Here is a 47,556-nt window from a genome sequence, read left to right as displayed (position 1 = left end):
ACCACCAGCTCGGCCGCGCCTGGCAGGTCACGCGCGGCGGCCAGGCGATCGTCCAGATGGGCGTGCAGCTCGGGCAGCCGCGAGGCCTCGATGGTGAAGCCCGCCGCCATGGCATGGCCACCGCCGGCGACCAGCAGGCCGGACTGCCGCGCCGCGATGATCGCGGCCCCCAGGTCCAGCCCCGGCACGGAGCGGCCGGAGCCCTTGCCCATCCCCGCCTCGAAGCCAGCCACGCAGGCCGGTCGGTTGAAGCGCTCGCGCACGCGCCCGGCGACGATGCCCACCACGCCCGGATGCCAGCCCTCATCCTGCAGCAGGAGCACGGCATGCCCCTGCCCGATCTGCTCCTCCGCCTGGCGCATGGCGGAGGCGAGCACGCCGGCCTCCACCTCCTGGCGCTTGCGGTTCACGGCGTCGAGCCGCTCGGCCATCGCGCGGGCCTCGATGGGATCGTGCTCCAGCAGCAGCCGAAGCCCCAGATCCGGCGCGGCGATCCGCCCGCCCGCGTTGATCCGCGGGCCGAGCACGAAGCCCAGCGTATGTGCGGAGGGCTCGTCGCGCACGGCCGCGAGCTCCATCAGCGCCGCCAGCCCCGCCCGGCTCCGCCGCGCCATCACGCGCAGGCCCTGGATCACCAGCGCGCGATTCACGCCGACCAGCGGCACCACGTCGCAGACCGTCGCGAGCGCGACCATGTCGAGCAATTCCCGCAGGTCCGGCTCGGGCCGTCCGGCGAAGAACCCGCGCCGGCGCAGCTCGCGCTGCAGGGCGATGGCGGCCAGGAAGGCCACCCCCGCCGCGCAGAGCTGCCGCAGGCCGGAGGTGCAGTCGAGCCGGTTGGGATTCACCGCGGCCACCACGCGCGGCGGCGGCCCCTCGGCCTTGTGATGATCCAGCACGACGATGTCGGCGAGACCGCGCGCGACCTCAAGCGCGTCATGCGCCGCGATGCCGCAATCCACGCAGACGATGAGCGTGGCGCCCCTGGCGATCAACCCGGAAATCGCCGGCCCGTTCGGCCCATAGCCCTCGGCCAGGCGGTCCGGCACATAGGGGATGGCGGTGCAGCCCAGGGCCTGCAGCGCCTGGACCATGATCGCGCCCGAACAGGCGCCGTCCACGTCGTAATCGGCGAAGACCGCGACCGTCTCCGAGCGCTGCACGGCATCGGCGAGGCGCGCGGCCGCGCCGTCCATGTCCAGCAGCACCGAGGGATCGGGCAGCAGCCCGCGCAAGGTGGGCTCCAGGAACAGCCCGACGCTGTCCATGTCGACATGGCGCGCCGAGAGCAGCCGTCCCACCACCTCGGGCAGGCCGAGCTGCTGGGACAGGGCCGCGGCCATGCGCGGGTCGCTGGGCCGCCAGACCCAGCGACGTCCGGTCAGACTGCGCTCGACCCCGAGCGCGGTCTCCATCAGAGCGGCTTCACCGTGAAGTTGTGATGCCCCTCGACGTATCGGACCGTGCCCGACTTGCTGCGCATCACGATCGAATGGGTGATCGCCCCGCCCGGGATGAGCCGCACGCCGCGCAGCATCGGGCCGGTGGTGACGCCGGTGGCGGCGAACATCACGTCACCCGCGGCCAGCTCCTCCAGCTCGTACTTCTTCTTGGGGTCGTCGATGCCCATTTCCTTGGCGCGCACGACCTGCGCCTCGTCCTCGAAGATGAGGCGGGCCTGCATCTGGCCGCCCGTGCAGCGCAGCGCGGCCGCGGCCAGCACGCCCTCGGGCGCGCCGCCCAAGCCGAGATAGATGTCCACGCCCGTCTCGGGCTGGGCGCAGGCCACCACGCCGAAGACGTCGCCATCGGGGATCAGCATGAGGCGTGCCCCCGCGGCGCGGCAGGCCTTGATGATGTCCTTGTGGCGGTCGCGGTCGAGCGCGCAGACGGTCAGCTCGCCGATCGAGACACCCTTCGCCTTGGCCAGGGCCGCGAGGTTGTCCTCGACCGAACGGTCGAGATCGACGGTCCCGGCCGGATAGCCCGGCCCGATCGCGATCTTGTCCATGTAGCAGTCGGGCGCGTGCAGGAAGCCGCCGCGATTGGCGAGTGCCACCACGGCCATGGCGTTCGGGCCGCTCTTGGCGGTCAGCGTCGTGCCCTCGAGCGGATCGACGGCGATATCGGCCAGCAGCCCGCCACCGGTCTTGGCGTAGAGGCCGACCTTCTCGCCGATATAGAGCATCGGCGCCTCGTCCATCTCGCCCTCGCCGATGACGACGGTGCCGTGGATGGCCACTGAATCGAAGGCGTGGCGCATCGCCTCGACGGCGGCGCCATCGGCGGCGTTCTTGTCGCCCTTGCCCACCCAGGCGCTCGCGGCCAGTGCCGCGGCCTCGGTCACGCGCACCAGCTCCAGGGCCAGGTTGCGGTCCACATTGGCGCGGGGCCTGTTGTCGGTCTCGCTCATGGTACGGACACCCTTCTGATCATTTAGCGTCGAAGCTGGAATTCGGCCGAGACCCGGGCCGTCGTGGTGATGTCTTCGGCCGTCACGGTCGGCGCCGTGGGGCCCGACGCGGAGGACACGCCGCCGCTGGCCCGCATGGCCATCATCCGCCCCGCGCCGGGGGCAACCTCGACGGCCAGTTCGCGCATCTCGCCCACGGTCTGGCCCACCTCGCCGGCGATGGACGCCGCACGCGCCTGGATGGCGCGGATGGCCTCGCGGGTCGCGCCATCCCGCGCCGTGCGCGCGCTGGCATCGCTGAGGGTCCAGCCGATCTGGTCGAGCTGGAGGCCGTCGGCCTGAAGCCGCGCGACCAGCGCCAGCACCGCCTCTCCCCCGCGCAGCCGCAGGGATTGCTGCGACACGAACTGCCGGCGCGCCGTGTCGCTCGCGCTGCCATAGCCCGTGGTCTCGGCCCGCACACCCTGCACCGCCTGCGCGGCCGCCACGGCGGCGGCCATGCGGCGATTGAGCTGCTCCTGCGCCTGATCGGCCGCGGCGGCGCGGAGCTCAAGCCGCAGGGTCGCCTGCAGCTCGTCGGGACGGGTCTGCACACTGCCCTCCTCCGAGAGGCGCAGGCGCGTTCCCTCGGGGGCCTGGGCGACGGCGCCGAGCGGGGCCAGAAGCAACCCGGCGACGAGGGCCGCGCGGATCATAGGGTCTCGATCCGGATGACGGCGGGCTGCTCCACCACGCTCGGCAACTGGGCGATCTTCGTCAGCGCGGCCTGCATCTGGGCCTCCTCGCAATCATGGGTCACCATCACCAGCGGAACCGCCTCGCCAGGGGCGCGGCCGCGCTGAAGCATGGATTCGACGCTGATGGTCATATCACGCAGCACGCTGGAAACGTCGGCGATCACGCCTGGTTGATCGAGAACCATCAGGCGCAGGTAATAGGCGCCGCGATGCCGCTCCATCGGCACGGGGGCGGAGGGCGCCAGCGCGGCCGTCTCCACGCCCCAGACCGGGGCGTGACAGCCGCGGGCAATGTCGACCAGATCGGCGACGACGGCGCTGGCCGTCGGCCCCGCCCCGGCGCCACGGCCCTGCAGCATCACGCGCCCCACCGCATCGCCCTCGGCCAGGACGGCATTGAACACGCCGTCCACGCTGGCGATGGGGCTTGAGACCGGCACCATGCAGGGATGGACGCGGGCGGTCACGCCGCCCTCCTCCCGGCTCGCGATGCCCAGCAGCTTGATGCGGTAGCCGAGCTCTCCGGCCAGAGCGATGTCGAGCGCGGATATCTTGGTGATGCCCTCGATATGCAGCGCACCGAGATCGACCTGCTGGCCGAAGGCGAGCGCGGCCAGGATCGCGAGCTTGTGCGCCGCGTCCACGCCGTCGATGTCGAAGGCGGGATCGGCCTCGGCGTAGCCCAGCCGCTGGGCCTCCGCGAGAACCTCGGCGAAGGGCAGGCCCTTCACGCGCATCTCGGTGAGGATGTAGTTGCAGGTGCCGTTGAGGATGCCCGCGACGCGGCTGATGCGGTTGCCCGCCAGGCCCTCGCGCAGCGCCTTGATGGCGGGGATCCCGCCGGCCACCGCCGCCTCGTAGGCCAGCGCCACGCCCTTGGCCTCGGCCAGCTTGGCGAGCGCCGCGCCATGGGTGGCGAGCAGCGCCTTGTTGGCGGTGACCACGGGCTTGCCGGCGGCCAGCGCCGCCTCGACCAGCTGGCGGGCCGGCCCCTCGGAGCCGCCCATCAGCTCGACCACGATCTCGACCTGCGGATCGGCGGCGAGCGCCACCGCGTCGTCGTGCCAGTTCAGGCCGGACAGATCGAGGCCGCGATCGCGGCCGCGGTCACGCGCGGAGACGGCGACGACCTCGATGGGCCGGCCCGCGCGGGCGGCGATCAGCGCCGCATTGTCGCGCAGCAGGTTGACAACGCCGGCGCCCACCGTGCCTAGGCCGGCGACGCCGAGTTTCAAAGCGGATTTCATAGCGGATGCACTTCCTCAGTCGGCGCGACGTTGTCGCCTTGCAGGAAGGTCTTGATCCCCCGCAGCGCCTGGCGAATTCGATGGTTGTTCTCGACCATGGCGATGCGGACATGTCCATCGCCATGTTCACCAAAGCCGATGCCCGGCGCGACGGCGACCTTGGCCTTCTCCAGCAGAAGCTTGGAGAAACCGACCGAGCCGAGGTGGCGGAACTTCTCCGGGATCGGCGCCCAGAGGAACATGGAGGCGTCCGGTGCGGGCACGTCCCAGCCGGCCTGGTGCAGGCCCTTCACCAGGACCTCGCGGCGGTCGCGATAAAGCTCGCGCATCTCGGCCACGCAGTCCTGCGGGCCGCTGAGCGCGGCCGCGGCGGCCACCTGGATGGGCGTGAAGGCGCCGTAGTCGAGATAGGACTTCACCCGCGCGAGTGCCGCGATCAGCCGCGGATTGCCCGCCGCGAAGCCCATGCGCCAGCCGGGCATGTTGTAGGTCTTCGACAGGCTCGTGAACTCGACGGTGCAATCCATCGCGCCGGGAATCTCCAGCACGCTGGGCGGCGGGATATCGCCGAAATAGAGCTCCGCATAGGCGAGGTCGCTGAGGATGAAGAGGTCGTGCTGCAACGCGATCTTCACCAGCTCCTTGTAGAACTCCCGGCTCGCCGTCAGCGCCGTCGGGTTGGAGGGGAAGTTCACGATCAGCGCGGTCGGCTTGGGCACGGAATGCTTCACCGCGCGCACGATCGCCTCGAGCATCGCGTCGTCGGGCGTATAGGGGATGAAGCGGGCCGAGGCGCCAGCAATGATGAAGCCGAACTGATGGATCGGGTAGGACGGATTGGGCACCAGGATCGTGTCGCCCGGGCTGCTGATGGCCTGGGCGAGATTGGCCAGCCCCTCCTTCGAGCCGAGCGTCGCCACGATCTCGGTCTCGGGGTCGAGCTTCACGCCGAAGCGGTTGGCGTAATAGCCGGCGAGCGCGCGGCGCAGGCCGGGAATGCCCTTGGACATGGAATAGCGGTGCGTGCGCGGGTCCTGCACGGCCTCGATCATCTTGGCGACGATATGGGGCGGCGTGGGGCTGTCGGGATTGCCCATGCCCAGGTCCACGATGTCCTCCGCATTGGCGCGAGCCTTGGCCTTGGCCGCGTTCACCTCGGCGAAAACATAGGGCGGCAGGCGACGGATGCGGTGGAACTCTTCGGCCATGTTGGCCCTCCTGGGAAGGAACGAAAGCCGGGCGTTGTAGAACGGTTCGTCCTGCCCGCGCAAAGCGCCGCCGCGCAGATCAGCCATGGCGCGCCTCGCGGCTCGCCGGATCGGGTTCCTCAGCGCGGCGGCGGAGGCGCCAGCAGGTCGGAGGACGGCATCGCCGGCGCCTCGGAGGGCGCGAGCTGCTCCACCGAGGGACGTCCCGGCTGCGCGGGGGCGGGCGCCAGCAGGTCCGGCGTCGGCAAGGCCGGGATCGCGCCGGGCGCGACGCTCTCCGGGCCGAGCAGCTCCGGCGGGCGCGCCGAGGGCTCGCCGGCGGCCGGAACGGGCCGGGTGGCGCGCGCCGGCGCCCAGGGGATCGCGGGCGCCGCGGCCAGGACGGGCGGGCCCGGCGGACGCGCGGGGATTGGCGGATGGCCCGCCACTTCGGGCTCGGTCAACGGGAATTGCGGCCGGGCGGCCGGCACTGCGGCGGTCGAGGCCTCGCGCTCGGCCTCCAGCCGGCGCGTGAGCGCGTCGCGAGTCGCGGAATCCGGACGTTCGGGAATCGGGGGCACCGAGGCGAGATTGGGCAAGCGCCGGTCCATCCCCGGCGGCATTCCGCGCGAAGCCAGCCCCGCCCCGCTCATGTCGCGGTACAGCGCGCGCGGGTTGGTCTGCCCGTCGCAGGCCCCCAGCAGGAGCAGCAGAGCGAAGGCCAGCGGCCGTGCTTGATCCGCGGCAGAGCGGTCACTACCCTCCATCGCAGCGGTCCGGGCCATTTTACAGGTGTGAAGCGTCACGCGGCGTCCTCGAGGCGTCAGGTGATTGATAACCCCGCAGGGCCTGGGCACGAAAGAGAGCATGGTCGTCGAAGGGCGGAACTCAGCACAATGACCCAGTTACCGGGCGGCAAACCGCCGTCGGACTACCATCTGCCCGACCCGGCCGCAGTCTCGCGCACCATGGCCGAGGTTGCCGAGCGCGGCCAGCGCATCGTTCAGGACTTCCTCAAGCGCCAGGTGGACGCCAAGGGCAATCCCGACCCGATGAACATCGGCGCCGCCTTCCTGGAGATGACCACCAAGCTGATGGTCAATCCGGCCGGGCTGGTCCAGGTGCAGCTCGGCTTCTGGCAGGACTACCTCACCCTCTGGTCCAACACGGCCCGGCGCATGCTGGGCGAGCCGCATGTCGATGCGGTGATCCAGGAGGCCAAGGGCGACAAGCGCTTCAAGGACGAGGCCTGGCGCGAGAACGAGGTCTTCGACTTCATCCGCCAGTCCTATCTGCTCTCGGCGCGCTACTTCACCAATGCGGTGCATTCGGCCGACGGGCTCGACGCGAAGACCGCCCAGAAGGTCGATTTCTACACGCGGCAATTCGTCGATGCGATGAGCCCGGCCAATTTCGTGATGACCAACCCCGAGGTCCTGCGCCGCACCGCCGAAACCGGCGGCACCAACCTCCTCAAGGGCCTGTCGAACCTGCTCTCCGACCTGGAGCGGGGGAAAGGAAAGCTGCGCATCCGCATGACGGATGACAGCAAGTTCAAGGTCGGCGAGAACATCGGCGTCACTCCCGGCAAGGTGATCTTCCAGACGCCGCTGATGCAGCTGATCCAGTACAACCCGACCACGGCCAAGGTGCTCAAGCGCCCGCTCGTGATCTTCCCGCCCTGGATCAACAAGTTCTACATCCTCGACCTGAGGCCGAAGAACAGCTTCATCCGCTGGGCGGTGGACCAGGGCCACACGGTCTTCGTCGCCTCCTGGGTGAACCCCGACGAGCATCTCTCCGAAAAGGGCTTCGACGACTACATGCACGAGGGCGTCCTGGCCGCCCTCGACGCCATCGAGGCCGCGACCGGCGAGCGACAGGTGAACGCCATCGGCTATTGCCTGGGCGGGACGCTGCTGGCGACGACGCTGGCCTATATGGCCGCGAAGAAGGACACGCGGATCAAGTCCGCCACCTATTTCGTGACCATGACCGACTTCGAGGAGGCCGGCGAGCTCGGCGTCTTCATCGACGAGGAGCAGCTCAAGGCGCTTGAGGAGCGGATGGGCCAGCGCGGCTTCCTCGACGGACGCGAGATGGCGACGACCTTCAACATGCTCCGCGCGAACGACCTCATCTGGTCCTTCGTGGTGAACAACTATCTCCTCGGGCAGGACCCCTTCCCCTTCGACCTGCTCTACTGGAACGACGACAGCACCCGCATGCCGGCGAAGATGCACAGCTTCTACCTGCGGCGGATGTACCAGGAGAACGACCTGGTGAAGCCGGAAGCGATCGAGCTGCTGGGCACCAAGATCGACCTGCGGAAGATCAAGGTGCCGAGCTACCTCATCTCGACGCGCGAGGATCACATCGCGCCCTGGAAGAGCACCTATCGCGGGACCCAGACCTTCACGGGGCCGGTGCGCTTCGTGCTGGCGGCCTCGGGGCATATCGCCGGCGTCGTCAATCCGCCGGACTCGGGAAAGTACAGCCACTGGGTGAACGAGGAACTGCCGCCGACCCCCGACGAGTGGTTCGCCGGCGCCACCGAGCTCTCGGGCAGCTGGTGGCCGGACTGGCATCGCTGGGTCAGCGCCGTCGACAGGACCGAGGTTCCGGCCCGCCACCCCGGCGACGGCAAGCTCACGCCGATCGAGGATGCGCCGGGCAGCTATGTCCGCGTGATGGCGATGGACTGACGGGCGAAAGGCTCAGCGGGCGCCTTGGCCGCTGAGCCCCATGGTGGTGACGCCCGTATCGAAGAATTCGGAAGCGACCCGCCGGTCGGTGCGGCCCGCGGCGATGATACGGCCGACCTCCTCGCGAATGGCGGGCAGGGTCAGGTAGGTGTCCGGGAAGGGGCCGGGCTCGCGCAGGCGGTCCAGCACGGGACGGTCGGTGTCGCGGAAATCCGGACCGGTGAGCGCGGCGCGGGCCGCGGCCGTATCGCCCCGCGTAATCGCGCGCGAGGCGGTCAGCAGCGCCGCGACCACGCTGTCGGTCGGGGCATCGGGCGCGATGGCCAGGGCCTGCCGCCCTTCCCTCACCCCGCGCTGGAGGCCGAAGAGATAGGAGGCCGGCAGCTCCGCGAGGCGCCCGCCGGGACGGGCTTCCCCGCCCAGCCATTCCAGCCGGGCCACCGCCAAGGCCGTCGCGGCCGGATGGCCCTCAAGCGCCGCGCCACCCCGGTCGAAATCGGCCGCCGCGCGATCGACGATGACCGGCAGCGGTTCGACCATCAGCCCTCCCGCGAGGTCGATCGGAGGTTCCGGCGGCGGGCGGCGCGTCATTTCCGCGCAGGCGCCCAGAGCCAGAAGCGCGCCGAGCCAAAGTCGAACCCTCACAGGCGGCGATTGCCGAAGGAGGGCGTATTGCCCTCGAACTGGATCCGCGACGCGGAATTGGCGGCCTCCGCCGTGCGCGGCAAGGGCGGCAGGGCGGCAAGCCGCGCCAGGCTGGCGCTGCCTCCGGGCGGAATCAGCCCCGGCGGCATGGCGGCCGCTGCGGCGGCCGTATCGCGCGCGCGCAGCGCCCGCCAGACGGCATAGAGCGCATCGATCAGCGGCTGGGCCGGCTGCGTCGGCGCGATGCCCAGGGCCTGCCGCCATTCGGTGCGGGCCTGGCTCAGGCGGACGGGCAGCAGCGGGTCGCGCTGCTGGAAGCGGGGATCGGAGGGCAGCGAGGCCGCCAAGTATTCCATATCCGCGATGGCCCGCGCCGCATCTGCCGCATTCCCGCTCAGCAGAGCGGGGTTGGCGAAGACATGGGCCGCGCGGGAGACGGCGGCGCGGGTGGGGTCACCCGCGCCTTCCACCGAATCCCGCGGCAAGCGTGCGGGGTCGGGTGTGGCGAACCCCTCAGCCGCACAGCCCGAGACGAGGAGTGCCGCGAAGAGGGGCCGCCTTTTCATCTCAGAACGCCCGGGTCGGAACGGAGGTGCGAAGCGCCTGCTGGGCCGTCGCGGAGGCCGCCGCGGTGTTCGGCAGGTTCGGCAGCGAAGCGAGCTGTGTCAGCGTCGCGGTGCCGCCGCGGCGGAAGACCGTCGGCGAAAGGGCCGCGGCCGCGACGTCGCGCTGGCCCTGCTCGAGCGCCCGGCTCGCCGCGAACAGCGAGTCGATCACCGACTGGGGCGCGGCATCGGGCGCGATGTCCAGCGCGCCGCGCCACTCCCGGCGCGCCGTCGCGAGCTGCGGGGAGAGCAGCGGCGAGGCATTCGAGAAGTTGTCGGCCTGCGGGAGGGCCACCGCCAGGAACTCCATCTGGGCGATCGCGCGGGCCGCCGTACCGGGCTGGCCGGCCGCCGGCGTGCGGTCGCCGAAGACGGCGCTGGTCATCAGGATCGCCGAGCGGATCGGATCGCCGGCGCCGATAACGGCGTCACGCGGCAGCGCCGCCGTCGGGCCCGAGGGGGCCGTGAGAAGCGGACCGGAGCAGGCGGCAAGCACGGGAAGAGCCAGCAGAAGGTAGCGGTTCATCAAGTCATCCTCGTATTCGGCCTAGTTCACATGAACTGACCGCAATTTCAAATACTTATCGAATTATCCACCAAGCCTTCGGAAGAGGGAAGGCTTCAGGGATGCGCGCCGCCGCCACCACCGCTCCCGCCCGGGCCGCCACCGCTGTAACGTTCTGTATCGATGCGGTGAAGTTCGCGCTCCATCATCGAGGTGGCGTTACGCGTCGCGGGCAACGGGACCGTCGAGGACAGGCTGGCCATCGTGAGCGAGGGCTGGACGAAGACCTCCGGCGGAAGGGGCGGCGCATTGCCCCGCTCCAGGGACCGCCAGGCGCTCATCAGCCCATCGACCACCGCCTGAGGCGATGCGCCGGGCGCGATGCCCAATGCGGCGTGGAGCTCGACGCGCGCGGCGTCCAGCGCCCCGCCCGTCGAAGGGGTGTATTCCGCCCAGCGCCAGTCCCAGCGGTAGTCGTTGGTGAGATACTCGACGAGTGCGGCGGCACGCGCCCGCTCCGACGGCGAGCTCTCGCGGTTGAAGGTATAGGCGGTGCTGAGGATGGCGGATCGCATCGGATCCGCCGCCACTGGAATCGCATCCGGCGGCAGGCGCACCACGGGGGGCAGCGGACCCATGGCGCAACCCGCGAACGGCACCAGCAAGGCAACGGCTTGGATGGCATTCCTCATGACAAGGACGTTAGCCACCGCCTGCCGCGACCTCAAGTTACGAAGTGGATCGGAGCGAGGCGGCATGCCGCCCGGCCAGGTCCACGTAGCTCGGCGCCGTCTTGTCGAAGCCCGCGCGCTGCTCGGGCGTGAGCGCCCGCACGAACTTGGCGGGATTGCCCATCCACAGCTCCATGGCGGGCACGCGCTTGCCCGGCGGCAGCACCGAGCCCGCCGCCAGGACGCCGCCGGCCTCGATCACCGCGCCGTCCAGCACGGTGGCGCCCATGCCGACGAAGGCGCGATCCTCCAGGGTGCAGGCGTGGATGATGGCGGCATGGCCGACCGTCACGTCATCGCCGATGATCGTGGGGAAGCTGCCCGCGTTCACGTGGATGATGGTGCCGTCCTGGATGTTCGTGCGCGCGCCGATGCGGATGTAGTTGGAATCCCCGCGCAGCACGCAATGGTACCAGATGTTGGACTGCTCGCCGATCTCGACGCTGCCGATGACGGCCGCCGTCGGCGCCACCCAGGCGCGTTCATGAACGGTGGGGAGCTTCCCCTCGAAGGGGAAAAACGGCGCGCTCATTCGGCAGCAATCTCCAGCGGCAGCGCCGCGTTCACGTCCACGTTCAGCATCAGGCCGAGGTTCTGCACGGCCGCGCCGGAGGCACCCTTGCCCAGATTGTCCAGCTTGGCGACCAGCACCGCCTGGCGATGCTTCGCATTCCCGAAGACGCGCAGCTCCAGCATGTTGGAGCCGTTGAGCGTCAGCGGCTCCATCCGCTGTCCGGCATCCGCCGGCATGACCTTCACCCAGCCCGAATCCGCGTAGCGATCGGCCAGCGCTGCCTCGAGGTCGGAAACCTTCGGCTTGCCGGGAAGCAGGTCGAGATGCAGCGGGATGCTGACCAGCATGCCCTGGGCGAAATTGCCCACGCTGGGCACGAAGATCGGCCGCACCGTCAGGCCGCTGTAGTGCTGCAGCTCCGGCACGTGCTTGTGCTCGAGATTGAGGCCGTAGAGGAAGAAGGGCGCGGCCGAATGCGTCTCCTCGAACTCCGCGATCATCGACTTGCCGCCGCCCGTATAGCCGGAGACGGCGTTCATGGTGATCGGGAAATCGGCCGGCAGCAGGCCGGCATCCACCAGCGGGCGCAGCAGCGCGATGCCGCCGGTCGGGTAGCAGCCGGGATTGGCGACGCGCTTGGCCGCCGCGATCCGCTCGGCGTGACCCTCGGTCAGCTCGGGGAAGCCGAAGACCCAGTCCGGATCGACGCGATGCGCGGTGCTGGCGTCGAGCAGCTTGGGAGCGGCATCGCCCATCTCGGCGGCGATGGCGGCCATTTCCTTGGCGCCCGTATCGGGCAGGCAGAGGACGACCGCGTCGACCTGCTCCATGAGCTTGCGCTTGGCCGCGGGATTCTTGCGGTCGGACTCCGCGATGGAGCGGATGTCGATCTTCGGATGGTTCGCGAGGCGCGCGCGGATCTGCAGGCCCGTCGTGCCGCTCTCGCCGTCGATGAAGATGCTCGGGTTCCTGGCCATTGGGGCCCTCCTGTTGGAACGAGTCTGAACCAGTCGTCCCCAAAATCAAATATGGGGGAAAAACAAAAAGGGCGGGCCCTTGCGGACCCGCCCCTTTCGGATTGCCGGCATGCAGACCGGGCGTGAGCCCGGTCCGCAGGGCTCAGCGCTTGGAGAACTGGAAGGAACGTCGCGCCTTCGCCTTGCCGTACTTCTTACGCTCGACCGCACGCGGATCGCGCGTCAGGAAGCCGGCCTTCTTGAGGATGCTGCGCAGCTCAGGCTCGTAGTTCACGAGCGCACGGCTGATGCCGTGACGCACCGCGCCGGCCTGGCCCGAAAGCCCGCCGCCGGCGACCGTCGCGACGACGTCGAAGGTCTGGTAGCGGTCGGCCACCAGGAAGGGCTGGGCGATCAGCATGCGCAGGACGGGGCGCGCGAAGTACTGCGTGGCCGGCTTGCCGTTGATCGTGTAGTTGCCCTTGCCCGGCATCACCCACACGCGGGCGACGGATTCCTTACGGCCACCGGTCGCGTAGGAACGGCCCTGGGCGTCACGCTTCGGCGCGACGGGGGCGGCGGAAGGCTCCGTGCCGGCCGCGATCGGCGTGCCCTGCACCAGGCTCTTGAGGTCGGCGAGGGAATTCGCCGTGGTCTGCTCGCTCATGAAATTCAGGCCGCCTTGGACTGGGCGCCGCCGGAGGCGACATTCTTGCGGTTCATCGAGGCAACGTCGAGCGCCACGGGGGCCTGGCCGCCATGGGGATGCTCGGCGCCGGCATAGACATGCAGGTTCTTCATCTGCAGCCGGCCGAGGGGGCCACGCGTGATCATGCGCTCAACCGCCTTGGTGAACACCCGCTCCGGGTAGCGTCCGTCGAGCAGTTCCTGCGCCGAACGGCCCTTGATGCCGCCCGCGAAGCCCGTGTGCCAATAGAAGATCGCCTGATCTCCCTTGTTGCCGGTCAGCTTCACCTTGTCGGCATTGAGGATCACGACGTGATCGCCGCAATCGACATGCGGGGTGAAGGACGGCTTGTGCTTCCCGCGGAGGCGGTTGGCGACGATGGTGGCGACGCGGCCGAGCACGAGGCCCTCCACATCGATAACCCACCAATTCTTCTGGACCTCCGCCGGCTTCACCGAGCGGGTCTGTGTGCTGAGCATCTGAACCTTCGACATCAACTTGAATTACGGAGCGGTATGTGCCGGCCCGACCGGAAAAGGTCAAGCGCAAATAGGGGTTTTTCGACGTGGTATTGGGATACCTCGATCAATCCCCCCCCATAACTGGCGCGATTGCGCGAAATGAGGCAGCCTGCGACCTTCGATCTGACACGAGTGAGGACTTCCATGGACGAGAAAAAGGGCAGCGAGCCCAAGGGCCTGGCCCGCAACGCGGCGAATTACGGCGACAAGGAATTCGCCCTCTACCTCCGCCGCTCCTTCGCCAAGTCCATGGGATATTCGGCCGAGGCGCTCAGCCGCCCCGTGGTCGGCATCGTCGACACCGGCAGCGACCTCAACAACTGCCACCGCTCCGTGCCCGAGCTCATCGAGGCGGTGAAGCGCGGCGTGCTGATGGCAGGTGGCCTGCCCATGGCCTTCCCCACGATCAGCCTCTGCGAGCCCTATCTCACCCCCTGCTCCATGCACTACCGCAACCTCATGGCCCTCGACACCGAGGCGATGATCGCGGCCCAGCCCATGGATTCGGTCGTCCTCGTCGGCGGCTGCGACAAGACCGTGCCCGCCCAGCTCATGGCCGCCGCCTCCGCCGGCACGCCCGCCGTGCAGCTCGTGGTCGGCCCAATGAGCGCCAACCGCTACCAGGGCGAGCGCCTGGCCGCCTGCACCGACTGCCGCCGCTACTGGGCGCGCTACCGCGCCGGCGACGTCTCCGACGAGCGCATCCAGGAGATCGAGGGCTCGCTGGCCGTCACCGCCGGCACCTGCGGCGTGATGGGCACGGCCAGCACCATGGCCTGCCTGACCAGCACGCTCGGCTTCATGCCGCTGGACGCCGCCAGCATCCCGGCCGTGCATTCCGACCGCCTGCGCGCCGCCGAGGAGGCTGGCGCCCAGGCCGTGCGCCTCATCCACAAGCCCGTCCGGCCGGATGAGATCATCACCGAGAAGAGCGTGGAGAACGCGCTGCGCGTGCTTCTCACCCTCGGCGGCTCGACCAATGCGCTGGTGCACCTCGCGGCCATCGCCGGGCGCGTGGGCATCAAGATCGACTATCGCCGCCTCAACGAGCTCTCCGACACGACGCCCGTGCTGGTCGACCTCAAGCCGACCGGCGAGGGCTACATGGAGGACTTCCATGCGGCCGGCGGCATGGTCGCCCTGCTGCACGAGATCCGCGACCTGCTGCATCTCGACACCAAGGACCTGGACGGCGTCACCCTGGGCGATCGCCTCGGTGACGGGCCGAAGTTCGTCGACCGCACCTATATCAAGGCGCGCAACGCCCCGGTCTCGCCGGTGGGCGGCATCGTCTCCCTCTTCGGCTCGCTGGCGCCGGACGGTGCGATCCTCAAGCGCAGCGCGGCGACCGAATCGCTCTTCGAGACCGAGGCGCGCTGCATGGTCTTCGACGGCGTGGAGGACCTGGCCGCGCGCATCGACAGCGACGACCTCGACGTCAACAAGGACGACATCATGATCCTGAAGGGCGCGGGGCCGCTCAGCACCGCGGGCTTCCCCGAGGCGGGCTACCTGCCCATCCCGCGCAAGCTGGCCCGCGCCGGCGTGAAGGACATGGTGCGGATGAGCGACTGCCGCATGTCCGGCACGGCCTTCGGCACGGTGGTGCTGCACATCTCGCCCGAGGCCGAGGCCGGCGGCCCGCTGGCCCTGGTGAAGACGGGCGACCGCATCCGCCTCTCGGTGAAGAACCGCAGCCTCGACCTGCTGGTGGACGAGGCCGAGCTGGCCGCCCGCCGCGCCGCCTGGACGGCCAAGGAAGCGCCCAAGCGCGGCTGGGATGCGCTGGTGCAGCGCGAGGTGCTCCAGGCGCCGCAGGGCGCGGATCTGCGCTTCCTGCTGCCCGAAGGCCGGTGACGGCTTGGAGCCAGATCGGCACCGCGCGAACTGGCTCCTCGACGAACCGGTTCGCTTCTACCGGCGCGGCGAGCGGGTGGCCGATAGGCCACTCCGCGCCGCTGGCTTCTATGTCGACCCCTATGGCAACGGCGGCTGCCGCCATCCCATCGGCCCATTCCCCACGCATCGCGCTGCGCAGGAATGGGCCGGGTGCATGGGCCGAGCCGTGTTGATCGGCAACGCCGCCGCCCGTTCCGAACTCGATGCCGAGGCAAAGCAGCTGGCCCAGACCAATATGATCGCAGTGATCGGCGCCTCCGGGCGCTCGGGCGCGGCGCTGTGCCGCGCGCTGCGCGAGCCCTTCCGCGCGGTCGTGCGCAGCGCGGCCAAATGGGAGGCCCTGGGCATCGACGCCCCGCATGCCGTCGCCGATCTCCAGGACCCTGACGCGCTGCGGGCGGCGCTGGCCGGCGCATCCGTCGTCATCTCCTGCGCCCATGCGCGCAATATTCCCGCGATCCTGGCGGCCGCGCCCGAGGAGGCGACCTTCGTCTTCATGGGCAGCACGCGGCGCTATTCGCGCTGGCCGGATTCCCATGGCGATGGCGTGCGCGCAGGCGAGGCCGCCTTCCTGGCCAGCGGCCGCGCCGGCTTCCTGCTGCACCCCACGATGATCTACGGCGCCCAGGGCGAGGACAATGTCCAGCGCCTGGCCGCCCTCATGCGCCGCCTGCCGGTGCTGCCGCTGCCCGGCGGCGGACGCAACCTCGTGCAGCCCATCCATCAGGACGATGTCACGGACAGCCTCATCGCGGCGGCCGTCGAGGAGACGACGCAGGCCCAGGTGATCGTCATCGCCGGGCCGCAGCCCGTCGCCTATCGCGATTTCTGCGCGGCCATCGCGCGTGCCGCCGGGTTCCGGCCACGCCCGGTCCTGCCGCTGCCGGCGTCGCTGCTCGTGCTGGCCAGCCCCCTCGCCCGGCTCGTCCCCTCCCTGCCGCGCATCGGGGCGGAGGAAATCCGCCGTCTCACCGAGGACAAGGATTTCGACACCACGGCCATGCGCGAAATTCTGGGGATCGAGCCCCTCCCCCTTGCCGAAGGGCTGCTGCGGACGTTTTCTTGAGTCTGGAGGAACCGTCCCAATGCCCATCATCAATCGCGTCGCCGAATTCCATTCCGAGATGACGGAGTGGCGCCAGGACTTCCACCGCCATCCCGAGCTCGGCTTCGAGGAGTTCCGCACCGCGGGCATCGTCGCCGACAAGCTGCGCGAATTCGGCTGCGACGAGGTCGTGACCGGCCTCGCCAAGACCGGCGTCGTGGGCGTGATCCATGGCCGCAACGGCAAGTCGGGCAAGGCCATCGGCCTGCGCGCGGATATGGACGCCCTGCCCATCCTGGAGGCCACCGGCCTGCCGCATGCCTCCACCATCCCCGGCAAGATGCACGCCTGCGGCCATGACGGGCACACGACGATGCTGCTGGGCGCGGCCAAGTACCTCGCCGAGACGCGCAATTTCGACGGCACGGTCTATGTCATCTTCCAGCCCGCCGAGGAGAACCTCGCCGGTGGCGGCGTGATGGTGGCCGAGGGCCTCTTCGATCGCTTCCCCGTGGACCGCGTCTTCGGGCTGCATAACTGGCCCGGCGCGCCGGCCGGCACCTTCGTCTGGCGCGAGGGTCCCGTCATGGCCGCCGTCGCCAATCTCGAGGTGACGATCACCGGCAAGGGCGCGCATGGCGCGCTGCCCTTCCAAGGGAACGACCCCATCGTGATCGCGGCGGCCATCGTGCAGGCGCTGCAGACGGTGGTGGCGCGCAACCTCGACGCCTCGGATGCGGGCGTCATCACCATCGGCCATATCAATGGCGGCCACACCTACAACGTCATCCCGGAGACGGTGACCATGCTAGGCACCGCGCGCTGGTTCCTGCCCGAGGTGGGCGACCTGCTGGAAAGCAAGTTCAAGGCGCTCGTCACCGGCATCGCGGCGAGCTTCGGCGCCTCGGCCACCGCCGAATTCAAGCGCGCCTATCCCGCCACGGTCAACGAGGCGGAAAGCACGCAGCTCGCGCGCCAGGCCGCCGAGGCGGTGGGCGGCGAGCAGCGCGTGATGCACATGGCCAAGCCCACCATGGGGGCGGAGGATTTCTCCTTCATGCTCAACGAGCGGCCCGGCGCCTATCTGATGCTGGGCGGCGGCAGGACGGGCACGGACCCCGGCGTCCACCATCCGCTCTACGACTTCAACGACGAGATCCTCCCCGTGGGCGCGAGCTATTGGGCGACGCTGGCCGAGCAGCTCCTGCCCCGTGGCTGAAACTCCCACCAAACTCGGTCTCTTCCTGGGCTTCGCGAAGATCGGCGCGCTCGGCTTCGGCGGCGTGGGCCCCTGGGCGCGCCACATCATCGTCGAGGAGCGCCAATGGCTCTCCGAGCGCGAATATGCCGAGGTGCTGAGCCTGGGGCAGATCCTGCCCGGGCCCAATGTCGGCAATGCCTCGGTGATGATCGGGCGCGGCTTCTACGGCCTCACCGGCGCGCTGCTGGCGACGGCGGGGCTCTATATCGGCCCGCTCTGCCTGCTGGTGATCATGTCGCTGCTCTATGACGCCTATGGCGACCTGCCGAATGTCGCGCCCTTCATGAAGGGCGTGGCGGCGGCGGCGGCGGGCATGGTGATCGGCATGGCACTCAAGATGGGCTTCAACCTCAAGGCCTCGGCCCAGCTCGTCGCGGTGGGTCTGCTCGCCATGCTGGGCGCGGCCTGGCTGCGCCTGCCGATGCTGCTGATCGTGGTCCTGCTCGCCCCCCTCGGCATCTGGGTCTCGCTGCGCCAGGCGCGTGCAGCGGGGGCGCGGGCGGCGGGAGCGCAGACGTGATCCTCCTCGGGCAGATTCTCCTCGCCTTCGGCACCCTCTCCCTCGTCGCGATCGGCGGCGCCAATGCGGTCCTGCCGGAGATGCATCGCCTCGTGGTGGAGGTGCATGGCTGGATGGACGACGCAACCTTCACCCAGCTCTTCGCCATGGCCCAGGCCGCGCCGGGGCCCAACATCCTCGCGGCCTCGGTGATGGGTTGGCATGTCGCGGGCGCGGCCGGCATGGCGGCGGCGACGCTGGGCATGCTCGTCCCCTCGGCCTGCCTTGCCTGGATCATGGCCGGGCTGACCATCCGCTTGCGCGGCAACACCTGGATGAAGCCAGCGCAGTTCGGGCTGGTGCCCATCGCCGTCGGGCTGATCGCGGCCTCGGGCCTCATCATGGCGCAGGCGGCGGGAACCAACTGGCTGAGCTTCGGCATCATCGCCGCCTCGACGGTCTTCGTCTGGCGCACGAAGTATTCGCCGCTCTGGGTGCTGCTGGCGGGCGGCCTGCTCGGACTCGCCTTGCTTTGAGCGGCGGGCGGACCACTCTTCCGCCGCCCAGCCGCACGGCGCTCTTCCTGGCCTATCTGCAGATCGGCCTCACCGCCTTCGGGGGGGTGAATGCCTGGGCGCGGCGCTTCTTCGTCGAGAAGAAGAACTGGCTGACCGAGCAGGAATACGCCGAGGTCCTGGGCATCGGCCAGGTGCTGCCGGGGCCCAATGCGCTCAACACCGCGATCGGCATCGGCACGCGCTTCCATGGCGCGAGCGGCGCGCTGGTCTGCGCGCTCGGCCTCTTCGCGGGGCCGATGACGCTGCTGGCCGGCGTCGCCTCGCTCTATGACGCCTACGGCCAGCTGCCGCTGGTGCGCGCCATCCTGACGGGCATCGCCGCGGCCGCCGCCGGCATGGTGATGGGCACGGCCATGAAGATGGCGACCAAGCTGCGCCCCTCGCTGCCGCTGTGGGCCATCGGGCTCACGGCGCTCACGCTGGCCGTCCTGCATGTCCGCATGCCCTATGTGCTGCTGATGCTGGCCCCCCTCGGCCTGCTGGCCGCCTGGCGGGAGCTCGACCGGTGAGCGAGGACGACGATCTCTGGGCGCTCATCATCGGCTTCCTCGGCATCTCGCTGCTGAGCGTGGGCGGCGGCATCGCCGTGCTGCCCGAGATGCACCGCATGGTGGTGGAAGCGCATGGCTGGATGGACGACCTCGCTTTCGCGAAACGCTACGCCCTCGCCCAGGCCGCGCCGGGGCCGAACATCATGGTGGTGGGGCTGATCGGCTGGCACGTAGCCGGGCCGCTGGGCATGATCAGTGCCATGCTGGCCATGTGCGGGCCGACCTCGCTGCTCGCCTATGGTTTCGCGCGGCTGCGCAAGCGGGTGGCCGGCGCGCGCTGGATGCGGGTCTTCGAGCGGGGGATGGTGCCCATCGCGATCGGGCTGATCGCGGCCTCCGGATTTCTGCTGGCCTCGGGCGCGGCGGAGGGCTGGCTGCCGATCGCGATCAGCGTGGCCAGCACGGTCTTCGTGTGGCGGACCCGACGCAGTCCGCTCTGGGTGCTGGTGGTCGGCGCCACGCTGGGCGGGTTGTTCCTGCGCTGAGGGCGCAGGAACGGACGGTCAGCTGCCGACCTTCAGCGTGCTCGTCAGGCCGCGCAGGCAGGCCAGGATGCTCAGCGGCGTGATCTTGCCGGTGCGCGGATTTTCCAGGCTCGGCACGTTCTCGATGGTCATGGTGAGGCGAACTTCTTCGGACTCCACGCGGATGGTGTGCGTGTTGCGCGTCACGCCCGGATCGGCCCAGATCTCGACCATGGTGCGCTCGGGGCCGATGCCGGCCAGGGCCAGCGCGGCGGCCACGTTCACATTGGCGGGGAAGCCCTGCGCCGCGTCGAAGGCATTGCCCACGAAGACGCGCATCGGCTTGTCCACCGCCGTCAGGTCGATCTTGTTCACTTCGAGATAGGGCGCGCCCACGAGACCGCCCGGCGGCTTGCGCGTCTCGATGGTCACGGTCGAGACCGTGCCCTCGGCGGCCGCGCGCACGGCGTCCAGGCCGAGCAGCGCGCCGGTCGGCACGATGATCCGCGCGCCGGTCCGCTTCGCTTCCTCGACGAGATGCATGCGCGGCAGCAGCGCGCCCACCGAGCTCGGCACGAAGATGCGCCCACGGGCGATGGCGGCGGTGGCCACCTGCTCGAAGACGGCGGCCGGCGCGGCCTCCACCACGATGTCCGCATGCTCGGCCAGCTCGGCCAGGCCGACGATCGCCGGCCTGTCCTTGAAGCCCGCGATATTCGCCGCGGCCTTCGCCTGGTCCTTCGCGCTGACGGCGACGAGCTTCAGCCCGTCGACGCCCTGGTCGAGCGCGCGGGCCAGATGAAGCCCGATCGCGCCGAGGCCGGCGATGCCGACCGTGAGTTGCTTTGCCATCCGCTCCAAATAGCAGATGGCCCTTGCTCCTAGAAGCCGCTCACACCACCGGGCTGCGGCCGCCATCCACGTTGATCGCCGTGCCGGTGACGTAGCCGCACTGCTCGCTCACCAGCAGCAGCGCCATCGCCGCGAATTCCTCCGCCTTGCCGATACGGCCCAGCGGCACGGGCGCGCCCTGCTCGGCCTTCCACTCCTCCCAGGTGATGTTGCGCTTGTCGGCGGCGTGGCGGCGCACCCACTGGTCGCTCTCGATGATGCCGACCAGCATGGCGTTCACCAGGATGTTGTCGGGCGCGAATTCATTGGCGAGCGCCTTGGTCAGCGCCATGCCGGCCGCGCGGCTCACGCTGGTGGGCGCCGAGCCCGCAGCCGGAGCCTTCGCGCCGATGTTCAGCACGTTGATGATGCGGCCCCATTGGCGCGCCTTCATCCCCGGCAGCACGCCCTTGCACAGGCGCACGGCGGCCATGAGCTTGAGGTCCAGGTCGTCCTTCCACAGCTCCTCGCCCACATCCAGGAAGGGCCCGCGCTGCGAGGTGCCGGCGTTGTTCACCAGGATGTCGATGGGACCTAGCGCCTTCACGGCATCGGCCACGGCGCCGGCGCAGCCCTCGGCGCTGCGGATATCGGCCGGCACGGCGGCGACCTTGGCGCCGGGCGCGGCAGCCTGGATCTCGGCCTTGGCGGCCTCCAGCGCCTCGGCGCCGCGCGCGACGAGCGCGACATTGCCGCCCGCCATGGCGAAGGCCTTGGCCATGGCGAGGCCGAGGCCCTTGGAGCCGCCGGTGATGAGCGCGTTGCGGCCGTCGATGGTGAGGTTCATGCGGATTTCCTTCCCGAAGTCGCGCGAAGACTAACGCCGGTCAGGGAGCGCGGCATAGGGCGGGAGGTGCGCGGGGCGCGAAGCGCCTAGCTCAGCACGAAGTCCGGCCGGGGCAGCGCGAGATAGGCGTCGCGCAGCGCCTGCGACCAGCCATTGCGGACGGTGCGGTAATAGGGGTCGTCATCGGTGATGCGCCGGCGCGTGCAGATCCGCAGCTGGTCCCGCCGCACCACCGCGAGGTCCAGCGGCAGGGCGACCGAGAGGTTGGAACGGATGGTGCTGTCCATGCTGATGAGCGTGAGCGCCACGCCCTCGATCAGCGTCGTCTCGCGGCTGGTCACGCGGTCCAGGATGGGCTTGCCGTATTTGTGCTCGCCGATCTGCAGGAAGGGCGTGTCGTCCGTCGCCTCGATGAAGTTGCCGGCGGAATAGACGAGGAAAAGCCGCGGCGGCCCGCCGGCGATCTGCCCGCCCAGCAGCAGGCTGCAGTCGAAGCCCAGCCCCTGGGAGGCCAGCGCCGCGCTGTCCATCGCGGCCACCTGCCGCACCGCCGCGCCCACGAGCTGGGCCGCGGTGAACATGTCCGGCACGTCGGCGAGCTTCTGCGAGATCCCGTTCAGCCAGACGCCGCCCTGGAGCAGGTTCCACACCGTCTGGGTGATGGCGAGGTTGCCCGCCGTCATCAGCACCAGCGCGCGGTCGCCGGGATTCTCGACGATGAACATCTTCGAGAAGGTCGAGATGTTGTCGAGCCCGGCATTGGTCCGCGTGTCCGAGAGCATCACGACGCCCTCATCCACCAGAAGGCCCACGCAATAGGTCATGTTGTCCGCTCCCCGATCAGGAGCGGATGTAGAACGCCTCGATCTCGCCGCCCAGCGTGGCGACGCCATCGATGGCCTGGGTCAGGTATTCATGCAGTCCCGACTTCAGGATGCCCTCGATCCTTTCCGCGCCGAGACGGGCATGGACCTCGCCGGCCAGCCGGTGGCATTCGCCGCGCCGGCCGCCCTGGAGCCTCGCGATCGCGTCCAGCAGCTCGCAGACCCGCGCGTAGCAGGCGGCCAGGCTGCGCGGCATCTCGGGCTTGAGGATGAGGAATTCGGCCACCCGCGCCGGATCCAGCCGCTCGCGATAGGTCCAGTGGAAGGCGCGCAGGGCCGAGACCGAGAGCAGCACCGCCTGGCATTGCCCGTGCTGGACGGTGGAATCGAGCGCCTGGGCGCTCAGCAGGTCATGCTTCACATCGAGCAGGCGCGCGGTGTTGTCGGCGCGCTCCAGCGCGGTGCCAAGCTGGACGAAGAGCCAGGCCTCGTCGCGCAGCATGGTGTCCATCGCCGCGCCGTTGAAGAGCAGCACGCGCTCGCGCACCCATTCGAGGAAGCCGGGCAGCTTGCCGCCCTGGAAATCGGCCGCCGTCACATGGCGCAGATGGGCCCAGCTGTCGCTCAGCGCGCTCCACATGTCGACGGTGAGCGCGGTCCGCACGCTGCGACCATTCTGCCGTGCGGCGGAAAAACACGGGATCACACCGGAGGGATTCGCCGGATCGCGCACGAGGAAATCGACGACGTTCTCCTCCGTCGCCTCCTTGTGGTGGCGGAAGAATCCAGGCTCGGAGCCGGCGGCGATGAGCAGTGAGCGCCACTGGTCGTTCTCGGCATTGAGCTCGTCGGTGAGGCTCGCCATGCGCGAGGTGACGGCCAGGGCGCGGGACAGGTTGCCGGCACGCTCGGTATAGCGTCCGAGCCAGAACAGGCTGTCGGCGGTACGGCTGAGCATCACGCGCCTCCCGTCTGCGGGTCGCGTTCCAGGACCCAGGTGTCCTTGGTGCCCCCGCCTTGCGAGGAATTCACCACCAGCGAGCCCTCGCGCAGGGCGACGCGGGTGAGGCCGCCGGGGACGATGCGCACCTGGTCGCGGGTGCTGAGCACGAAGGGCCGCAGGTCCACATGGCGCGGCGCGATGCCGGCCTCCACCAGCGTCGGCACGGTGGAGAGCGCGAGCGTCGGCTGGGCGATGTAGTGGTGGGGATTGGCCCGGATGCGCGCGGCGAATTCCGCCTGCTCGGCCTTGGTGGAATGCGGGCCGATCAGCATGCCATAGCCGCCCGAGCCCTGGGCGAGCTTCACCACCAGCTCGTGGATATGCTCCAGCACATAGGCCCGGTCCGCGTCCTGGCCGCAGAGATAGGTCGGCACGTTCTCGAGCTTCGGCGCCTCGCCGAGATAGAAGCGGATCATCTCCGGCACATAGGGATAGATCGCCTTGTCGTCGGCGACGCCGCAGCCCGGCGCGTTGCACAGGGCGATGTTGCCGGCCTTGTAGGCGGCCATGAGGCCGGGGACGCCCAGCGTGCTGTCCGGGCGGAAGACCCGGGGGTCGAGATAGTCGTCGTCGATGCGGCGGTAGAGCACGTCCACGCGCTTCAACCCGGCCGTGGTGCGCATGTAGACGATGTCGTCCTCGACAACGAGGTCAGCACCTTCCAGCACCTCCACGCCCATCTCGTCGGCGAGGAAGCAATGCTCGTAATAGGCGCTGTTGTAGGAGCCGGGCGTGAGGATCGCGACCGTCGGATTGGGCCCTGCCCGCTCGGGCGCCGCGGCCTTGAGCGTCGTCAGCAGTTCCTCGGGATAGCGGTTCACGGGCGCCACGCGATGGCGTGCCAGCAGCTTGGGGAAGAGGCGCATCGTCGCCTCGCGATTCTCCAGCATGTAGGAGACGCCCGAGGGCGTGCGCGCATTGTCCTCCAGCACGTAGAACTGGTCGGGCGCGGTGCGGACCACGTCGATGCCCGCGATATGGGTGTAGATGCCGCCCGGCGGCGTGAAGTCCCGCATCTCGGGGCGGAACTGCTCATTACCCGAGATCAGCTCGGCGGGGATCTTGCCGGCCTTCAGGATCTCCTGCTTGCCGTAGACATCGGCCAGGAAGGCGTTGAGCGCGCGCACCCGCTGGCTGAGGCCCGCGCTCAGCCCGCCCCATTCGGACTTGCCGAGAATGCGCGGAATGATGTCGAAGGGGATGAGCCGCTCCGGATCGCCACCCTCGCCGTAGACGGCGAAGGTGATGCCGACCCGGCGGAACAGCACCTCCGCCTCCGCGCGCTTGGCCGCCAGATCGCCCTGGGGCGTGCACTTCAGCCATTCCGCGATGGCTGCATAGGCAGGGCGAAGCCGGTCGCCCTCCCCCATTTCGTCGAACGCGATCCCAGTCATGCAGAATCCGGCTCCCTCACGCCCGTGAGCTTGGGGCCGGCCGCGCAATCAATGCAAGCCAGCCCGGCTTCCAAAGCACGGCTTGGGTGAGAATCTGCCCAGGATGCAGGCAGTCGCGGGGCGGCTTGGGCGATAGGAAAGCCTCGCCTATGATCCTGCAAAGTCTCGGAGAAACCCAGGAATGAACGACCAACCGCATCTCACCACCGGCGCGGATGCCGTGGTGCAGAGCTTCGCCGAGGCCCAGATGCCCGCCATCTTCGGCGTGCCCGGCGGCGGGTCCAGCCTCGACCTCATCGCCTCGGCCAAGGCGGCGGGCATCCCTTTCGTGCTGTCGCGCACCGAGAACGGCGCGGGCATCATGGCCGCGGCCCTGGCGGAGATGACCCACAAGCCCGTCGGCGTGCTGGTGACGCGCGGGCCGGGCGTGTCCAACGCCGCCAACGGCATCGCCAATGCCGATCTGGAGCGCGCACCCATCATCCTCATCGCCGACGGCTTCGGCGCGCGGGAAGCGGCGATCGCGACGCATCAGCTCTTCGACCAGGCGGCCATGATGGCGCCCGTGACCCGCGCCCAGCGCCGCGCCGCCGGCCATCCGGGCGCCGCGGCCGAGGCCCTGGCCGCGGCCATGACCGCCCCGCGTGGCCCGGCCTATCTGGAACTCGCCGGCGATGCGGCCCGCGCGCCCACCCCGCCCGCCCCGGCCCTGCGCCTGCCGGTGCTGGCCGCGCCCTCGGACTCCGATCTCGCCGCGGCCCGCAGGATGATCGCCGCCGCGAAGCGTCCGGCCGTCATCATCGGGCTGGAGGCGACCGAGCCCGCGCGCTGCGCCGCCACGCGCCGCCTGGTGGAAGCCCTCGGCTGCCCCGGCCTCGTCACCTACAAGGCCAAGGGCGTGCTGCCGGACAGCCATCCGCTCTTCGGCGGCGTCTTCACGGGCGGCGAGGCCGAGGCGCCGCTGCTGCATGAGGCGGACCTCATCATCCTCGCGGGCGCGGACCCGGTGGAGTTCATTCCCCAGCCCTGGCGCTTCGAAGCGCCCATCCTGGATCTCGCCACCGCCGTGCGCGCGCTGGAATACCGCAAGCCCGCGGTGGCGATCGTCGGCGCCTGGGAGGTCGCGGCGGCGGCGCTCGCCGAGGACGCCCCGCGCCGCGCCTGGCCGGACGGACGGCTGGCCGCGCTGCGCGAGGCCTGGCTCGCCGGTCTCGCCAACACCGCCAGCGGCAATCGCGGCATGGCGCCCTCGGAGTTGGTGCGCGTGACGCAGGCCACCTGCCGCAAGCTCGGCGCCGATCCGCGCGTGGCGGTGGATGCGGGGGCGCATATGTTCCCCTGCACCACCTTCTGGCAGGCCGAGCGGCCCTGCGACCTGCTCATCTCCAACGGCCTCGCCAGCATGGGCTATGCCCTGCCGGCCGCCATCGCGGCGGCCTGGCACGACCCCGCGCGGGGCGCGATCGCGCTGACGGGCGATGGCGGCCTGCTGATGGCCGTCGGCGAGCTCGCCATGGCCGCGACCCTTGGCCTGAACCTGACGGTGGTGGTGTTCAACGACGCCACGCTCTCGCTCATCGACATCAAGAAAGGCGAGCGCGACCTGCCGGAGGGCACGCTCGAATGGCCGGAGGTCGATTTCGCGCAGGTGATGCGGGGCATGGGCGGTTCGGCCTGGCGCGTGAACGACGCGGCCGGGCTGGAGGCCGCGCTCACCGAGGCGCTGGCGACGAAGGGACCACGCCTTATCGACGTGCGCACGGACCCGAGCTCCTATCCCGCGCAGATCAAGGCCTTGCGTGGATAGCTTGGCATATTAGGAAATTTCGCTATTCCTCTCCGCAACCAAACTAATGGAGAGGAATACATGTACCGACGGCACCTTCTGGGCGCGGCCCCCCTCGCGCTCGCTACGCCGGCTTTGGCCCAGGCCGGCGCGACGATCCGGCTGGTCGTCGCCAATTCGCCCGGCAGCGGCACCGACCAGACCGCCCGCTTCCTCGCTCCCGTCCTGCAGGAGCGTGTCGGCGCGCAGGCGGTGATCATCGAGAACCGCAGTGGCGCCTCGGGCGTCATCGGCGCGGATCTCGTCGCCAAGGCCCGCCCGGACGGCAACACCCTGCTGGTCACGGCGGCGATCTTCTCGATCACGGCCACGGCCCCCAACCTGCCCTACAACGTCGAGCGCGATTTCGCCCCCGTCTCGCTGTTGACGATGCTGCCCACGATCCTCGTCGTCTCGCCGGACTTCCCCGCCCGCACCTTCCAGGAATTCGTGGATTACGCGCGCGCCCGGCCCGGCCAGGTGACCTATGGCTCGCTCGGCGCGGCCAGCACCCAGACGCTGGCGGGCGGCCTGATGAAGCTGCGCATGGGCATCGAGCTCTCCAACGTGCCCTATCGCGAGGCGGGGCCGCTGATCACCGAGCTGATGTCGGGCCAGGTCAACGCCTCCTTCAACAACATCTCCTCCACGCTCAGCGCCATCCAGGCCGGCCGCCTGCGCCCACTTGCCGTCGCGCTGGACGAGCGCTGGCCCGCGCTGCCCGACGTGCCGACCTTCCGTGAGCTGGGCATGCCCGAGCTGCAGGCCTCGAGCTGGGTAGCCGTCTTCGCGCCGCGCGGCACGCCGGCCCCGCTGCTCACCCGCTATTCGGCCGCGCTGCGCGAGGGCCTGGCGATGCCGGAGATCCGCGAGCGCCTGCTGGCGACGGGCGCGCTGCCCGTCGGCTCCAGCCCCGAGGAGCTCACGCGCTTCGTCGGCTCGGAAGTCCGCAGCTGGGGCGAGGTGGTCCGCGCGACCGGCGTGCGCCTCGACTAACGCTTCCGCGAGAGGAAGTGGCCCATCATCTCGTTGGGCTCCTTCGTCTCGAAGGACTTCGCGAAGGCGCCGATCCCCGCGGCGATGGCCTCGCTCACGGGCAGGTCCTCCCAGGCGCGGATCAGCGTCTTCTGATTCGCGATGGCGATGGGCCCGGCCTCGCGCAGCAGGCCGACCCATTCGTCCACGGCGGCGTCCAGCGCCTCCAGCGGCACGACGCGCTCCAGGAAGCCCCAGCGCTCGATCTCTTCCGCGCCGATGGTCTCGGCCAGCAGCAGCAGACGCCGCGTCCGGCCCCAGCCGATCAGCCCCGGCAGCAGCGCCGCCTCGACCACGGAGGGGATGCCGACGCGCACCTCGGGCATGCCGAACTTGGCCGCCGTCGCCGCGATCCGCAGGTCGCAGGCTGCCGCGATCTCCAGCCCCGCGCCGAGGCACCAGCCCTGGATGCGCGCGATCACCGGCACGCGGCAGGCGCGGATGGCCGCGCAGGCGCCGTGCACGCGGCGGATGAAGGCCTCGCCGCCGGCGGGCGTGGTCACCGCGCCCATCTCCTTGATGTCGGCCCCGCCGATGAAGGCGCGATCGCCCTCGCCGGTCAGCACGACGGCGCGGATGTCGGCCTCGACATCGAAGGCCTGGGCGAGCTGCTCCAGCAACGGCGAGCCGAGCGTGTTCAGCTTGGCGTGGTTGGCGACGATGACGTGCCGGATGTCGCCCCGGCGTTCGATCTGGATGTTCATCGCGCGAAGCCTGCCATCTGGGCATAGCCCCGGGCAATCCCGGCCAGCTCGTCGATGGCGATGACGTCCTCCAGCTTGTCGAAGCCGTCGGGCGCACGTTCGCTCACCACGTCCACGACGCGTTCCGGCCCGCCGCGACGGTTGGTCAGCACGAGTTCACGCGTGGCGGGCAGGCGCGCGGCCTCATAGGCGGCGAGCGCCTCGACGACGGGCCTGTCGGCCAGCAGCGCGGCAAGCGCGCGCGCATCCAGGATCGCCTGGGAAGCGCCGTTCGAGCCGACCGGATACATGGGATGCGCGGCGTCGCCGAGCAGCGTCACGCGCTCCTTCGTCCAGAAGGGCAGCGGGTCGCGGTCGCACATCGGATATTCCCAGAATTCCGGCGTGGCGCGGACGAGCGCCTCGACGTCCAGCCAGGGCACGCGGAAGCGCTGCACGTGCGGCAGCACATCCTCCAGCGTGCCGGGGCGCGACCAGTCCTCGCGGCGGGGCGGCGGCTGGGCCGGATCGCCGATCTGCGCGCAGACGACCCAGTTGGTGAGCCGCGTCCCGGGCGTGGCGCCCGGGCCAATAGGGTAGAGGACCAGCTTCTCCTTCATGTCGCCGGCGATGACCATGGTGTCGCCGCCCTCATAGGCGGGCCAGTCGACCGCGCCACGCCACATCTGGATGCCGTTCCAGCGGATGCCGCCATCCTGGGGATGCAGCTTGGCGCGCAGGACGGAATGAATGCCATCCGCGCCGATCAGCGCCGAGCCGCGGATGCTGGAGCCATCCGCGAAATTCGCGGTCACGCTGCCATTGCCCTGGGCGAAGCCGACCAGTCGCATCCCCGGCGAGAGCTGCTGGCCCAGCCGCTCCTGCGCCGCCTGCCAGATCAGGCCGTGCAGCCGGCCGCGATGAATGGAGAATTGCGGCGTGTCGTGGCCCGCATGTAGGCCGCGCATCTCGGTCCAGATGCGGCTGCCGAAGCGGTTGAGGTAGCGCAGTTCGCGCGTGCGGATGCCCGCCCTGTCCAGCGCGGGAAGAAGGCCGAGGGCGGCGAGCTCGCGGATGGCATGCGGCAGGATGTTGATGCCCACGCCGAGCTGCTTCAGCTCCGGCGCGGATTCCAGCACCCGGCAGGGGATGCCGCGCTCATGCAGCGACAGCGCGAGCGTCAGCCCGCCGATGCCGCCGCCGGCGATCAGCACGGGCGGCGGGGGCGCCTTGTAGCGCCGGCGCGGGCCAGTCGGTCCGCGGCCCGTCATTTCGCGACCCGTCATTCCGCGATCCGCTTCAGGGGGGCAAGCGCGTGGCTCGCCGGGCGGGCCTTGCAGCGGAAATCCATCAGATCCTCTCTCTCGCGCTTCGCCTGGCGAACAGCGCGCCCTTCCCATAGCCGTCCTGAACGGGCGTGCTCACCCCAGGGACACCATAATCCGCGGCGGGCAGATGCGGGCAAGCCAGGACGGCAGATCGGCGTCGTTGTGCAGGATCCTGGCCGAGGCGAGCTGAGCATGCGGCCGTGGATGCCGGATTTCCAGGTGATGGCCTTGCCGAGACGCTTGGCATCTAAAGCATATCCGATACAGTAAAATACTCCATTAATATTTATGGCATCTATGGATACTGCCGAAATTTGAATGATGATTTTTATCTTTGGTTTCGATCCTGCGACGACGTCATGATCACATGATCCGGAGACAATGCCGCCGGCCCGGAGGTGGAGGTCCCCTTGCTCATGCATCCTGCCTTGCGCCCTTATGCCGTCATCGGAACGCGAGGCGCGATCGTCACCGCCGTCCTGGGGAACAACCGTCCTGGCGATGAGACCCGCGCCCAGGCCCCACAGGCGCACGCGACATCGTCCATCGAGCGATACAGATATCCCCACTGTGCGCATTTCGTCCCGCGGCTCCGCAGGAGCCCGCCAAGTCAACCTCGGCGTTTCGCGCTACGATGTCCGGCATGATCCGTCCGCACGCGATTCCCGCCGGGGCCTTGCCGCTCGCCTCCGTCCATATCCCCGGCCGCATCCGTTTCTCGGATTGCGATCCAGCCGGCATCGCCTTCTTCGGCGCCTGGTTCACCTTGGCCAATGCCGCCATCGAGGACTTCTTCGAATTCACCCTCCAGGTGGACTTTCATGACCTGCACGGCGCCCGGCGCACCGGCACCGGCTTCGTCCATGCCGAGGCCGATTGGTTCGCCCCCGGCCATATGGGCGACCGCATCCTCTTCACTCCCATGATCACGCGCATCGGCGTGGCCTCCTACGCGACCACGCTGCACGCCCATCGCGGCGAGGCGGAGCTGGTGCGCTTCCGCTTCGTGAACGCCACGACGGACCTCGACACGGCCAGGGCCCGCACGATCCCCGACGATCTGCGTGCCGCCCTTGCGCGCTACGCCTCCACCTGCGAAAGCCTCGAATCATGAGCCTCGTCGCGCTGCAGCCCAAGGGCTGGCCCGCCCCCAGGGGCTATTCCAACGCCCTGATGGGCGAAGGCCGCGTCGTCGTCCTGGGCGGGCAGGTCGGCTGGGACGCCGCCGGCCGCTTCCCCGAGGGCTTCGTGCCGCAGGCCCGCCAGGCGCTGCAGAACATCCTCGCCGTGCTGGCGGAGGCCGGCGGCAAGCCCGAGGACATCGCGCGCCTCACCTGGTTCGTGACCGATATGGGCGAGTACCGCGCGAGCCTGGCCGAGCTCGGCCCCGCCTATCGCGCCGTCATGGGCCGCCATTTCCCGGCGATGACCCTGGTGCAGGTCGGCGCGCTGGTGGAGGAGGAGGCGAAGGTCGAGATCGAGGCGACGGCCATCCTCACCAAGGCGTGACGCCTACCGAGGCCATCCGCGCCGAAGCCATCGCCCAGGGCTTCGACGTGGCCCGTTTCACCCAGGCGCTGCTTCCCGAGGCCGCCCGTATCCGCCTCGACGCCTTTGTGGAGAGCGGCGCCCATGGCTCCATGGGCTGGCTGGAGGGCCGGCGCGAGCAGCGCGCCCAGCCGCGCGCGCTCTGGCCCGAAGCGATTAGCGTCGTCGCCCTCGGCCTGAATTACGGCCCGTCCTACGACCCCCTCGCCAGCCTGGAGGAGCGCACGCGCGCCACCATCAGCGCCTATGCCCAGGGGCGCGACTATCACGACGTCGTGAAGAAGCGCCTCAAGGCTCTCGGCGGATGGATGGCGCGGCAGTTCAAGGGCAGCGATCTCAAGGTCTTCGTCGATACCGCCCCCGTGATGGAAAAGCCGCTCGCCGCCCAGGCCGGGCTCGGCTGGCAGGGCAAGCACACCAATCTGGTGAGCCGTACCCATGGCTCCTGGCTCTTCCTCGGCGAGATATACACCACGCTCGAACTCGAGCCCGACGCGCCCGAGACCGACCACTGCGGCAAGTGCCGCGCCTGCCTCGACGCCTGCCCGACCGCCGCCTTCCCGGCCCCCTACCGGCTCGATGCGCGGCGCTGCATCTCCTACCTCACCATCGAGCATCCCGGCCCCATCCCCCACGAGTTCCGCGAGGCCATGGGCAACCGAATCTATGGCTGCGACGACTGCCTGGCCGTCTGCCCCTGGAACAAGTTCGCCCGCGACGCGGCCGAGATGCAGTTCGCCCCGCGCGACGAGATCGCCCCGCCGCTAAGCCTGCTCGCCACGCTGGACGACGCCTCCTTCCGCGCGCGCTATTCCGGCTCCCCCATCAAGCGCATCGGCCGCAACCGATTCACCCGCAACGTGCTGAATGCCATCGGCAACAGCGCCGACGCGTCGCTGCTGCCCACGGCGCGCGCTCTGTGCGAGGATGAGGACCCCGTCGTCGCCGAGGCCGCGCGATGGGCCGTGGAAAGGTTACTGGCATGACGAATGGCGCCCTCGTCCTCTTCTCCGGCGGGCAGGACAGCGCCACCTGCCTCGCCTGGGCGCTCGACCGCTTCGATCATGTCGAAACGCTGGGCTTCGACTACCGCCAGCGCCATGCCGTCGAGCTCACCTGCCGCGACGCGCTGCGCGCGGGCATGGCCTCGCCGAAGCTGGGGCCGGACCACACCATCGACCTCGGCGTGCTCGGCCAGATCAGCGAGACCGCACTGACCCGGGAGACCGAGATCGCGCTGCGCGAGGACGGACTGCCCAATACCTTCATCCCCGGCCGCAACCTGATCTTCCTGACCTTCGCCGCCGCGCTGGCCTATCGGCGCGGGCTGAAGCACATCGTGGGCGGCATGTGCGAGACGGACTACTCCGGCTATCCCGACTGCCGCGACGACACGATCAAGGCGCTGCAGGCCGCCATCAATCTGGGGATGAACACGCGCCTCGTGCTGCACACGCCGCTCATGTGGATCGACAAGGCGCAGACCTGGCGGCTCGCGGAATCGCTCGGCGGACCGGCGCTGGTCGAGCTCATCCGCCGCGAAAGCCACTCCTGCTACAAGGGCGATCGCGGAACGCTTCATTCCTGGGGCTATGGCTGCGGAAATTGCCCTGCCTGCGACTTGCGGTCCGCCGGCTGGACGGCTTATTCGGACGCATGTTGATCGAGCGGCGGCGGAACATCGAAGGCTTCGTCTTTCTGGCGGCCTTCGCCCTTTGCATCCCTGCCGCCAATTGGCTCATCAGCAATTTCGGCACGCTGTGCCCGCCGGAGGGGCCCTGCCTCATTCCGGTCGCGCCGGGAATTCTCGCTCCGTCGAGCGTGCTCGCCATCGGCGTGGCCTTCGTGCTGCGCGACCTCGTGCAACGGCGCCTTGGCATCAATGGCGCCCTGGGCGCGATCCTGGCGGGCACCTTGCTGTCCGTGCTGGTGGCGCCGCCTTCGCTGGTCCTGGCCTCGGTGATGGCGTTCTTCATCTCCGAGATGGCGGACTTCGGGATCTACACCGCGATGCAGAAGGGCAATTTCGTGCTGGCCGTCGCGGCCTCCTCTCTGGTCGCCCTCGTCCTGGACAGCGTGGTCTTCCTGGCTCTGGCCTTTGCCAGCCTCGATTTCCTCATCGGCCTTGTCCTGGGCAAGACCTGGATCGTTCTCCTGTCGCTGCCCCTGGTCGCCTGGCTGCGGCGGCGCGACGCGCGACTGGGCTTCACCCCGCACGAGGGCTAAGCCCGACCCCGAAGGATCCAGGGGCAGCCGCTGCTGGCCGCATGGGAAAGGCCGTCGACGCGAAATTCTGTGCCTGGAAGCTGCCGCGCGCCACTAGGCTGGTTGGGTCGGGACGTCCAGCGGCAGACGCCAGGCAATGAGAGGATCCCGGAACCCACCCGCAGGAGGTCCAAGCAGTCACAGAGGATATCGGCCGCGCTATGGTCTGGCTGGCCTCGGACGACGTGAAGGGCGCGATGCCCTTTCCCGGCTTCGCCACGGACGGTTGATGCCGAAGCATCCTGCCTCCGCCCCGACGGCCCGGCTCCGCATCGAGGATTACGGCCTGATCGGCGACGGCCGTACCGCCGCCCTCGTCGGCCGGGACGGTTCCATCGACTGGCTGTGCTGGCCCCGCTTCGACAGCGGGAGCTGCTTCGCCGCCCTGCTGGGCGACGCCAGCCACGGCCACTGGTCCATCGCGCCTGCCGGCGAGCCCGGGCGCGTCAGCCGCAGCTATCGCGGCGATACCGTGGTGCTGGAGACGGTCTTCGAGACCGAGGAAGGCGCCTTTGCCGTCATCGACTTCATGCCGGCCTCCCGAACGGATTCCTCCGTCATCCGCATCGTCGAGGGCCGTCGGGGCGTGAGCCGCGTGCGGATGCAGCTGCGGCTGCGTTTCGACTACGGCTCCTCCATCCCCTGGGTGACGCGCCTGCCCGATCCCGAAGGATCCGTCCGCGCGGAATCGCGCCGCCAGGCCATCGTTGCCATCGCCGGCCCGAACCTCGTCGTGCTGCGGGCCGGGACGGAGCTGCATGGCGAGGAGCTCTCGACCGTCTCCGAGTTCACGCTCGGCCCCTCGCAGCGGACGAGCTTCGTGCTCACCCATGGGCCCTCCCACCTGCCGCCGCCGGCGGCGATCGACGCGCAGGCCGCCCTGCGAGACACCGAGGCCTTCTGGCGCGAATGGGCGGGCCGCTGCACCTATCGGGGCCATCGGCGGGACATCGTGCTGCGCTCGCTGCTGACGCTGAAGACCCTAATCTTCGCCGAGACCGGCGGCATCGTCGCGGCCCCCACCACCTCCCTGCCCGAGCGCATCGGCGGTCCTCGCAACTGGGACTACCGCTATTGCTGGATCCGGGACGCGACGCTCTCGCTGATCGCGCTCATGGGCAGCGGCTATCATGAGGAGGCGCGGGCCTGGCGCGACTGGCTGCAGCGCGCGGTGGCCGGCAGCCCCGAGGACCTGCAGCTCATGTACGGCGTCGCCGGCGAGCGCCGTCTCGACGAATGGGAGGTGGCAGGCCTGCCCGGCCACGAGGGCTCCGCGCCCGTGCGCATCGGCAACGCGGCCTCGGGCCAGCTGCAGCTCGACGTCTGGGGCGAGATGATGGATGCGCTGCATCTCGCGCGCGAAGGCGGGCTGGCCTCCCTTCCCTCGGCCTGGTCGCTGCAATGCCGGGCGCTGCGGCATCTGGAAGGGATCTGGGACGAGCCGGATGACGGAATCTGGGAGATGCGCGGCGGGCGGCGGCACTTCACCCATTCCAAGATCATGGCCTGGGTCGCCTACGACCGCATGATCCGCGACGCCGAGACCTTCGGCCTGGAGGCGCCGCTGGAGCACTGGCGCGCGGTCCGCGACAAGATCCACCGCACCGTCTGCGAGAAGGGCTTCGACCGGACCCTCGGCAGCTTCACCCAGAGCTTCGGCTCACCGGAATTGGATGCCAGCCTGCTGCTGATCCCGGCCGTCGGCTTCCTGCCCATCGGCGATCCGCGGGTCGCCGGCACGGTCGCGGCCATCGAGCGGGACCTTCTGCGGGACGGCTTCGTCCTGCGCTACCGCACCGAGAGCGGCAAGGACGGCCTGCCCGCCGGCGAGGGCGTCTTCCTCGCCTGCAGCTTCTGGCTGGCCGATGCCTGGCAGCTCCAGGGCCGGGAGGACGAGGCCCATGCGCTGGTGGATCGCCTGCTGGCGCTGAGCAACGACCTCGGCCTGCTCAGCGAGGAATACGACACGCAAGCGGGCCGGCAGGTGGGCAATTTCCCGCAGGCCTTCTCACACATGGCGCTGGTGCGGACCGTGCTCAGCCTGCACGAGCATGCGCCGGTCCGGGAGAAGATGGAGACGCCGGGAAAGCCCCCGGCGTCCCGCGGCGTCAGGCCAGAACCGCCTGCATCGAGGTCCTGACGAGGATCGCCGCTGGGCCCGGCCTGCGGATGGCCTCCTGCATCGCGGCGAAGTCGTCGCGCGTGTTCACCCGCGTCACCGGCATGCCGAAGGCCTGGGCCCAATGCGCGAAGTCGGGATTGGCGAACATGGTCCCGCTGACGCGGCCGGGATGCTGCCGCTCCTGATGGATGCGGATCGAGGCGAATCCCCGGTTCTCCGACAGCAGCAGCTTTATGGGCAGGTTGCGCTCCACCGCCACGGCGAGCTCGCCGCCCGTCATGAGCACGCCGCCGTCACCCACGCCGCAGACGACCGTGCGGTCCGGGCAGCGCAGCGTCGCCGCCACGGCCGCGGGCACGCCGAAGCCCATCGCGCCCGAGATCGGCACCAGCAGCCGCTGGCCCGGCGCGTAGCTCACCTTGCGATAGAAGGGCGCGCCGAAGGTGCCGGCATCGAGGGTGATGATGCCGTTCTCCGGCAACGCGGCGGCGACGGCCTGGGCCACCTCGGGGAAGAACAAACCGTCCGGCCAGTCGCGCGGCTTCACCTGGCAATCGGCGACGTGCAGGGCGCGAAGCTTCTCGGCCCAGGCCTTGCGGCCCGGCGGCACATTGGAGGCCGGCAGCGCCGCGAGGAGCGCCAGCGGATCGGCGGCGATCGCGATATCGGCCGGGAAATGCCAGTTCAGGAACTTCGGATCGGCGCAGAGGTGGATCAGCTTCTGACCCGGCGCCGGCCAGGAATAGCCTTGCGTGGTGATGTCGGTGAGGCGCGTGCCGAGCGCGAGGATCAGGTCGGCCGAGGCGAAGGCCTCACGCTGCGCATCGGGATTCCGCAGCCCCAGATCGCCGGCATAGAGCGGCGAGTGGTTGTCGAAGAGGTCCTGGCGGCGGAAGGAGACGGCGACGGGAAGATGAAAAGTCTCGGCGAAGCGCGCCAGGGCCGCGCGGCCCTCGGGGCTCTCGAAGCCATGGCCGGCGAGCAGGATGGGGCGCTCCGCCTGGGCGATGGCGGCGGCGATGCGCGCGACGTCCGAGGGCGCGATCGCGGCCGGGCTGGCGAGGCTGTATTGCGGCGCGACGGCGGCGCATTCCATGTCCAGCACGTCCTCGGGCAGCGAGAGCACGACGGGGCCGGGCACGCCCTGCATGGCCATGGCATAGGCGCGGGCGATGAGCTCGGGCACCTGCTCGGGCCGCGTGGCCTCGCCCACGAACTTGCAGAAGCGGCCGAACATGTGGCCGTAGTCGATCTCCTGGAAGGCGTCGCGGCGCAGGTCCTTGGCCTCGACCTGGCCGATCAGCAGGATGAGCGGCACCGCGTCCTGCTCGGCCGTGTGAAGCGCGATGGAGGCGTTGCAGGCGCCGGGGCCCCGGCTGACCATGAAGACGCCCGGACGGCCGGTGAGCTTGGCGTCGGCGATGGCGCCGAAGCCCGCACCGCTCTCATTGCGGTTGACCACGAGGTCGATGGGCGCGTCGTGCAGCGCCTCGAGCAAGGCGATATAGCTCTCGCCGGGCACGCAGAAGGCGCGGTCGATCCCCTGGGCGGCGAGAAAATCCACCAGGCGTTGGGCGGCTGTCGGCAAGATAGTTTTCCCCGGAACGTTATTCTGCCCCCCGGTTTAATCCGGCCGCGCCGATGCGCCTACCCGGCGAGGGCGCTCATCGGGGCGTTTCGGTGAAGCGCGTGGTGGTTTCCGTGACCAGGCCGCGCTCGACGCGGATCGTCGCATCGATGCCGATCATCACCCGGTCGTCGCCGGGGCGGCGCATGGAGCAGGCCCATTCGCCGGTGGTGCCCGCTGGGGCGGCGCAGGTCAGGCCCAGCGCGTTCAGATGCTGCACGGCCGGCCCCGGATCCTGTCCGACGGGCGAGAGCGCGTCGATGTCGCGCTTCAGCAGCGCCTCGCCGTGCCGCTGCCCTTGGCGCAGATAGGTCTCGATCTGCGTGCGGATACGGGTGTTGGGCCAGAACAGCGCCACCGCCGCGACGAGTGCCGCGATCATGAGGAAGACCAGCAAGGCCCGGCGCTTGGTGCCGGGCTGCATGCGGTCGGCGAGTTGGGGGTCTGCCCTCATGCGGCCTTCAGGCGGGGATTTCCCAGGAAGCGGCCCGGCGCGGCGGTGCCGGGCTCCGAGCCCTCGGTGTAGGTGGTCACGCCGTTGCACCATACCTGCTCGATGCCCTCGGAGACGAGGTCCGGCTCGGACCAGGTCGCGTTGTCGCGCACGCGGGCGGGATCGAAGAGCACGAGGTCGGCGAAGTTGCCGGGGCGGATGGTGCCCCGATCGGGCATCTGGAAGATGCCGGCGGGGCGGCCCGTCATCTTATGGACCGCCGTTTCCAGGCTGAAGAGCTGCACGTCGCGCACATACATGCCCAGCACGCGCGGGAAAGTGCCCCACAGGCGCGGATGCGGCTTGGCGTCGTGCGGGATGCCGTCGCTGCCGATCATCGAGCGCGGATGCGCCATGATGCGGCGGACGTCGCCCTCGTCCATCGAGAAGGTGATGGCGCCGGCGGGCAGCAGCTTGTCGGCCGCCGCGCGGCGCGTCATGCCCCAGTCGCGCGCGATGTCGTCGAGGTTGCGGCCGGCCATCTCCGGGTGAGGCACGGACCAGGTGATCTGCACCGGCACGTCCTGACGTAGCTTGTCGGGCATGAGCACGGTGGAGCCGGCGGGGTAAGGATACACGTCGAAGGCCACGGGCTGGTCCTGGGCCATGGCGTCCATCAGCGCCAAGGTCTCCTTCGAGCGCCCGTAATTCTCACTCATGCTGCACTTGTGGTGGCTGATGACGAGATCCAGCGCGCCCGTCTCGCCGCCGGCCTCGCGCGAGGTACGCAGCGTCTCGCGGATGCTGTCCAGCACATGGTCCGCCTCGTCGCGCATATGGGTGGCGTACATGCCGCCCACCTCGGCCACGACCTCGGCGATCGCGATGATCTCCTCGGTCGTCGCCTGGGTGTTGGGCGGGTAGTAGAGGCCCGTGGAGAAGCCGCAGGCGCCGTCGCGCAGCGACTCGCGCAGGCGGTCCTGCATCTTCACGATCTCGTGGTCCTTGGCGGCGCGGTAGACGTCGCCGTCCATCGCCTCGACGCGCAGCGACATGTTGCCGCAGAAGGCGAAGGTGTTCACGGCCGTGGGACGCTTCGTCAGCGCCTGCGCATATTCGCCGAAGCTGCCCATGGTGAACCAGCTCTCGTCGCCCAGCAGGTCGAGCGGCGGCGGCGGGCGCTTGGTCATGCGCACCGGGGCGAGGCTCACGCCACAATTGCCGACGACGACGGTGGTGACGCCCTGGCTGGTCTTGCAGTGGACGCATTCGGGCCCGCAGGTGACGAGGCGGTCGTCATGGGTGTGGGCGTCGATGAAGCCGGGGGCCAGAGCGCGGCCATTGGCCTGGATTTCCTTCTGCCCCGCGAGGCTGCCGAGGTCGCCGACGGCCAGGATCCGGTCGCCTTCGACCGCCACGTCGCCACGGAAGCGCGGCGCGCCCGTTCCGTCGAAAATGGTGGCATCACGGATCACAAGGTCGCAGCGCAGGGTCATCGGTCTCTCCTAAGGAGGGGAATGATGCCCGAGGCCGGGCCGGTGCGCCATTGGGGGGCGCATGCGCACTTCCATTGCATGCCATGGCCCGCATGCCGTATCGAGGATCCAAGAAATCTCCTGGGGGAAACGATATGTCCATTTTCCGCCGCGCGGCCCTCGCCGCCGGGCTCGCCATCCTGGTGACAACGCCCAGTTTCGCCCAGACCCAGATCACCCTCCAGCACCCGCTGCCCATCGCCAGCCATTACGGCGACGGCGCGAACGCCTTCAAGGCGGCGCTGGAGCGCCTCACCGCCAACCGCTATCGCGTGAACATCCAGCGCAACGACAACGAGCGCGAGATGGTCGAGAGCGCGCAGATCGGCACGATCGACTGCACCATCACTTCCACCGGCCCGGTCGGGAATTTCGTGCCGGCCGTGCGCAACGTGGACGTGCCCTTCCTCTTCCGCGACTACGCCCATGCCCGCGGCGTGCTGGACAGCGAGATCGGCCAGTCGATCCTCAACCAGTTCAGCGCCCGCGGCCTGGTCGGCGTGATCTGGCTGGAGAATGGCTTCCGCCACCTCACCAACAGCCGCCGCGAAGTGAACCTGCCCGCCGATATGCGCGGGCTGAAGGTCCGCACCATGGAGAACCAGGTGCATATGCGCGCCTTCTCCACCCTGGGCGCACTGCCCACGCCGATGGCCTTCTCCGAGCTGGTGCCGGCGCTGCAGCAGGGCACGGTGGACGGGCAGGAAAACCCGATTCCGGTGATCGTGGCCAACAACCTCAACCAGGTGCAGCGCTTCCTGACGCTCACCTCGCACGTCTATTCGCCCGCCGTGCTGATCTGCAATCCGGCCACGATGGGCCGGCTGAACGCGGCCGACCGCGCCTCCTTCATGGAGGCGGCGCGCGCCGCGCAGGCGGCCAACCGCGCGCGCGTCTCGGCCGACGACGCCTCCGGCGTGGAGGAGCTGCGCCGCCGGGGCATGACGGTGGTCACCACGGTGGACACCGCCGCTTTCCAGGCCGCGCTGGCGCCCGCCTTCGCCGAATACGAGCGCACGCTGGACGGCGCGCTGCTGCGCCGCATCCGCGACTGGCGCCCGGCCCAATAGCGGCATGAACGCGATGAACCTGCTGCCGCTGCAGATCGTGGCGGCGGCCACGGTGGCGACCGTGCTGCTCGCTTCGTGGATCTCCGGGAAGGGCGGCGCGCTGCGCGGGGGCATCCTCGCGGCCGACCGCATCGCGACCGGCCTCGCCACCGCGCTCGCCTGCGCGGCGCTGGCCATCGCGACCGCCGCCGGCTTCTGGCAGGTCGTGGCGCGCTTCGCGACGGAGACGCCCTCCATCTGGTCCGAGGCGCTGGTGCGCACGGCGCTGATCTGGATGGCCTTCCTCGGCCTGGCCGCCGCGCTGAGGACCGGCGCGCTGGTCTCCATCGACGTCGCGCACCGTCATTCGCGCGGGGCGCTGCGCCGCGCGCTGGAGGCGGCGGCCCTGGCCTGCAATCTCTCGCTGATGGGCGTGCTCTTCTGGTTCGGCTGGATCATGGCCGGGCGGGTGCAGTTCCAGGAGATGGCGGGCCTCGAGGTCTCGATGAGCTGGGGCTACGCGGCCCTGCCCGTGGGCGCGGCCTTCGCCATCCTCGGCGCCATCGGACACTTCCTGGATCGCCGGGCGGAAGAGCTGGAGATGGCCGTATGACCTCCGCCATGCTCACCGCGATGCTGGTGCTCTTCGCCATCAGCGTCCCGGTCGCCGTCGCCATCGGCATCGCCGCCGTGATCGGCGTGGCGGGCTTCACCAGCTTCCCGCTGATCGTCGCCGCCCAGCAGCTCTTCGTCTCGCTGGACCGCTTTCCCCTGGCCGCGATCCCCTTCTTCATCCTGGCCGGAAATCTGATGGATGTGGGCGGCATCTCTCGCCGCCTCGTCGAATTCGCGAAGTCCATCGTGGGCGGCGTGCAGGGCGGCCTGCCGGCCACCTGCATCGTCACCTGCATGATCTTCGCCGCCATCAGCGGCAGCTCGGTCGCCACCACCTTCGCGGTCGGCGCGGTGATGATCCCGGCTTTGGTGAAGCACGGCTATCCGGTGGCCTTCGCCGCCGCGCTCCAGGCCACGGCGGCCGAGCTCGGCGTCATCATCCCGCCCTCCATCCCGATGATCCTCTACGGCGTCACCACCCAGACCTCGATCCCCGAGCTCTTCATCGCCGGCATCGGGCCGGGCATCCTGATCGGTGCCGCGCTGATCGCGACCGTGCTGATCTGGTGCAGGATCATGGGTTGGGGCAAGCAGGACGGCCTGGGCCGCCTGCCCTTCCTGACGTCGATGCGCCAGGCCGGATGGGCGCTGTTCATGCCCGTGGTCGTGCTGGGCGGCATCTATGGCGGCATCACCACGCCGACCGAGGCGAGCGTCATCGCCGTGGTCTATGCGATCCTGGTGGGGATGTTCCTGCATCGCGAGATCGGCTGGCGGGACCTCTATCCGATCTTCCGCAAGTCGGTGATCTCCTCCTCGGTGATCATGTTCATCATCGCCTGTGCGGGGCTCTTCTCCTGGCTGCTGAACCGCCAGGGCGTGCCCGATGCCGCGGCCGCCTGGCTGGTCGCGAATTTCGAGGGGCCGGGCCTGTACCTGCTGGGCGTGAACCTCTTCCTGTTCGTCGTGGGCATGTTCGTGGAGACCTCGGCCTCCATCATCGTGCTGGCGCCGATCCTCGCCGAGGCGGCGCAGCGGCTGGGCATCGACCAGGTGCATTTCGGCACGGTGATGGTGGTGAACCTCGCGCTGGGGATGATCACGCCGCCCTTCGGCGTGAACCTCTTCGCCGCGGCGCAGGTCGCGGGCACCAGCATCGACCGGATGATGCGCTACCTGCCGATCTTCATCGCGGTGATCTTCGCCTGCCTGATGATCATCACCTACGTGCCCTCGATCGTGCTCTTCCTGCCGAACCTCGTCTTCCGCTGATTGCGCTTGCGCGGGCAAGGCTCCCCGCGCAGCATTCCCGTCCGACGACAGGGACGGAAACCAAGATGAATCAGATCACCCGCCGCGCCACCCTAGGCGCGGCCGCCGCAGGCACGCTCGCCGCCAAGAGCCACGCCCAGCCTCGCGACAACACCATCCGCATCGGCGTGCTGGCCGACTTCTCCGGCCCCTATCGCGACACCTCCGGTCCCACCTCCTTCGCCGCCGTCCAGCAGGCCATCGAGGATCTCGGCCTCGCCCAGCGCGGCATCAACGTGGAGGTCCTCCAGGGCGACCATCTCAACCGTCCGGACGCCGCGCTGGCGCTGGCCCGCCGCTGGATCGACACCCAGGGCGTGGACATGATCTGCGAGGTGAACAACAGCGCCGTGGCGCTCGCCGTCGCGAATCTCGTCCGCGAGAAGGACAAGATCCAGCTCGCCTCCGGCGCCGCGAGCTCCGCGCTCACCGGCCCGCAATGTTCCACCCACACCATCCAATGGACCTACGACACCTGGGTCTTCGCCAATGTGGTGGGGGGTGCGGCCGTGCGCGCGGGCGGCGACAGCTGGTACTTCATCACGGCCGATTATTCCTTCGGCCATCAGCTCGAGCGCGACACCAGCCAGTTCGTCACCCGCGCGGGCGGGCGCATGCTCGGCAGCGCGAAATACCCCTTCCCCGGCACGACGGATTTTTCGTCGTTCCTGGTCCAGGCCCAGGCGAGCCGCGCGAAGGTCATCGGCCTCGCCATGGCCGCCGCCGACACGCAGAACTGCGTGAAGCAGGCCCATGAATTCGGGCTGACGCGGCGCGGACAGAAGCTGGCGGGCATGATCATGTTCGTCCAGGACATCAAGTCGATCGGCCTGGAGGCCGCGCAGGGCATGCTGCTGTCGGAGGTCTTCTACCATGACCTCAACGACCGCACGCGCGGCCTCGCCCAGCGCATCCTGCGCCGCACGCCCACCAACATGCCCGGCCAGGAGCATGCGGGGCACCTATTCCTGCGCGATCCACTACCTCAAGGCCGTCGCCGAGGTGGGCGTTCGCGCGCGCCAAGGCCTCGGGCATCGAGGTCATCAACGTCATGAAGCGCATGCCCACCGACGACGACGCCTTCGGCCCGGGACGCGTGCGCGAGGATGGCCGCAAGATCCACCCGGCCTATCTCTTCGAGGTGAAGAGCCCGGCCGAGAGCCAGCGCGAATGGGACTACTACAAGCTCATCTCGACGGTCGGTGGAGAGGAGGCCTTCCGGCCGCTCAGCGAGGGTGGGTGCCCGCTGATCCGCACATGACGCGAGGGACCGCCCCGCGAACCGGCGGGGGCGTCCCCGGCCGTGGAAAGCTAGGCCCGGTAGATCGCGCAGAGCTTGTTGCCGTCGGGGTCGCGCACATAGGCCAGGTGCAGCGGCCCACGCGGGCCAGGCGGCTCCTCGATCGCGGTGCCGCCATGGGCCACGGCCACGTCGTGGAACTCCTTCACCTGCTCCGGCGAGTTTGCACTTGAAGCCGATGGTGCCGCCATTGGCGCCGCAGGCCGGCTCGTTGTTGATCGGCTGGCTGATCCCGAAGGTATTGCCGGCATGGCGGTAGAAATACCGGACATGGCCGGTCGAGGCCTCGTTCCTGGCCGGGGCCCCGGCGCCCGAGGACGCCCAGAACGGCATCGTAGAAGCGCTTCGAGGCGCTCGACGTCGGTGGAGCCGACCATGACGTGATTGAACATTCGCTTTCTCCCTCAGTGTCTGGACGGCCGGGATTCTCCGGCCTGCGCCCGCGCGGTCAAGAGCCGCCCCCCGGCCAAGATCCAATCGTTGCATTATCCGACATTCATGATACAATCGCCTCATGCGCGTCATCGCCCAGCTCGAAGCCGCCGCCCGCCAACTCTCCCCCCGGCTGGCCGCCGCCGCGCGCTATGTGGCCGAGCATCCCTTCGACGCCGCCACCCTTCCCATGCGCGAGCTCGCGCGCCGCTCCGGCGAGCCCGCCGCCAATTTCACCCGCCTCGCCCAGGCCCTCGGGCATCCCGGCTGGGAGGAGCTGCGCGCCGGCCTAGTCGAGGCCGCCCGCACCGCGCCCTCCGCCCCCTATTCGGACCACCGGCCCGCGCGCGACGGGCTAGTCGAGGCCGTGCTCGCCGCCGATGCCCAGAGCCTCGCGGCCCTGGGCGCGCAGGATCTCGCCCCCCCGCCGCCGAGCTGCTGGAAGCCGCGGCCCGCGTGCATGTCGCGGGCTTCCGCAGCTGCCACGCCCCCGCCTCCCTCTTCCACTACCACTATCGGCTCTTCCGGCCGGAGGTGACGCTGGTCAGCGGCGCCGGGGGGCTGCTGGACCTGGAGCTCGGCGCCTTCGCGCCGGGTGACGTCCTCGTCCTCTTCGGCTTCGCGCCCTAATTCGCGCGACAGCCTGCTCGCCGCCCCGCGCCGCGGCCGAAACCGGCGCGCGTGTGCTGGCCGTCGTGGACAGCGAGGCCCGCGCCGATCTGCGAGGGTGCCGCAGCCATCCTCACCTACCGCACGCCCACCGCCGGCTTCTTCCCCTCCCTCACCGCCTGCATCGCCCTGGTCCAGGCCCTGGCCGCGCTGCTCTATGCGCGCGCCGGCGCCGAGGGCCAGGCGCGCCTGCGCCAGTCCGAGGGCCGCATCGCCGCCCACAACCGCCTATCTCCGACCGAAGGAATGACGCCATGACCCGCCTGATGCACCGCTCCCTGCGCGAGGCCCCGCCCATCGCCATCGGCGGCCACGGCATCCGCCTCGTCGAGGCCGGCGGGCGCGAGATCATCGATGCGTCGGGCGGCGCGGCCGTCTCCTGCCTCGGCCATGGCCATCCGCGCGTGGTCGAGGCCATCCGGGCGCCAGGCCGGGCGGCTCGCCTATGCCCATACCGGCTTCTTCTCCTCCGAACCCGCCGAGGAGCTGGCCGAAATGCTGGTCGGCCACGAGCCGGGCGGCCTCGCCTTCGCCTATCTCGTCTGCGGCGGATCGGAGGCGGTCGAGGCCGCGCTGAAGATGGCCCGGCAGTATTTCGTCGAGATCGGCCAGCCGCAGCGCACGCGCTTCATCGCGCGGCGCCAGAGCTATCACGGCAATACGCTCGGCGCGCTGGCGGCGGGCGGCAATGCCTGGCGGCGCGCGCCCTATGCGCCGCTGCTGTCGGACGCCTTCAGCCATGTGACGCCCGCCTTCGCCTATCGCGAGATGCGCGCGGACGAGAGCGAGGCCGATTTCGTCGCCCGCCTCGCCGCCGAGCTGGAGGCGGAGTTCCAGCGTCTCGGCCCGCAGAATGTCGCCGCCTTCGTCGCAGAACCGGTGGTGGGCGCCACCTCAGGCTGCGTCAACCGCGCCGGCCGGCTATTTCCAGGCCGTCCGCGCGGTCTGCGACCGGCATGGCGCGCTGCTCATCCTGGACGAGGTGATGTCGGGAATGGGCCGCACCGGGACGCTCCATGCCTGGGAGCAGGAGGGCATCTCGCCCGACCTCCAGACCATCGCCAAGGGCCTGGGCGGCGGCTACCAGCCCATCGGCGCCGTGCTCGCCTCGGGCCGCATCGTGGCGGCGCTGCGCGACGGCTCAGGCGCTTTCCAGCATGGCCACACCTATCTCGCCCATCCTTTAGCCTGCGCCGCCGCGCTCGAGGTGCAGAAGGTGATCCGCGAGGAGGACCTTCTGGCCCATGTCGGCGCGATGGGAGCGCGGCCTGGAGGAACGCCTGCAGGAACGCTTCGGCAATCACCGCCATGTGGGCGACATCCGCGGCCGCGGCCTCTTCCGCGCCATCGAGCTGGTCCAGGACCGCGCGACCAAGGAGACCTTCGACCCGAAGCTGAAGCTGCACGCCCGCGTGAAGGCCGCCGCCTTCGCGCGTGGCCTGGGCTGCTACCCTTCGGGCGGAAACCGTGGACGGGCAGCGTGGCGACCATGTATTGCTCGCACCGCCCTACATCACCTCGCCGGGCGAGATCGACACGATTGTCGGCATCCTCGGCGAGGCCGTCGATGCAGCCATTGCTTCAAGCCACTGAAAAGGACGACATCATGATCCGCAATCTGCTGCTCGCAGCAGCCACCGTCGCCACCGCCTGGGCCGGCGTGGCCTCCGCCGCGACCATCGACACCGTCCGCCAGCGCGGCACCCCTCATCTGCGGCGTGAGCCAGGGCTTCGCCGGCTTCTCGGCGGCCGACAGCCGTGGCGAGACGCGCGGCTTCGACGCCGACTATTGCCGCGCCGTGGCCGCCGCCGTGCTCGGCGACGCGACCAAGGTACGCTTCGTCCCCCTCACCGCGCAGAACCGCTTCACCGCGCTGCAGGCCGGCGAGATCGACGTGCTGTTCCGCAATTCCACCCAGACCTTCCAGCGCGGCAACACGATCGGCCTGCGCCAGCTGCCGGTGAACTTCTATGACGGCCAGGGCTTCGCCGTCCGCCGCGACGCCGGCGTGGCCCGCGTGAACGACCTGAACGGCGCGACCGTCTGCGTGGCCCAGGGCACGACGCATGAGCTGAACCTGGCCGACCTCTCCCGTGCGAGGAACATCCGCTTCCAGCCGGTGGTCTTCGACCGCATCGACACGATGTACACGGCCTTCTTCGCCGGCCGCTGCGACGCGATGACGCAGGACGCCTCGGCTTTGGCCGGCGCCATCTCCCTCGCGCCGACCCCCGCGCAGTTCATGGTTCTGCCCGAGACGATCAGCAAGGAGCCCCTCGGTCCCTTCGTCCGCAACGGCGACGACCAGTGGGCGAATATCGTGACCTCCGTCCACTACGCCCTCGTCGAGGCGGAAGAGAACGGCGTGACCCAGGCGAACGCGCCGGAGCAGCTCGCCTCCAGCACGGATGCGACGGTGCAGCGCCTGCTGGGCAAGACCGGCGAATTCGGCTCGCGCCTCGGGCTCGACAACGCCTGGGCGCTGACCATGATCCGCGCCGTGGGCAATTACGGCGAGGTCTTCGAGCGCAATCTCGGCCAGGGCAGCCCGCTGAAGCTGCCGCGTGGCCTGAACGCGCTGTGGAACCAGGGCGGCCTGCAATACGCGATCCCCTTCCGGTGATGCTTGCGCAGGGGCGCTTCGGAGACCACATCTGCCTCGATTCAGGAGGCAGATCATGATTCTGAGGTTGCTCCGCGCGAGAAAGCGTCTCGCGAAAATGGCCCTGGGCGGTTGCTTTCGGCCGCCGGGGCCGTCGCGGGCGGCACGATGGCGGCCGTGGCTGTGACCGGCGTTGCGGTCACGGGCGCGGCCGGGGTGGCAGGGCTCTGCGCCCTGCGGAAGGTCAAGGAAAAGCGCGAGGCTTCGGCCTCGGTCTAGTCGGGATGGGGAGGGCCTTGGCCCTCCCCTTTTCGTATCAGTCCCCCACGGCGACCGGCGGAAGATAGATCGCCCCGCCATTGTCGCGGAAATTCGCGCTCATCTGATCCATGCCCTTCTGCGCGGCTTCCCGCACCTCCTGGCTGATCTTCATCGAGCAGAATTTCGGCCCGCACATCGAGCAGAAATGCGCGAGCTTGGCGCCCTCTGCCGGCAGGGTCTGGTCGTGGAACTTCTCCGCCGTCTC

Annotated in this window: 51 protein-coding genes and 3 pseudogenes; 27 read left to right on the top strand and 27 right to left on the bottom strand. The window is 69.8% G+C overall.

Annotated features, from left to right (window positions below):
• From recJ to ACO057_RS22345, 6 genes are all read right to left on the bottom strand, one after another.
• Positions 1 to 1,415: single-stranded-DNA-specific exonuclease RecJ (recJ, locus tag ACO057_RS22370; protein WP_421995672.1), on the bottom strand; the 1,415-nt coding region annotated here is incomplete at its 3' end.
• Complete coding sequence (glpX, locus tag ACO057_RS22365) at positions 1,415 to 2,413, bottom strand: class II fructose-bisphosphatase (protein ID WP_421995670.1); 999 nt, start codon at positions 2,411 to 2,413, stop codon at positions 1,415 to 1,417. The genes glpX and recJ, both read right to left, overlap by 1 nt.
• Positions 2,414 to 2,436: 23 nt before the next feature.
• Positions 2,437 to 3,108, bottom strand: coding sequence for an SIMPL domain-containing protein (locus ACO057_RS22360; protein ID WP_421995668.1), 672 nt, complete (start codon positions 3,106 to 3,108; stop codon positions 2,437 to 2,439).
• Entirely contained in the window at positions 3,105 to 4,397 is a 1,293-nt protein-coding gene (locus tag ACO057_RS22355; RefSeq protein WP_421995666.1) for a homoserine dehydrogenase, read from the bottom strand. Before ACO057_RS22355 ends, ACO057_RS22360 begins: the two co-directional genes overlap by 4 nt.
• Positions 4,394 to 5,605, bottom strand: a complete 1,212-nt coding sequence (locus ACO057_RS22350) for an LL-diaminopimelate aminotransferase (RefSeq protein WP_421995664.1) — start codon at positions 5,603 to 5,605, stop codon at positions 4,394 to 4,396. The genes ACO057_RS22355 and ACO057_RS22350 overlap by 4 nt, the downstream gene beginning before the upstream one ends.
• A gap of 119 nt (positions 5,606 to 5,724) precedes the next feature.
• Positions 5,725 to 6,369 (bottom strand): hypothetical protein, encoded by a 645-nt coding sequence (locus tag ACO057_RS22345; RefSeq protein ID WP_421995662.1) that lies wholly within the window; start codon positions 6,367 to 6,369, stop codon positions 5,725 to 5,727.
• 111 nt (positions 6,370 to 6,480) lie between these two features.
• Between ACO057_RS22345 and ACO057_RS22340 the strand changes: the two genes are divergently transcribed.
• The gene (locus ACO057_RS22340; protein ID WP_421995660.1) at positions 6,481 to 8,289 is read left to right on the top strand and encodes a PHA/PHB synthase family protein; all 1,809 of its coding nucleotides are present in this window, start codon (positions 6,481 to 6,483) and stop codon (positions 8,287 to 8,289) included.
• 12 nt (positions 8,290 to 8,301) lie between these two features.
• Here ACO057_RS22340 and ACO057_RS22335 read toward each other — a convergent pair whose 3' ends face one another.
• The 8 genes from ACO057_RS22335 to rplM form a co-directional block, all read right to left on the bottom strand.
• On the bottom strand, positions 8,302 to 8,934 hold the full coding sequence (locus ACO057_RS22335; protein WP_421995658.1) for a hypothetical protein: 633 nt from the start codon (positions 8,932 to 8,934) through the stop codon (positions 8,302 to 8,304).
• Entirely contained in the window at positions 8,931 to 9,500 is a 570-nt protein-coding gene (locus ACO057_RS22330; RefSeq protein WP_421995656.1) for a hypothetical protein, read from the bottom strand. The genes ACO057_RS22335 and ACO057_RS22330 overlap by 4 nt, the downstream gene beginning before the upstream one ends.
• Before the next feature lies 1 nt (position 9,501).
• Complete coding sequence (locus ACO057_RS22325) at positions 9,502 to 10,065, bottom strand: hypothetical protein (protein ID WP_421995655.1); 564 nt, start codon at positions 10,063 to 10,065, stop codon at positions 9,502 to 9,504.
• Between the two features lie 95 nt (positions 10,066 to 10,160).
• On the bottom strand, positions 10,161 to 10,682 hold the full coding sequence (locus ACO057_RS22320) for a hypothetical protein (RefSeq protein ID WP_421995653.1): 522 nt from the start codon (positions 10,680 to 10,682) through the stop codon (positions 10,161 to 10,163).
• Positions 10,683 to 10,773: 91 nt separating this feature from the next.
• On the bottom strand, positions 10,774 to 11,307 hold the full coding sequence (locus ACO057_RS22315; RefSeq protein WP_421995651.1) for a gamma carbonic anhydrase family protein: 534 nt from the start codon (positions 11,305 to 11,307) through the stop codon (positions 10,774 to 10,776).
• Positions 11,304 to 12,266, bottom strand: coding sequence for an N-acetyl-gamma-glutamyl-phosphate reductase (argC, locus tag ACO057_RS22310; protein ID WP_421995649.1), 963 nt, complete (start codon positions 12,264 to 12,266; stop codon positions 11,304 to 11,306). The genes ACO057_RS22315 and argC overlap by 4 nt, the downstream gene beginning before the upstream one ends.
• Before the next feature lie 142 nt (positions 12,267 to 12,408).
• Positions 12,409 to 12,912, bottom strand: a complete 504-nt coding sequence (rpsI, locus tag ACO057_RS22305) for a 30S ribosomal protein S9 (RefSeq protein ID WP_421995647.1) — start codon at positions 12,910 to 12,912, stop codon at positions 12,409 to 12,411.
• A 5-nt stretch (positions 12,913 to 12,917) separates the two neighbouring features.
• Positions 12,918 to 13,412 carry a 50S ribosomal protein L13 gene (gene rplM, locus ACO057_RS22300; RefSeq protein WP_421995678.1) on the bottom strand — a complete coding sequence of 165 codons (495 nt, stop codon included), beginning with the start codon at positions 13,410 to 13,412 and terminating at the stop codon, positions 12,918 to 12,920.
• A 186-nt stretch (positions 13,413 to 13,598) separates the two neighbouring features.
• Between rplM and ACO057_RS22295 the strand changes: the two genes are divergently transcribed.
• The 7 genes from ACO057_RS22295 to ACO057_RS22265 all read left to right on the top strand — a co-directional run bounded on the left by ACO057_RS22295 (position 13,599) and on the right by ACO057_RS22265 (position 19,772).
• The gene (locus tag ACO057_RS22295; RefSeq protein ID WP_421995645.1) at positions 13,599 to 15,311 is read left to right on the top strand and encodes a dihydroxy-acid dehydratase; all 1,713 of its coding nucleotides are present in this window, start codon (positions 13,599 to 13,601) and stop codon (positions 15,309 to 15,311) included.
• A 277-nt stretch (positions 15,312 to 15,588) separates the two neighbouring features.
• Positions 15,589 to 16,419, top strand: coding sequence for an SDR family oxidoreductase (locus ACO057_RS22290; RefSeq protein ID WP_421995676.1), 831 nt, complete (start codon positions 15,589 to 15,591; stop codon positions 16,417 to 16,419).
• Between the two features lie 19 nt (positions 16,420 to 16,438).
• Positions 16,439 to 17,617 (top strand): M20 aminoacylase family protein, encoded by a 1,179-nt coding sequence (locus tag ACO057_RS22285; RefSeq protein WP_421995643.1) that lies wholly within the window; start codon positions 16,439 to 16,441, stop codon positions 17,615 to 17,617.
• Positions 17,610 to 18,179 (top strand): chromate transporter, encoded by a 570-nt coding sequence (locus ACO057_RS22280; RefSeq protein WP_421995641.1) that lies wholly within the window; start codon positions 17,610 to 17,612, stop codon positions 18,177 to 18,179. Before ACO057_RS22285 ends, ACO057_RS22280 begins: the two co-directional genes overlap by 8 nt.
• The gene (locus tag ACO057_RS22275; protein ID WP_421995639.1) at positions 18,176 to 18,694 is read left to right on the top strand and encodes a chromate transporter; all 519 of its coding nucleotides are present in this window, start codon (positions 18,176 to 18,178) and stop codon (positions 18,692 to 18,694) included. Before ACO057_RS22280 ends, ACO057_RS22275 begins: the two co-directional genes overlap by 4 nt.
• On the top strand, positions 18,691 to 19,245 hold the full coding sequence (locus tag ACO057_RS22270; RefSeq protein WP_421995637.1) for a chromate transporter: 555 nt from the start codon (positions 18,691 to 18,693) through the stop codon (positions 19,243 to 19,245). The genes ACO057_RS22275 and ACO057_RS22270 overlap by 4 nt, the downstream gene beginning before the upstream one ends.
• Positions 19,242 to 19,772 carry a chromate transporter gene (locus ACO057_RS22265; protein ID WP_421995635.1) on the top strand — a complete coding sequence of 177 codons (531 nt, stop codon included), beginning with the start codon at positions 19,242 to 19,244 and terminating at the stop codon, positions 19,770 to 19,772. The genes ACO057_RS22270 and ACO057_RS22265 overlap by 4 nt, the downstream gene beginning before the upstream one ends.
• A gap of 18 nt (positions 19,773 to 19,790) precedes the next feature.
• Here ACO057_RS22265 and ACO057_RS22260 read toward each other — a convergent pair whose 3' ends face one another.
• From ACO057_RS22260 to ACO057_RS22240, 5 genes are all read right to left on the bottom strand, one after another.
• Entirely contained in the window at positions 19,791 to 20,603 is an 813-nt protein-coding gene (locus tag ACO057_RS22260; protein WP_421995633.1) for an aspartate dehydrogenase, read from the bottom strand.
• Between the two features lie 40 nt (positions 20,604 to 20,643).
• A complete protein-coding gene (locus ACO057_RS22255; protein ID WP_421995631.1) occupies positions 20,644 to 21,429 on the bottom strand; it encodes an SDR family NAD(P)-dependent oxidoreductase in 786 nt (261 codons plus the stop codon).
• A gap of 86 nt (positions 21,430 to 21,515) precedes the next feature.
• The gene (locus ACO057_RS22250) at positions 21,516 to 22,253 is read right to left on the bottom strand and encodes a peptidase (protein ID WP_421995629.1); all 738 of its coding nucleotides are present in this window, start codon (positions 22,251 to 22,253) and stop codon (positions 21,516 to 21,518) included.
• A gap of 16 nt (positions 22,254 to 22,269) precedes the next feature.
• Positions 22,270 to 23,211 (bottom strand): alpha-E domain-containing protein, encoded by a 942-nt coding sequence (locus ACO057_RS22245; protein WP_421995627.1) that lies wholly within the window; start codon positions 23,209 to 23,211, stop codon positions 22,270 to 22,272.
• Positions 23,211 to 24,650 carry a circularly permuted type 2 ATP-grasp protein gene (locus ACO057_RS22240; RefSeq protein ID WP_421995625.1) on the bottom strand — a complete coding sequence of 480 codons (1,440 nt, stop codon included), beginning with the start codon at positions 24,648 to 24,650 and terminating at the stop codon, positions 23,211 to 23,213. Before ACO057_RS22240 ends, ACO057_RS22245 begins: the two co-directional genes overlap by 1 nt.
• A gap of 181 nt (positions 24,651 to 24,831) precedes the next feature.
• On the opposite strand from ACO057_RS22240, the gene ACO057_RS22235 reads away from it, so the two are divergent.
• Together ACO057_RS22235 and ACO057_RS22230 are read left to right on the top strand one after the other, a co-directional pair.
• Positions 24,832 to 26,457 carry a thiamine pyrophosphate-binding protein gene (locus ACO057_RS22235; RefSeq protein ID WP_421995623.1) on the top strand — a complete coding sequence of 542 codons (1,626 nt, stop codon included), beginning with the start codon at positions 24,832 to 24,834 and terminating at the stop codon, positions 26,455 to 26,457.
• 60 nt (positions 26,458 to 26,517) lie between these two features.
• Complete coding sequence (locus ACO057_RS22230) at positions 26,518 to 27,471, top strand: Bug family tripartite tricarboxylate transporter substrate binding protein (protein ID WP_421995621.1); 954 nt, start codon at positions 26,518 to 26,520, stop codon at positions 27,469 to 27,471.
• On the opposite strand, the gene ACO057_RS22225 is transcribed toward ACO057_RS22230, so the two are convergent.
• The 3 genes from ACO057_RS22225 to ACO057_RS22215 are packed head-to-tail and all read right to left on the bottom strand — an operon-like array spanning position 27,468 to position 30,099.
• Positions 27,468 to 28,214 carry an enoyl-CoA hydratase gene (locus ACO057_RS22225; protein ID WP_421995619.1) on the bottom strand — a complete coding sequence of 249 codons (747 nt, stop codon included), beginning with the start codon at positions 28,212 to 28,214 and terminating at the stop codon, positions 27,468 to 27,470. The genes ACO057_RS22230 and ACO057_RS22225 overlap by 4 nt on opposite strands.
• Positions 28,211 to 29,479, bottom strand: a complete 1,269-nt coding sequence (locus ACO057_RS22220; RefSeq protein WP_421995617.1) for a flavin-dependent oxidoreductase — start codon at positions 29,477 to 29,479, stop codon at positions 28,211 to 28,213. The genes ACO057_RS22225 and ACO057_RS22220 overlap by 4 nt, the downstream gene beginning before the upstream one ends.
• Positions 29,476 to 30,099, bottom strand: a complete 624-nt coding sequence (locus ACO057_RS22215) for a hypothetical protein (RefSeq protein WP_421995615.1) — start codon at positions 30,097 to 30,099, stop codon at positions 29,476 to 29,478. The genes ACO057_RS22220 and ACO057_RS22215 overlap by 4 nt, the downstream gene beginning before the upstream one ends.
• 65 nt (positions 30,100 to 30,164) lie before the next feature.
• Here ACO057_RS22215 and ACO057_RS22210 point away from each other — a divergent pair, with 65 nt between their 5' ends.
• The 6 genes from ACO057_RS22210 (at position 30,165) to ACO057_RS22185 (ending at position 35,474) form a co-directional block, all read left to right on the top strand.
• Complete coding sequence (locus ACO057_RS22210; protein WP_421995613.1) at positions 30,165 to 30,635, top strand: acyl-CoA thioesterase; 471 nt, start codon at positions 30,165 to 30,167, stop codon at positions 30,633 to 30,635.
• A complete protein-coding gene (locus ACO057_RS22205; RefSeq protein ID WP_421995611.1) occupies positions 30,632 to 31,030 on the top strand; it encodes a RidA family protein in 399 nt (132 codons plus the stop codon). The genes ACO057_RS22210 and ACO057_RS22205 overlap by 4 nt, the downstream gene beginning before the upstream one ends.
• Positions 31,027 to 32,055 carry a tRNA epoxyqueuosine(34) reductase QueG gene (gene queG / locus ACO057_RS22200; protein WP_421995609.1) on the top strand — a complete coding sequence of 343 codons (1,029 nt, stop codon included), beginning with the start codon at positions 31,027 to 31,029 and terminating at the stop codon, positions 32,053 to 32,055. Before ACO057_RS22205 ends, queG begins: the two co-directional genes overlap by 4 nt.
• Positions 32,052 to 32,732: a 7-cyano-7-deazaguanine synthase QueC gene (gene queC / locus ACO057_RS22195; RefSeq protein ID WP_421995607.1), complete on the top strand. Its 681-nt coding sequence runs from the start codon at positions 32,052 to 32,054 to the stop codon at positions 32,730 to 32,732. Before queG ends, queC begins: the two co-directional genes overlap by 4 nt.
• Positions 32,726 to 33,295 (top strand): VUT family protein, encoded by a 570-nt coding sequence (locus ACO057_RS22190; protein WP_421995605.1) that lies wholly within the window; start codon positions 32,726 to 32,728, stop codon positions 33,293 to 33,295. Before queC ends, ACO057_RS22190 begins: the two co-directional genes overlap by 7 nt.
• Positions 33,296 to 33,563: 268 nt before the next feature.
• Positions 33,564 to 35,474, top strand: a complete 1,911-nt coding sequence (locus ACO057_RS22185; protein WP_421995603.1) for a glycoside hydrolase family 15 protein — start codon at positions 33,564 to 33,566, stop codon at positions 35,472 to 35,474.
• Here ACO057_RS22185 and ACO057_RS22180 read toward each other — a convergent pair.
• From ACO057_RS22180 to ACO057_RS22170, 3 genes are all read right to left on the bottom strand, one after another.
• Positions 35,443 to 37,044 (bottom strand): thiamine pyrophosphate-dependent enzyme, encoded by a 1,602-nt coding sequence (locus ACO057_RS22180; protein ID WP_421995601.1) that lies wholly within the window; start codon positions 37,042 to 37,044, stop codon positions 35,443 to 35,445. The two genes, ACO057_RS22185 and ACO057_RS22180, sit on opposite strands and share 32 nt — an antisense overlap.
• 76 nt (positions 37,045 to 37,120) lie before the next feature.
• Complete coding sequence (locus ACO057_RS22175; RefSeq protein ID WP_421995599.1) at positions 37,121 to 37,537, bottom strand: hypothetical protein; 417 nt, start codon at positions 37,535 to 37,537, stop codon at positions 37,121 to 37,123.
• The gene (locus ACO057_RS22170; protein ID WP_421995597.1) at positions 37,534 to 39,012 is read right to left on the bottom strand and encodes an N-acyl-D-amino-acid deacylase family protein; all 1,479 of its coding nucleotides are present in this window, start codon (positions 39,010 to 39,012) and stop codon (positions 37,534 to 37,536) included. The genes ACO057_RS22175 and ACO057_RS22170 overlap by 4 nt, the downstream gene beginning before the upstream one ends.
• Before the next feature lie 134 nt (positions 39,013 to 39,146).
• Between ACO057_RS22170 and dctP the strand changes: the two genes are divergently transcribed.
• The 5 genes from dctP (at position 39,147) to ACO057_RS22145 (ending at position 43,287) form a co-directional block, all read left to right on the top strand.
• Complete coding sequence (gene dctP, locus ACO057_RS22165; RefSeq protein WP_421995595.1) at positions 39,147 to 40,121, top strand: TRAP transporter substrate-binding protein DctP; 975 nt, start codon at positions 39,147 to 39,149, stop codon at positions 40,119 to 40,121.
• 4 nt (positions 40,122 to 40,125) lie between these two features.
• A complete protein-coding gene (locus ACO057_RS22160; protein ID WP_421995593.1) occupies positions 40,126 to 40,713 on the top strand; it encodes a TRAP transporter small permease in 588 nt (195 codons plus the stop codon).
• Entirely contained in the window at positions 40,710 to 41,987 is a 1,278-nt protein-coding gene (locus ACO057_RS22155; protein ID WP_421995591.1) for a TRAP transporter large permease, read from the top strand. Before ACO057_RS22160 ends, ACO057_RS22155 begins: the two co-directional genes overlap by 4 nt.
• Before the next feature lie 65 nt (positions 41,988 to 42,052).
• The gene (locus tag ACO057_RS22150; RefSeq protein WP_421995589.1) at positions 42,053 to 43,081 is read left to right on the top strand and encodes an ABC transporter substrate-binding protein; all 1,029 of its coding nucleotides are present in this window, start codon (positions 42,053 to 42,055) and stop codon (positions 43,079 to 43,081) included.
• Entirely contained in the window at positions 43,078 to 43,287 is a 210-nt protein-coding gene (locus tag ACO057_RS22145) for a hypothetical protein (RefSeq protein WP_421995587.1), read from the top strand. The genes ACO057_RS22150 and ACO057_RS22145 overlap by 4 nt, the downstream gene beginning before the upstream one ends.
• Before the next feature lie 50 nt (positions 43,288 to 43,337).
• On the opposite strand, the gene ACO057_RS22140 is transcribed toward ACO057_RS22145, so the two are convergent.
• The gene (locus ACO057_RS22140) at positions 43,338 to 43,577 is read right to left on the bottom strand and encodes a VOC family protein (protein ID WP_421995674.1); all 240 of its coding nucleotides are present in this window, start codon (positions 43,575 to 43,577) and stop codon (positions 43,338 to 43,340) included.
• Between the two features lie 263 nt (positions 43,578 to 43,840).
• Between ACO057_RS22140 and ACO057_RS22135 the strand changes: the two genes are divergently transcribed.
• The 6 genes and pseudogenes from ACO057_RS22135 (at position 43,841) to ACO057_RS22110 (ending at position 47,051) form a co-directional block, all read left to right on the top strand.
• Positions 43,841 to 44,296 carry a MurR/RpiR family transcriptional regulator gene (locus ACO057_RS22135; protein WP_421995585.1) on the top strand — a complete coding sequence of 152 codons (456 nt, stop codon included), beginning with the start codon at positions 43,841 to 43,843 and terminating at the stop codon, positions 44,294 to 44,296.
• A 143-nt stretch (positions 44,297 to 44,439) separates the two neighbouring features.
• The gene (locus ACO057_RS22130) at positions 44,440 to 44,685 is read left to right on the top strand and encodes a hypothetical protein (protein WP_421995583.1); all 246 of its coding nucleotides are present in this window, start codon (positions 44,440 to 44,442) and stop codon (positions 44,683 to 44,685) included.
• A 96-nt stretch (positions 44,686 to 44,781) separates the two neighbouring features.
• A pseudogene (locus ACO057_RS22125) lies at positions 44,782 to 45,261 on the top strand (aminotransferase class III-fold pyridoxal phosphate-dependent enzyme); the annotation flags it as partial.
• 19 nt (positions 45,262 to 45,280) lie between these two features.
• A pseudogene (locus ACO057_RS22120) lies at positions 45,281 to 45,631 on the top strand (aminotransferase class III-fold pyridoxal phosphate-dependent enzyme); the annotation flags it as partial.
• Positions 45,632 to 45,894: 263 nt separating this feature from the next.
• On the top strand, positions 45,895 to 46,020 hold the full coding sequence (locus ACO057_RS22115) for a hypothetical protein (RefSeq protein ID WP_421995581.1): 126 nt from the start codon (positions 45,895 to 45,897) through the stop codon (positions 46,018 to 46,020).
• A gap of 125 nt (positions 46,021 to 46,145) precedes the next feature.
• A complete protein-coding gene (locus ACO057_RS22110; RefSeq protein ID WP_421995579.1) occupies positions 46,146 to 47,051 on the top strand; it encodes an amino acid ABC transporter substrate-binding protein in 906 nt (301 codons plus the stop codon).
• Positions 47,052 to 47,346: 295 nt separating this feature from the next.
• Here ACO057_RS22110 and ACO057_RS22105 read toward each other — a convergent pair.
• Positions 47,347 to 47,556 (bottom strand): annotated as a pseudogene (locus ACO057_RS22105) (phosphomethylpyrimidine synthase ThiC); the annotation flags it as partial.

Origin of the sequence: Roseococcus sp. (genome assembly GCF_965227005.1) — a bacterium.
In the GTDB taxonomy this organism is placed as follows: domain Bacteria; phylum Pseudomonadota; class Alphaproteobacteria; order Acetobacterales; family Acetobacteraceae; genus Roseococcus.
Note: the sequence above shows the minus strand (reverse complement) of the source record. Positions and strands in the feature narration are given on the sequence as shown.

Excerpts from the sequence above, each read along its gene's own strand:
- ACO057_RS22190 (WP_421995605.1), top strand. The coding sequence starts at position 32,726 with ATGTTGATCGAGCGGCGGCGGAACATCGAAGGCTTCGTCTTTCTGGCG.
- ACO057_RS22340 (WP_421995660.1), top strand. The coding sequence starts at position 6,481 with ATGACCCAGTTACCGGGCGGCAAACCGCCGTCGGACTACCATCTGCCC.
- ACO057_RS22360 (WP_421995668.1), bottom strand. The coding sequence starts at position 3,108 with ATGATCCGCGCGGCCCTCGTCGCCGGGTTGCTTCTGGCCCCGCTCGGC.
- ACO057_RS22155 (WP_421995591.1), top strand. The coding sequence starts at position 40,710 with ATGACCTCCGCCATGCTCACCGCGATGCTGGTGCTCTTCGCCATCAGC.
- ACO057_RS22320 (WP_421995653.1), bottom strand. The coding sequence starts at position 10,682 with ATGGGTCCGCTGCCCCCCGTGGTGCGCCTGCCGCCGGATGCGATTCCA.
- ACO057_RS22210 (WP_421995613.1), top strand. The coding sequence starts at position 30,165 with ATGATCCGTCCGCACGCGATTCCCGCCGGGGCCTTGCCGCTCGCCTCC.
- ACO057_RS22295 (WP_421995645.1), top strand. The coding sequence starts at position 13,599 with ATGGACGAGAAAAAGGGCAGCGAGCCCAAGGGCCTGGCCCGCAACGCG.
- ACO057_RS22355 (WP_421995666.1), bottom strand. The coding sequence starts at position 4,397 with ATGAAATCCGCTTTGAAACTCGGCGTCGCCGGCCTAGGCACGGTGGGC.
- ACO057_RS22215 (WP_421995615.1), bottom strand. The coding sequence starts at position 30,099 with ATGCGCACAGTGGGGATATCTGTATCGCTCGATGGACGATGTCGCGTG.
- ACO057_RS22350 (WP_421995664.1), bottom strand. The coding sequence starts at position 5,605 with ATGGCCGAAGAGTTCCACCGCATCCGTCGCCTGCCGCCCTATGTTTTC.
- ACO057_RS22170 (WP_421995597.1), bottom strand. The coding sequence starts at position 39,012 with ATGACCCTGCGCTGCGACCTTGTGATCCGTGATGCCACCATTTTCGAC.
- ACO057_RS22205 (WP_421995611.1), top strand. The coding sequence starts at position 30,632 with ATGAGCCTCGTCGCGCTGCAGCCCAAGGGCTGGCCCGCCCCCAGGGGC.
- rpsI (WP_421995647.1), bottom strand. The coding sequence starts at position 12,912 with ATGAGCGAGCAGACCACGGCGAATTCCCTCGCCGACCTCAAGAGCCTG.
- ACO057_RS22230 (WP_421995621.1), top strand. The coding sequence starts at position 26,518 with ATGTACCGACGGCACCTTCTGGGCGCGGCCCCCCTCGCGCTCGCTACG.
- dctP (WP_421995595.1), top strand. The coding sequence starts at position 39,147 with ATGTCCATTTTCCGCCGCGCGGCCCTCGCCGCCGGGCTCGCCATCCTG.
- ACO057_RS22240 (WP_421995625.1), bottom strand. The coding sequence starts at position 24,650 with ATGACTGGGATCGCGTTCGACGAAATGGGGGAGGGCGACCGGCTTCGC.
- ACO057_RS22135 (WP_421995585.1), top strand. The coding sequence starts at position 43,841 with ATGCGCGTCATCGCCCAGCTCGAAGCCGCCGCCCGCCAACTCTCCCCC.
- ACO057_RS22260 (WP_421995633.1), bottom strand. The coding sequence starts at position 20,603 with ATGGCAAAGCAACTCACGGTCGGCATCGCCGGCCTCGGCGCGATCGGG.
- queC (WP_421995607.1), top strand. The coding sequence starts at position 32,052 with ATGACGAATGGCGCCCTCGTCCTCTTCTCCGGCGGGCAGGACAGCGCC.
- ACO057_RS22225 (WP_421995619.1), bottom strand. The coding sequence starts at position 28,214 with ATGAACATCCAGATCGAACGCCGGGGCGACATCCGGCACGTCATCGTC.
- ACO057_RS22315 (WP_421995651.1), bottom strand. The coding sequence starts at position 11,307 with ATGAGCGCGCCGTTTTTCCCCTTCGAGGGGAAGCTCCCCACCGTTCAT.
- rplM (WP_421995678.1), bottom strand. The coding sequence starts at position 13,412 with ATGCTCAGCACACAGACCCGCTCGGTGAAGCCGGCGGAGGTCCAGAAG.
- ACO057_RS22245 (WP_421995627.1), bottom strand. The coding sequence starts at position 23,211 with ATGCTCAGCCGTACCGCCGACAGCCTGTTCTGGCTCGGACGCTATACC.
- ACO057_RS22185 (WP_421995603.1), top strand. The coding sequence starts at position 33,564 with ATGCCGAAGCATCCTGCCTCCGCCCCGACGGCCCGGCTCCGCATCGAG.
- ACO057_RS22160 (WP_421995593.1), top strand. The coding sequence starts at position 40,126 with ATGAACGCGATGAACCTGCTGCCGCTGCAGATCGTGGCGGCGGCCACG.
- ACO057_RS22255 (WP_421995631.1), bottom strand. The coding sequence starts at position 21,429 with ATGAACCTCACCATCGACGGCCGCAACGCGCTCATCACCGGCGGCTCC.
- ACO057_RS22150 (WP_421995589.1), top strand. The coding sequence starts at position 42,053 with ATGAATCAGATCACCCGCCGCGCCACCCTAGGCGCGGCCGCCGCAGGC.
- ACO057_RS22175 (WP_421995599.1), bottom strand. The coding sequence starts at position 37,537 with ATGAGGGCAGACCCCCAACTCGCCGACCGCATGCAGCCCGGCACCAAG.
- ACO057_RS22220 (WP_421995617.1), bottom strand. The coding sequence starts at position 29,479 with ATGACGGGTCGCGAAATGACGGGCCGCGGACCGACTGGCCCGCGCCGG.
- glpX (WP_421995670.1), bottom strand. The coding sequence starts at position 2,413 with ATGAGCGAGACCGACAACAGGCCCCGCGCCAATGTGGACCGCAACCTG.
- ACO057_RS22325 (WP_421995655.1), bottom strand. The coding sequence starts at position 10,065 with ATGAACCGCTACCTTCTGCTGGCTCTTCCCGTGCTTGCCGCCTGCTCC.
- ACO057_RS22145 (WP_421995587.1), top strand. The coding sequence starts at position 43,078 with ATGAAGCGCATGCCCACCGACGACGACGCCTTCGGCCCGGGACGCGTG.
- argC (WP_421995649.1), bottom strand. The coding sequence starts at position 12,266 with ATGGCCAGGAACCCGAGCATCTTCATCGACGGCGAGAGCGGCACGACG.
- ACO057_RS22345 (WP_421995662.1), bottom strand. The coding sequence starts at position 6,369 with ATGGCCCGGACCGCTGCGATGGAGGGTAGTGACCGCTCTGCCGCGGAT.
- ACO057_RS22250 (WP_421995629.1), bottom strand. The coding sequence starts at position 22,253 with ATGACCTATTGCGTGGGCCTTCTGGTGGATGAGGGCGTCGTGATGCTC.
- ACO057_RS22235 (WP_421995623.1), top strand. The coding sequence starts at position 24,832 with ATGAACGACCAACCGCATCTCACCACCGGCGCGGATGCCGTGGTGCAG.
- ACO057_RS22140 (WP_421995674.1), bottom strand. The coding sequence starts at position 43,577 with ATGCCGGCAATACCTTCGGGATCAGCCAGCCGATCAACAACGAGCCGG.
- ACO057_RS22330 (WP_421995656.1), bottom strand. The coding sequence starts at position 9,500 with ATGAAAAGGCGGCCCCTCTTCGCGGCACTCCTCGTCTCGGGCTGTGCG.
- ACO057_RS22285 (WP_421995643.1), top strand. The coding sequence starts at position 16,439 with ATGCCCATCATCAATCGCGTCGCCGAATTCCATTCCGAGATGACGGAG.
- ACO057_RS22290 (WP_421995676.1), top strand. The coding sequence starts at position 15,589 with ATGATCGCAGTGATCGGCGCCTCCGGGCGCTCGGGCGCGGCGCTGTGC.